Source organism: Marinicauda sp. Alg238-R41, from assembly GCF_947331485.1.
GTDB lineage: Bacteria > Pseudomonadota > Alphaproteobacteria > Caulobacterales > Maricaulaceae > Marinicauda > Marinicauda pacifica.
Genome location: NZ_CAMZOJ010000004.1, coordinates 1 through 55051 on the forward strand (window position 1 = coordinate 1; position 55051 = coordinate 55051).

58 protein-coding genes (1 of these 58 cut by a window edge) are annotated in these 55051 nt (G+C 64.9%); 41 read left to right on the forward strand and 17 right to left on the reverse strand.

Features of this window, described 5'->3' with window-relative positions; all coding sequences use genetic code 11:
• Nucleotides 1–170: 170 nt before the first annotated feature.
• Both PGP17_RS14165 and PGP17_RS14170 read right to left on the reverse strand, forming a co-directional pair.
• Nucleotides 171–431, reverse strand: a complete 261-nt coding sequence (locus tag PGP17_RS14165) for a hypothetical protein (RefSeq protein ID WP_270375992.1) — start codon at nucleotides 429–431, stop codon at nucleotides 171–173.
• Nucleotides 432–435: 4 nt separating this feature from the next.
• Nucleotides 436–930 carry a hypothetical protein gene (locus PGP17_RS14170; protein ID WP_270375993.1) on the reverse strand — a complete coding sequence of 165 codons (495 nt, stop codon included), beginning with the start codon at nucleotides 928–930 and terminating at the stop codon, nucleotides 436–438.
• A 334-nt stretch (nucleotides 931–1264) separates the two neighbouring features.
• On the opposite strand from PGP17_RS14170, the gene PGP17_RS14175 reads away from it, so the two are divergent.
• From PGP17_RS14175 to PGP17_RS14190, 4 genes are all read left to right on the forward strand, one after another.
• Nucleotides 1265–1489 carry a hypothetical protein gene (locus PGP17_RS14175; RefSeq protein WP_270375994.1) on the forward strand — a complete coding sequence of 75 codons (225 nt, stop codon included), beginning with the start codon at nucleotides 1265–1267 and terminating at the stop codon, nucleotides 1487–1489.
• A complete protein-coding gene (locus PGP17_RS14180; protein ID WP_270375995.1) occupies nucleotides 1486–2424 on the forward strand; it encodes a BRO family protein in 939 nt (312 codons plus the stop codon). Before PGP17_RS14175 ends, PGP17_RS14180 begins: the two co-directional genes overlap by 4 nt.
• A gap of 518 nt (nucleotides 2425–2942) precedes the next feature.
• On the forward strand, nucleotides 2943–3785 hold the full coding sequence (locus tag PGP17_RS14185; RefSeq protein ID WP_270375996.1) for a hypothetical protein: 843 nt from the start codon (nucleotides 2943–2945) through the stop codon (nucleotides 3783–3785).
• A gap of 398 nt (nucleotides 3786–4183) precedes the next feature.
• Entirely contained in the window at nucleotides 4184–5485 is a 1302-nt protein-coding gene (locus PGP17_RS14190; protein WP_270375998.1) for an HWE histidine kinase domain-containing protein, read from the forward strand.
• Nucleotides 5486–5500: 15 nt separating this feature from the next.
• Here PGP17_RS14190 and PGP17_RS14195 read toward each other — a convergent pair whose 3' ends face one another.
• Entirely contained in the window at nucleotides 5501–6166 is a 666-nt protein-coding gene (locus tag PGP17_RS14195; protein WP_270375999.1) for a Fe2+-dependent dioxygenase, read from the reverse strand.
• A gap of 95 nt (nucleotides 6167–6261) precedes the next feature.
• Between PGP17_RS14195 and PGP17_RS14200 the strand changes: the two genes are divergently transcribed.
• Both PGP17_RS14200 and PGP17_RS14205 read left to right on the forward strand, forming a co-directional pair.
• Nucleotides 6262–7164 carry a hypothetical protein gene (locus tag PGP17_RS14200; protein WP_270376000.1) on the forward strand — a complete coding sequence of 301 codons (903 nt, stop codon included), beginning with the start codon at nucleotides 6262–6264 and terminating at the stop codon, nucleotides 7162–7164.
• Nucleotides 7165–7345: 181 nt separating this feature from the next.
• Nucleotides 7346–7912: an HdeD family acid-resistance protein gene (locus PGP17_RS14205; protein ID WP_270376003.1), complete on the forward strand. Its 567-nt coding sequence runs from the start codon at nucleotides 7346–7348 to the stop codon at nucleotides 7910–7912.
• Between the two features lie 57 nt (nucleotides 7913–7969).
• Here the strand turns inward: PGP17_RS14205 and egtB are convergent, their stop codons facing one another.
• The 3 genes from egtB to PGP17_RS14220 all read right to left on the reverse strand — a co-directional run bounded on the left by egtB (nucleotide 7970) and on the right by PGP17_RS14220 (nucleotide 11032).
• Nucleotides 7970–9265, reverse strand: coding sequence for an ergothioneine biosynthesis protein EgtB (egtB, locus tag PGP17_RS14210; RefSeq protein ID WP_270376005.1), 1296 nt, complete (start codon nucleotides 9263–9265; stop codon nucleotides 7970–7972).
• Nucleotides 9266–9355: 90 nt separating this feature from the next.
• The gene (locus PGP17_RS14215) at nucleotides 9356–9676 is read right to left on the reverse strand and encodes a hypothetical protein (RefSeq protein WP_135943958.1); all 321 of its coding nucleotides are present in this window, start codon (nucleotides 9674–9676) and stop codon (nucleotides 9356–9358) included.
• Between the two features lie 51 nt (nucleotides 9677–9727).
• Nucleotides 9728–11032, reverse strand: coding sequence for a pyridoxal phosphate-dependent aminotransferase (locus PGP17_RS14220; RefSeq protein ID WP_135943957.1), 1305 nt, complete (start codon nucleotides 11030–11032; stop codon nucleotides 9728–9730).
• Between the two features lie 202 nt (nucleotides 11033–11234).
• Between PGP17_RS14220 and PGP17_RS14225 the strand changes: the two genes are divergently transcribed.
• Nucleotides 11235–12209: an NADPH:quinone oxidoreductase family protein gene (locus tag PGP17_RS14225; RefSeq protein ID WP_135943956.1), complete on the forward strand. Its 975-nt coding sequence runs from the start codon at nucleotides 11235–11237 to the stop codon at nucleotides 12207–12209.
• Nucleotides 12210–12212: 3 nt separating this feature from the next.
• Here PGP17_RS14225 and PGP17_RS14230 read toward each other — a convergent pair whose 3' ends face one another.
• The gene (locus tag PGP17_RS14230) at nucleotides 12213–13214 is read right to left on the reverse strand and encodes a LysR family transcriptional regulator (RefSeq protein WP_233342154.1); all 1002 of its coding nucleotides are present in this window, start codon (nucleotides 13212–13214) and stop codon (nucleotides 12213–12215) included.
• A gap of 104 nt (nucleotides 13215–13318) precedes the next feature.
• Here PGP17_RS14230 and PGP17_RS14235 point away from each other — a divergent pair, with 104 nt between their 5' ends.
• From PGP17_RS14235 to PGP17_RS14275, 9 genes are all read left to right on the forward strand, one after another.
• On the forward strand, nucleotides 13319–13957 hold the full coding sequence (locus PGP17_RS14235; protein ID WP_270376008.1) for a hypothetical protein: 639 nt from the start codon (nucleotides 13319–13321) through the stop codon (nucleotides 13955–13957).
• Nucleotides 13944–14639: a GNAT family N-acetyltransferase gene (locus PGP17_RS14240; protein ID WP_270376010.1), complete on the forward strand. Its 696-nt coding sequence runs from the start codon at nucleotides 13944–13946 to the stop codon at nucleotides 14637–14639. The genes PGP17_RS14235 and PGP17_RS14240 overlap by 14 nt, the downstream gene beginning before the upstream one ends.
• A 3-nt stretch (nucleotides 14640–14642) precedes the next feature.
• A complete protein-coding gene (locus PGP17_RS14245) occupies nucleotides 14643–15239 on the forward strand; it encodes a cysteine hydrolase family protein (protein WP_270376011.1) in 597 nt (198 codons plus the stop codon).
• Nucleotides 15240–15309: 70 nt separating this feature from the next.
• Nucleotides 15310–16392, forward strand: coding sequence for an isoaspartyl peptidase/L-asparaginase family protein (locus PGP17_RS14250; RefSeq protein ID WP_270376012.1), 1083 nt, complete (start codon nucleotides 15310–15312; stop codon nucleotides 16390–16392).
• Between the two features lie 3 nt (nucleotides 16393–16395).
• The gene (locus tag PGP17_RS14255; RefSeq protein WP_270376013.1) at nucleotides 16396–17034 is read left to right on the forward strand and encodes a TIGR02466 family protein; all 639 of its coding nucleotides are present in this window, start codon (nucleotides 16396–16398) and stop codon (nucleotides 17032–17034) included.
• Between the two features lie 88 nt (nucleotides 17035–17122).
• Nucleotides 17123–18265, forward strand: a complete 1143-nt coding sequence (locus PGP17_RS14260) for a homogentisate 1,2-dioxygenase (protein ID WP_135943951.1) — start codon at nucleotides 17123–17125, stop codon at nucleotides 18263–18265.
• Nucleotides 18262–19284, forward strand: a complete 1023-nt coding sequence (locus PGP17_RS14265) for a hypothetical protein (protein ID WP_270376015.1) — start codon at nucleotides 18262–18264, stop codon at nucleotides 19282–19284. Before PGP17_RS14260 ends, PGP17_RS14265 begins: the two co-directional genes overlap by 4 nt.
• Before the next feature lie 43 nt (nucleotides 19285–19327).
• Nucleotides 19328–19957 carry a carbonic anhydrase gene (locus PGP17_RS14270; protein WP_135943949.1) on the forward strand — a complete coding sequence of 210 codons (630 nt, stop codon included), beginning with the start codon at nucleotides 19328–19330 and terminating at the stop codon, nucleotides 19955–19957.
• A 75-nt stretch (nucleotides 19958–20032) separates the two neighbouring features.
• Nucleotides 20033–21046 carry a fumarylacetoacetate hydrolase family protein gene (locus PGP17_RS14275; RefSeq protein ID WP_135943948.1) on the forward strand — a complete coding sequence of 338 codons (1014 nt, stop codon included), beginning with the start codon at nucleotides 20033–20035 and terminating at the stop codon, nucleotides 21044–21046.
• Nucleotides 21047–21083: 37 nt separating this feature from the next.
• On the opposite strand, the gene hspQ is transcribed toward PGP17_RS14275, so the two are convergent.
• Nucleotides 21084–21419 carry a heat shock protein HspQ gene (gene hspQ / locus PGP17_RS14280; protein ID WP_270376016.1) on the reverse strand — a complete coding sequence of 112 codons (336 nt, stop codon included), beginning with the start codon at nucleotides 21417–21419 and terminating at the stop codon, nucleotides 21084–21086.
• A 249-nt stretch (nucleotides 21420–21668) separates the two neighbouring features.
• Between hspQ and PGP17_RS14285 the strand changes: the two genes are divergently transcribed.
• From PGP17_RS14285 to PGP17_RS14305, 5 genes are all read left to right on the forward strand, one after another.
• Nucleotides 21669–22775 (forward strand): Ppx/GppA phosphatase family protein, encoded by a 1107-nt coding sequence (locus tag PGP17_RS14285; RefSeq protein ID WP_270376017.1) that lies wholly within the window; start codon nucleotides 21669–21671, stop codon nucleotides 22773–22775.
• Between the two features lie 2 nt (nucleotides 22776–22777).
• A complete protein-coding gene (locus tag PGP17_RS14290; RefSeq protein ID WP_206751048.1) occupies nucleotides 22778–23494 on the forward strand; it encodes an RlmE family RNA methyltransferase in 717 nt (238 codons plus the stop codon).
• A 30-nt stretch (nucleotides 23495–23524) separates the two neighbouring features.
• On the forward strand, nucleotides 23525–24313 hold the full coding sequence (locus PGP17_RS14295) for a Coq4 family protein (protein WP_270376018.1): 789 nt from the start codon (nucleotides 23525–23527) through the stop codon (nucleotides 24311–24313).
• A gap of 185 nt (nucleotides 24314–24498) precedes the next feature.
• On the forward strand, nucleotides 24499–25974 hold the full coding sequence (gene guaB, locus PGP17_RS14300) for an IMP dehydrogenase (protein ID WP_270376019.1): 1476 nt from the start codon (nucleotides 24499–24501) through the stop codon (nucleotides 25972–25974).
• Between the two features lie 108 nt (nucleotides 25975–26082).
• Complete coding sequence (locus tag PGP17_RS14305) at nucleotides 26083–27402, forward strand: RsmB/NOP family class I SAM-dependent RNA methyltransferase (protein ID WP_270376020.1); 1320 nt, start codon at nucleotides 26083–26085, stop codon at nucleotides 27400–27402.
• Here PGP17_RS14305 and PGP17_RS14310 read toward each other — a convergent pair.
• Nucleotides 27366–28175: a sulfotransferase family protein gene (locus PGP17_RS14310; protein WP_270376021.1), complete on the reverse strand. Its 810-nt coding sequence runs from the start codon at nucleotides 28173–28175 to the stop codon at nucleotides 27366–27368. The two genes, PGP17_RS14305 and PGP17_RS14310, sit on opposite strands and share 37 nt — an antisense overlap.
• A complete protein-coding gene (locus tag PGP17_RS14315) occupies nucleotides 28168–28965 on the reverse strand; it encodes a sulfotransferase family protein (RefSeq protein ID WP_270376022.1) in 798 nt (265 codons plus the stop codon). The genes PGP17_RS14310 and PGP17_RS14315 overlap by 8 nt, the downstream gene beginning before the upstream one ends.
• A 272-nt stretch (nucleotides 28966–29237) precedes the next feature.
• On the opposite strand from PGP17_RS14315, the gene guaA reads away from it, so the two are divergent.
• Nucleotides 29238–30806 (forward strand): glutamine-hydrolyzing GMP synthase, encoded by a 1569-nt coding sequence (guaA, locus tag PGP17_RS14320; protein ID WP_270376023.1) that lies wholly within the window; start codon nucleotides 29238–29240, stop codon nucleotides 30804–30806.
• A gap of 4 nt (nucleotides 30807–30810) precedes the next feature.
• Entirely contained in the window at nucleotides 30811–31011 is a 201-nt protein-coding gene (locus PGP17_RS14325; protein WP_270376025.1) for a SlyX family protein, read from the forward strand.
• 8 nt (nucleotides 31012–31019) lie between these two features.
• Here PGP17_RS14325 and PGP17_RS14330 read toward each other — a convergent pair whose 3' ends face one another.
• The 3 genes from PGP17_RS14330 to PGP17_RS14340 all read right to left on the reverse strand — a co-directional run bounded on the left by PGP17_RS14330 (nucleotide 31020) and on the right by PGP17_RS14340 (nucleotide 36954).
• Nucleotides 31020–33044: a CocE/NonD family hydrolase gene (locus PGP17_RS14330; RefSeq protein WP_270376026.1), complete on the reverse strand. Its 2025-nt coding sequence runs from the start codon at nucleotides 33042–33044 to the stop codon at nucleotides 31020–31022.
• Nucleotides 33041–34345: an ATP-grasp domain-containing protein gene (locus tag PGP17_RS14335; RefSeq protein ID WP_270376028.1), complete on the reverse strand. Its 1305-nt coding sequence runs from the start codon at nucleotides 34343–34345 to the stop codon at nucleotides 33041–33043. The genes PGP17_RS14330 and PGP17_RS14335 overlap by 4 nt, the downstream gene beginning before the upstream one ends.
• A gap of 122 nt (nucleotides 34346–34467) precedes the next feature.
• On the reverse strand, nucleotides 34468–36954 hold the full coding sequence (locus tag PGP17_RS14340) for an NAD-dependent epimerase/dehydratase family protein (RefSeq protein WP_270376030.1): 2487 nt from the start codon (nucleotides 36952–36954) through the stop codon (nucleotides 34468–34470).
• A gap of 133 nt (nucleotides 36955–37087) precedes the next feature.
• Here PGP17_RS14340 and PGP17_RS14345 point away from each other — a divergent pair, with 133 nt between their 5' ends.
• Both PGP17_RS14345 and PGP17_RS14350 read left to right on the forward strand, forming a co-directional pair.
• On the forward strand, nucleotides 37088–37861 hold the full coding sequence (locus tag PGP17_RS14345; protein WP_270376031.1) for a cytochrome c oxidase assembly protein: 774 nt from the start codon (nucleotides 37088–37090) through the stop codon (nucleotides 37859–37861).
• Nucleotides 37858–38403 carry a CopD family protein gene (locus PGP17_RS14350; protein ID WP_270376033.1) on the forward strand — a complete coding sequence of 182 codons (546 nt, stop codon included), beginning with the start codon at nucleotides 37858–37860 and terminating at the stop codon, nucleotides 38401–38403. The genes PGP17_RS14345 and PGP17_RS14350 overlap by 4 nt, the downstream gene beginning before the upstream one ends.
• Here the strand turns inward: PGP17_RS14350 and PGP17_RS14355 are convergent.
• On the reverse strand, nucleotides 38313–38876 hold the full coding sequence (locus PGP17_RS14355) for a DUF2231 domain-containing protein (RefSeq protein ID WP_270376034.1): 564 nt from the start codon (nucleotides 38874–38876) through the stop codon (nucleotides 38313–38315). The genes PGP17_RS14350 and PGP17_RS14355 overlap by 91 nt on opposite strands.
• Nucleotides 38877–38912: 36 nt before the next feature.
• Between PGP17_RS14355 and PGP17_RS14360 the strand changes: the two genes are divergently transcribed.
• From PGP17_RS14360 to PGP17_RS14370, 3 genes are read left to right on the forward strand one after another with little or no spacing between them, the layout of a single operon-like run.
• Entirely contained in the window at nucleotides 38913–39557 is a 645-nt protein-coding gene (locus PGP17_RS14360; protein ID WP_270376036.1) for a cytochrome c oxidase subunit II, read from the forward strand.
• Entirely contained in the window at nucleotides 39554–42076 is a 2523-nt protein-coding gene (gene ctaD, locus PGP17_RS14365) for a cytochrome c oxidase subunit I (RefSeq protein ID WP_270376042.1), read from the forward strand. Before PGP17_RS14360 ends, ctaD begins: the two co-directional genes overlap by 4 nt.
• Nucleotides 42073–42429 carry a hypothetical protein gene (locus PGP17_RS14370; protein WP_270376044.1) on the forward strand — a complete coding sequence of 119 codons (357 nt, stop codon included), beginning with the start codon at nucleotides 42073–42075 and terminating at the stop codon, nucleotides 42427–42429. The genes ctaD and PGP17_RS14370 overlap by 4 nt, the downstream gene beginning before the upstream one ends.
• 24 nt (nucleotides 42430–42453) lie before the next feature.
• Here the strand turns inward: PGP17_RS14370 and PGP17_RS14375 are convergent, their stop codons facing one another.
• A complete protein-coding gene (locus PGP17_RS14375; protein WP_270376045.1) occupies nucleotides 42454–43158 on the reverse strand; it encodes a GntR family transcriptional regulator in 705 nt (234 codons plus the stop codon).
• The gene (locus PGP17_RS14380) at nucleotides 43155–44519 is read right to left on the reverse strand and encodes a formimidoylglutamate deiminase (RefSeq protein ID WP_270376047.1); all 1365 of its coding nucleotides are present in this window, start codon (nucleotides 44517–44519) and stop codon (nucleotides 43155–43157) included. The genes PGP17_RS14375 and PGP17_RS14380 overlap by 4 nt, the downstream gene beginning before the upstream one ends.
• A gap of 111 nt (nucleotides 44520–44630) precedes the next feature.
• Between PGP17_RS14380 and hutI the strand changes: the two genes are divergently transcribed.
• From hutI to PGP17_RS14410, 6 genes are all read left to right on the forward strand, one after another.
• Nucleotides 44631–45797, forward strand: a complete 1167-nt coding sequence (hutI, locus tag PGP17_RS14385) for an imidazolonepropionase (RefSeq protein WP_442915171.1) — start codon at nucleotides 44631–44633, stop codon at nucleotides 45795–45797.
• Nucleotide 45798: 1 nt separating this feature from the next.
• Nucleotides 45799–47337 carry a histidine ammonia-lyase gene (hutH, locus tag PGP17_RS14390; protein ID WP_270376050.1) on the forward strand — a complete coding sequence of 513 codons (1539 nt, stop codon included), beginning with the start codon at nucleotides 45799–45801 and terminating at the stop codon, nucleotides 47335–47337.
• Nucleotides 47337–48140: an N-formylglutamate deformylase gene (hutG, locus tag PGP17_RS14395; protein ID WP_270376204.1), complete on the forward strand. Its 804-nt coding sequence runs from the start codon at nucleotides 47337–47339 to the stop codon at nucleotides 48138–48140. The genes hutH and hutG overlap by 1 nt, the downstream gene beginning before the upstream one ends.
• A 12-nt stretch (nucleotides 48141–48152) precedes the next feature.
• Complete coding sequence (gene hutU, locus PGP17_RS14400; RefSeq protein ID WP_135943929.1) at nucleotides 48153–49823, forward strand: urocanate hydratase; 1671 nt, start codon at nucleotides 48153–48155, stop codon at nucleotides 49821–49823.
• A gap of 83 nt (nucleotides 49824–49906) precedes the next feature.
• A complete protein-coding gene (locus PGP17_RS14405; protein ID WP_270376052.1) occupies nucleotides 49907–50257 on the forward strand; it encodes a type II toxin-antitoxin system RelE/ParE family toxin in 351 nt (116 codons plus the stop codon).
• Nucleotides 50257–50562 carry a hypothetical protein gene (locus PGP17_RS14410; RefSeq protein ID WP_270376053.1) on the forward strand — a complete coding sequence of 102 codons (306 nt, stop codon included), beginning with the start codon at nucleotides 50257–50259 and terminating at the stop codon, nucleotides 50560–50562. Before PGP17_RS14405 ends, PGP17_RS14410 begins: the two co-directional genes overlap by 1 nt.
• Nucleotides 50563–50698: 136 nt before the next feature.
• Here PGP17_RS14410 and PGP17_RS14415 read toward each other — a convergent pair whose 3' ends face one another.
• A complete protein-coding gene (locus PGP17_RS14415; RefSeq protein ID WP_270376055.1) occupies nucleotides 50699–51130 on the reverse strand; it encodes a helix-turn-helix domain-containing protein in 432 nt (143 codons plus the stop codon).
• A gap of 169 nt (nucleotides 51131–51299) precedes the next feature.
• Between PGP17_RS14415 and PGP17_RS14420 the strand changes: the two genes are divergently transcribed.
• The 7 genes from PGP17_RS14420 to PGP17_RS14450 form a co-directional block, all read left to right on the forward strand.
• Nucleotides 51300–51830, forward strand: a complete 531-nt coding sequence (locus tag PGP17_RS14420; protein WP_270376056.1) for a DUF2938 domain-containing protein — start codon at nucleotides 51300–51302, stop codon at nucleotides 51828–51830.
• Between the two features lie 531 nt (nucleotides 51831–52361).
• Nucleotides 52362–52787 carry a hypothetical protein gene (locus PGP17_RS14425; protein ID WP_270376057.1) on the forward strand — a complete coding sequence of 142 codons (426 nt, stop codon included), beginning with the start codon at nucleotides 52362–52364 and terminating at the stop codon, nucleotides 52785–52787.
• A gap of 1 nt (nucleotide 52788) precedes the next feature.
• The gene (locus PGP17_RS14430; protein ID WP_270376059.1) at nucleotides 52789–53322 is read left to right on the forward strand and encodes an RNA polymerase sigma factor; all 534 of its coding nucleotides are present in this window, start codon (nucleotides 52789–52791) and stop codon (nucleotides 53320–53322) included.
• Nucleotides 53319–53621 carry a hypothetical protein gene (locus PGP17_RS14435; RefSeq protein WP_270376061.1) on the forward strand — a complete coding sequence of 101 codons (303 nt, stop codon included), beginning with the start codon at nucleotides 53319–53321 and terminating at the stop codon, nucleotides 53619–53621. The genes PGP17_RS14430 and PGP17_RS14435 overlap by 4 nt, the downstream gene beginning before the upstream one ends.
• 205 nt (nucleotides 53622–53826) lie before the next feature.
• Nucleotides 53827–54411, forward strand: a complete 585-nt coding sequence (locus PGP17_RS14440) for an NnrU family protein (protein WP_270376063.1) — start codon at nucleotides 53827–53829, stop codon at nucleotides 54409–54411.
• A gap of 59 nt (nucleotides 54412–54470) precedes the next feature.
• Complete coding sequence (locus PGP17_RS14445) at nucleotides 54471–54854, forward strand: DUF6249 domain-containing protein (RefSeq protein ID WP_270376070.1); 384 nt, start codon at nucleotides 54471–54473, stop codon at nucleotides 54852–54854.
• A gap of 35 nt (nucleotides 54855–54889) precedes the next feature.
• Nucleotides 54890–55051: the start of an RNA polymerase sigma factor gene (locus tag PGP17_RS14450; protein ID WP_135943922.1), read on the forward strand. The gene runs 381 nt beyond the window's last position; only the first 162 of its 543 coding nucleotides appear in the window; its start codon is at nucleotides 54890–54892; the stop codon falls past the right edge of the window.

Below are 55051 nucleotides of genomic sequence, written 5' to 3' on the forward strand. Positions count from 1 at the left end.
GTTCCCGCCGATGCCGACCTCACAGGCCCGGATTATCCCGATACTGACGCGGAATTGCTCGCCGCCGAGGATGCTGCCGAGCGATACTCCCGGCTCTTCGCTGGCCGGGGACTGAGGGAGGCGAGGGAGGCTGATCTGGTTTCCAGGCTGGAGGCTTGCCGGGCGCCGGACTAGCTCCAGCCGCTCGACCGTGTCGGCACGGGCTGGCGCTCGCCGGGGACGTCCTCGGGCGCACCGGCCGGCACGCGGCCCTGATCGTCGGCCCAGATACCTTCGACCCCGACCCCGATGCCGCATTTCTTGCACGGCCGGGAGAGGCGCATGTGGAGGCTCGGCGTGTCCGCGTCCGGCCCGGCCGGAATCCAGACAGGATCGAAGCAGCCCTGCACGCAGGTCACGCGGTATCCGGCAATGTGGTTGTACTGGCCCATACAGTTATCGTCGGTGCATCATCGCCGCTATCGGCTCGATCCGGTTTGCCGCCTCCCGGTCGAACGGAAGGTTGAGCCGCTGCAGCTCAAGCCGGACGACATCGGCCCGATCTTGTCCATCGTAGGCATTCCGGTAGGCGGCCCAGCTGCTCGAGTAAAACTCCTCATCGCTTTGCCAATGTCGGCGTAGACGCTCGTCGCGATCAAATTCGATCCGGGTGACGGTCACATCGTAATTGGTCCCGTTGCGCACCAGCCCGACGACGGGAACCATCGTCCAGGGATCCATGCTGCCTTCTGCGGTGTAGTAGATCCACGCGCTCCCCTCTTCGAAAACTGAAACCTCGTGAGGCTGCCCCAGTAAATAATAGAGATCCGGCTTTGTGGTTTCGCCGGTTTCGAGGCGCGCAAGTCGACCCTCGTCGAGGGCCAGGTCAGAGCCGACGCTTGAACAAGCGCTTAAAACAGCGCAGGCGATCAACAGTGTTAGGAATCTCATCGCACTCTCCATCATTGTGTAGAGAGCACACGCTATCGAGGTTCGCCTAGGACGGGGAGTCCTTCAGGGCAATTTCCACGAGACGGCGGATCGCTTCGGGGCGCGAGGGCGTGTCCTCCTTGGCATCTCGCCAGCGGTCAATGTGCGCGAGCACAGCGCGATCCATCCGAACCGTTACAGGTTCGGTATCGGCGGGCGGCCGCCCCCGTCCCCTTTTTTTGACGTTAGAAATTGACATCGCAAAATTTATAATGTTAGAAAAAATCGAGCCGGGCAAGAGGTTGCCGCCTCAAGCCCGGCTCTAACCCAGGTGCGACCTGTAGAGGAGATCGCGATGTCCCAGGCTGAGAGAGCCTTTAGCACGGCGGACAACGTCGTGGAATTCCCCCGCCGCCAACCGCTCGATTTCGTGCTCGTGGTTTTCGAGACTGGCGAGGGCGAACTCGAAGTCACATTGATGCCCGCCGGTGCGGCGGGCCGGCGTGTGCCCGCCGGGCTCGATGCGGCCGCCTTGCGCCAGTTGCTCGGCCCGGCCTTGCCCGGTGCCATGCGCGCATGAGCGCCCGCCTCCTCCCGCTCGCCTTCGAGGGCGCCACGGTCCGCACGGTCGAGCTTGACGGCGAGCCGTGGTTCGTGGCCCGCGATGTCGCCGCGGTGTTGGGGTACACCAATCCACACAAAGCCATTCGCGATCACTGCAAAGGGGTGAACGAAACGTTCACCCCTTCGGCCGGTGGCGAGCAGACGGTGAAGATCATTCGCGAGCCGGATGTCTACCGTCTCATCATAAAGTCGCGCCTTCCTGCCGCCGAGCGCTTCGAGCGCTGGGTGATGGAGGAGGTCCTGCCCGCCATTCGCCGTACCGGCGGCTATGGGACGCCGGATGCCGGCGCGCTGGCCGGGATCGGGGAGGGGCTCAGGGCGCTTGCCGGCATCGTCGAGCGCATGGATGCCCGTCTGTCTCGGCTGGAGGAGGCGAGCCCGGTTGCCGCGGGGCCGGCGCACGAAGTGCGCGGCGGTGCTGTCCGGCTCGATCGTGTGCGCGCGCGTCTGGACGCGCTCGGCCTGTCAGCCTCGGCCGTGTCTCGCCGGGTCAGCCGGTCGGGCAGCGCAGACATTCTGCGGGATATATGGCGCGGCAAAGCCCGCCGCGTCTCCGCCGAAACCCTGTTCGCGTTGGCCGAAGCGCTGCAATGCGACCCGGCCTGGCTGATTGAGCCGGATACTGGCCACCCGCCGCGCCCGCTCCTTCTGGCAGATCCATCGCCGCGTGAGTTTGAGGCCGTCATGGCCCGCATTCGTGCAGGCGAAACCTGCCTCATGTCGATTGCCGATGCGGCCCGGGCCTTCACCATGGAGGGCCGTCCGATCGACCGCACGGCGCTATCACGCTACTGCGCACATTGGGGCCTGAAGAAAGGTCGCCGCGGCCGCGAGGTCATGATTGATTTTCTTGAGGTCAAGGCTCACCGGCTGGCGCGCGGCCGCACCTAATAGCGCGGGGCGCTTCCCGCTTCGGCCGTCCTGCCAGCCGGCCCCGGCGCCCGGCTGTCCGGCCCGCCGCAACGGGCAGAAAACGGGTGAAGCCCCGAACTCGCCTGTCTCACAAGGGACCGCAGCGGATTGAAAATCCGCGTGTCGGTGGTTCGAATCCGCCCCCGGGCACCATCATCTTTTCAGCATAAATAAAATCAGGGACTTAGAGCCCGTTATTGTCCCACCTTTTTCACCGGCTGGAAAAGTGGGACGATCTGTCCACCCTTTAGCGCGTCGTCCAGCCGCCGCAGGCCGGCGTGTGCGGTTTAATCTCATCGGTGTTCGGGTCTGTCTTCGAGGTCTTGTGTAAAAATTTGAGTCTAGCAGGCAGAGCCCCCAAGCTTGCCTGGTCAGGGTCAAGGTCCGGAGGATCGAATAATCGACGAGGCCCGGTCGTAAAGTTTTTTTCAACTCTTCATTGAGCTCTTCGGCTGAACTTGCTTTGCTGTCCCAATTCAATCCGGGGGCGGGGAACGATGAAGAGTGTTGTATTTGGTATCGGCTCGGTGGCGGCCGTCTTCACCGTCTTCACTGGCGCGTGGGTGCTTTATCAGACGAAGGACGAGTATGATCGGCGCATGGCGCGGCTTGATCAACGTCTCTCATCGATCGAAGCGATCTCGCCAGACGTCGAGGGCTCTTCCGTCCTTCGGCGGATCGGTAGCCTGGAAGAACAGACGAGTGATCTCAATTCTGAGTTCGCACGGCTGCGAGCGGACATCTCGCAACTCAATTCCATCACCAATGGGCTCGGCGATCAGTTGGCCGGTCGTGTCGCCGATCTCGAGCAGGCTATCTTGTCCGGTGGGCCGGCCGGCCTTTCACAGGAGGTCGAGGCGAGGCTCGCGGAAATTGAAGCCGACCTCGCCTCAAAGGCAGGCACCACCGTTGGCGGCACCGGACGCGAGAGAAGCTTTTCGTCGGATTACCAAACCGATCAAACCACACAATCGACGGCAAATTTCGCCTACACGTTTGAGAACTGTAACAGAGATCGCAACACAGTCCGGTGCTATTGGATTATTGAAAACACTTCCTCCCAGCGTGCCGAACTGGAACTCCATCGCTCCTACAGCCCTCAGACGCTGGCCTACTTGCCAACCGGTGAGGCATTGACACCGCAATCGGTTCAAGTTGGGTCACGCTCCACAACGGGCGGAGAAGTGGCGAGATATTTTCCAAGCGCAATTCCCGCTCGCACGACCATTACCTGGACCGGAATTGACCCGGAGGTAGAAGGCTTTGCCCTTATTCAGCTAGGCCTCGAAGACGAGGATCAAATTGCTCGAGTGGACTTCCGTAACGTCGCAATTAACTAGAGCCGTTGCGGTAGGCTAAGAAAAAGGCCTGCGTCACCTGCTAGCAGCACCGGTCGATGTGCTCCCCGATGGATCATTTGTGCTTGGGTGAACATCGGGAGAAAAGGGCGAAAACGGTAGACGCTTCGATTAGCCCTGTTTGGCAAGAGCCGAGAGAGGCCTTATAATCCGCCCCCCGGGCACCATTTTTCCTCCCGTCGTTTCATTAACCTCTCACGCGTTTTTCTCGCAGCGCAGGCGCGAGATTAGCTTCCTCTGTCACGCGTTCTGATATACTAATAATGGACGCCAAGGGGTTGAATGCGTTGGATCGTCGGGGGAATGCGCCAGCAGGGACACACCGCAGCGCCGCCATCCGTGGCCCTGCCGGTCGCGGAGCGTCTCTCCTCGATCACATCATGGCCTTTGCCGCGCGTCTCGATACGGACGGACGCGTCCTCGACGTCAATCAACCCGCGCTCGATCTCGGGGATATCTCCGGGGACGACGTGCTGGGCAAACCCTTCTGGGAGTGCTTCTGGTGGAGCTACGATCCCGCCATCCAGTCTGAACTGCGTGAAGAAATCCGGCAGGCCGCAAACGGGGTGACGATACGCCGTGATGCCGAATGCCGGATGACGGGTGACCGGCTCGTGGCGATCGATTTCCAGCTGGCCCCGCGCCGTGATGAGTCCGGCCGGGTCGTCGACCTGGTCGCGTCGGGTGTCGACATTACCGAACGCAAGGCAAGCGAGCGGCGCCTGGCCACCAGCGAAGCCCGCCTGCGGTCGGTCTTCACCTCGATCGATCAGGGCTATTGCCTGTGCGAGATCGAAACGGATGAGGCGGGACGCCCGATCGACTACCGGTTCGTCGAAGTGAACCCGTTATTCGAGGAAATGACGGGATTACACGACGCGCAGGGGCGCACCGCGTTCGATCTTGTCCCCGGCCTGGAGCGCCACTGGCTGGACGACTATGTACGGGTCGCGCTCGACGGCGAGACGCTGCGCTTTGAAAGCGAGTCCGAGGCGATGGGCCGCGTGTTCGACGTGTTTGCGGCTCCGGTCGAGCCGCGCGGTCACTTTGTGTTAGTTTTCAAAGACATAACAAAGACCAAAGAGGATGAGAAGCATCGCGCCCTGCTGGCTGGCGAGCTCAATCACCGGGTCAAGAATTCGCTGGCGACGATCCAGGCCATGGCCAACCACACCTTGCGCACGGCCTCGGATCTGGACTCCTTCGGCCAGGTCTTCTCCGGCCGCCTGCAGGCCATGGCCTCGGCGCACGATGTCACCTTCAGCAAGGACGGGGAGGGCGCGGCTGACCTGCATAGCCTGATCGAGGCCCAACTCGGACCCCATGCGCCGTCGGAGCCTGACCGGCTGCGGCTGGACGGGCCGCGGATCAACCTTGCATCCACGCTCGCGCACGGCCTGGCGCTGGCCCTGCACGAGCTTGTGACCAATGCCAGCAAGTATGGCGCCTTCTCCAACGAGGCCGGCATCCTGGATCTCGGCTGGACGCTCGAGCGCCAGGACGGCGACCGGGTTCTGGTCCTGACCTGGCGCGAATCCGGCGGTCCACCCGCCCCGCCGCCCGAACGCGAGGGCTTCGGCACGCAGCTCATCACCGCGACGGTCAAGCATTCGCTGGGCGGCGAATTTCATCGTGAATTCAAGCCCGAAGGTCTGCTCGTCACGATCCGCGTTCCGCTCTAGACGCCCGGCGTGGCTTCAGAGCTCCGCCCATTGGCGCAGCAGATTGGCCTTCGTCTTCAACAGCCTGTCCAGGATCGCGTCCGGCGCCTGGGTCTCGTTCAGCGCGCGGATCGTCTGGTCGAGGTCGAACAGGATTTCGCGTTGGTCGCCGCGCCGGATCAGGCTCTGGATCCAGCCCACGACCGCCAGGCGCTCTCCGGACGTGACCTGGGCCACACGGTGCAGCGCGCCGGTCGGATAGACCACGGCCTGGCCGGGCTCCAGCTTGACCGCCGTCTCGCCCTCCAGCCCGTCAATGATGAGCTCGCCGCCCTGATAGCTGTCGGGCGCGCTCAGGAAGAGCGTGAAGGAGAGGTCGGCCCGGTGCCCGCTCATGACCGCGTCGTCGACGTGCAGGCCATATTCCATGCCCGGCTTGTAGCGTGAAACCAGCATACGGAATATGGACTTGGGCTGGGCGTACGGCGCGAACAGGACGTGGCGTTCAAGCGCCAGGCGCACGTCGCGGCGCAGCGCGTCCAGCTTGGGTCCCGCCTTGGCCTGCTCGTTCGATTTGACCCGCTTCGCGGCCCAGCCGGCCGTCGCCTTGCCATCCTCGAACGCCGCGCTGTCGCTGGCGATCAGGCCGGTCAGGCGGGTCACGTCGTCGGGAGAGATAACCTGGTCGAGCAGGACGGTCATGGCATGAATGTGCGAATGATTGTTATTGTCATGGATGGACTCGTGATCTATCTAGGCCGCAATGACAAGCCAAGCAGACAGGAGCGTATCGCACCATGGGTATTCGTAAAACGCCACGCCTTCTCGCAGGCGTCAGCGCCATTGCCATTCTGGGTGCGGCCGGGTGCGGCGAGTCGCCGGAGGCCGAAACCGGCACGGCGCCGCAGTCTCAGACCGGGCAGTCCGGCGCGGAAGCCCCACCGGAGTCCGGGTCCCCAAGCGAAGGCGCGGCCGAAGCGGCCCCCAACTACGCCATGGCCGGCGAAGGTGAGGGCGAAGGCGCGGGCGGTAATTCGGGCGGCGAGTTCGGGATCGACCCCGAGGCCGCGGCGACCGACCCGGTTATCTACCTCACCGCGCTTGAAGTCATGCGCGCCCACTATGTGGCGGGCCTGGCGGCACTGGAGGCCGGCGAGCGCTCGGCGGGCGCGGCGATGTTCGCCCACCCGATTTCAGAGATCTATGTCGACCTCGAGCCGGTCATCGAGGAACGCGGCGTGGAGAGCTTCATCGACACGCTGAACGCCGCGTCCGTTGCGCCGTACGAAGGCGCGAGCGACAGCGAGATCGAAGCGCGCGTGAACGACGTGCTCGCGGCGCTCGACCGCGCCGAGGCGGCCGCTCCGGCCTCCGACGACATGGTGGAAGTCCATGCCCGGGTGCTGGCCGACCTGATCGAACGCGCCGCCCTGCAATATGAATTCGCGCGCCGCGAGCCGGCAGCGGGCGAGGCCTATCTGGACGGTTACGGCTTTGCCCACACCGCAGCCCAGTGGGCCGACGCGCACATGGCCGAAATCGAGGGCGAGCATGGCGAGTTTGCAGAAGGCGCGCGCACCGCGCTTGAGCGCCTGCTGGCCGTCTTCGAAACGCCTGTCCCGCCCGAGAGCTATGCCTACACTGCCGACGAGGTGGTTGAAGCCAGCAACGCCGTTCAGTCCGCGCTTTCCGGGCTTTAGGCCGAGCGGACACATCCGGTCTGAAGAAGGGCGGTCCCGGCGGGGCCGCCCTTCTTGTTTCGCGCCCTGTTTCGCGCCCTGTTTCGCGCCCTGTTTCGCGCCGGCCGCGCGCCAGGAACTTGGAACCTCGGCTTTTGTCGTCGGTTCCCCCTGAAACCCGCAGTTTCAAGGAGGGCTTTCCATGTCGCGTCTCGACGAAAACGTGAAAACCACCATGGTCGCGCCGACCCGGACGACAGCCAGCCTTCTCGGCGTCCTCATGGTGGTGCTGGGCGTGCTGTCGATCGTGTTTTCCTATGCCGCCACCTTCGTGTTGACCGTCCTGATGGGCGCGCTCCTTCTGGCGGTGGGCCTGATCCAGCTTTTCGATGCCTTTTCAAGGCGCACGGCCGGTGACACGGCCCTGGAATTCTTTGTCGGCGTCATCTCTATCGTTGCCGGCATGCTGATCCTGGCCTCGCCGGCCATCGGCATTCTGTCGTTCACCGTCGTTCTGGGCATTTTCTTCGCGATCGACGGGCTCAGCCGTTTCTATTTCGCGTTCCGGCCCGCCTCCCAGTCCCGGCGCACCTGGCTGATGCTGGGCGGCGTGCTCAGCCTGATCCTGGCGGCCCTCATCCTGTTCGGCCTTCCAGGAAGCGCGGGCTTCACGATCGGACTGCTCTTCGGGATTTACGCCCTGTTCCTTGGCTTCTCGGTCTTCGTGATCGGCCGGAGCGTGAGCCGGGCCATCGAACGCGAGGCTTGAGCCACGCCCGGCCTCTCGCGCAGAAAAAAGCCCCGGCGCCCTCGCCGGGGCTTTCCCCTAGGCGATCAGTTTCTTGGCCAGCCTTATCCCGCTGAACTGCCAGCGCGCGGCCGGGGGAAAGAAATTGCGATAGGTCTCGCGAATATGTTCCGCCGGGGTGGCCGCGCTCCCGCCGCGCAGGACCTGCTGGCTCGACATGAACTTGCCGTTGTATTCGCCCACCGCGCCCGAAGGCGCCTCGTATCCGGGATAGGCTTCATAAGCGCTGGCGCTCCATTCCCAGACCCCGCCGATCACCGCCTGCGCCTCTTGGGTACCGTTCAGCGCACCGGGATGGCAGCGCGCGTCTTCGAACAGGAGCGAACCGCGGACCGGATGGTGCCGGGCGAGAAGCTCGAGCTCGTGTTCGGCCGGCAGCCGGCGTCCGGCCCATTCGGCAAACGCGGAGGCCTCGTAACCACTTACATGGCAGACCGGCTCGTCGTCATTGAGCGGGCGCAAGCCGGCCAGCGTGTATTCCTCCCAGCCCGTCTCGGCTTCGCGCCAGTAGAGCGGGTAGCAGATCGAGTTGGCGTTGATGAAGTCCCAGCCGTCCGAAAGCCACAAGGAGGGCGTCCGGTAACCGCCATCCTCCACGAAGGCGCGAAATTCGCGATTCGTGACCGGACGGCTCGCGATTTCAAAGTCATAGGCGTAGCGTTTGTGACGCGGATACTCGTTGTCGTAGGCGAAGCCAGCGCCATGGGCGCCCAGCTCAACGACACCGCCCTCAAAGCCCAGCCAGTTTATGTCGCCGGTGCCGTGCCCGGCAGCCTGCGGGCCGCGTTGCTCGTAGGGCGCGAAGGGGCGGGGCGAGCGCGACAGCACGTGCTTGATGTCGGTGCAGATCAGTTCCTGGTGCTGTTGCTCGTGATTGATGCCCAGCTCGATCAGGGGCGCCAGCTCCGACCACTCATTGTCGCTGACCGTCTCGATCAGCTCGGCGGTGATCGCCGTGATTCGCTGGCGGTAGGCTTCGACCTCGCGCAGCAGGGGGCGCGACAGCAGGCCGCGATCAGGACGGCTCCAGCGCTTGCCGAGCGCCTCGTAATAGGAGTTGTAGAGAAAGCCGTGCAAGGCGTCGGCGCGCTCGTAGCCAGCCTTGAAGCGCAAGGTGATGAAGGTCTCGAAAAACCAGGTCGTATGGGCGAGATGCCATTTGGTGGGACTGACATCGTCCATGGTCTGGACCTGGCAGTCTTCGGGTTCCAGCGGCTCGGTCAGCGACTCGGTCTGGGCGCGGGTCCGCTCGAACCGCTCCTTGAGGACCGCCCGGTCTTCCAGGTCCGTTCGCATGGCAAGGGCGGGGTGCATGAGGCCTCCAATTCGGTCGTCTTCGCCAGTATTTCGCGGCGTCAGCGCAGGAACAAGACTAGAACGCAGAGCCGATTTGTCGACCCGGATCTATACGCTGAAGAACTCCCGCCAGATCACGATCACCACCGCGCCCTGAAACCAGATTGTCAGAGCGAAGCTGGTCGCACCGAACAATGCCGCGCCCATGAGGGCCAGCGCCCGCACCGGTCGCTGGAGGCGGGCCTGCCAGCGTTCGGAGCGCGTCGCGTAGGGCGAGGTGATGATCTCGTTGATGTCGTCAAAGCCACCCCGCAGCAGCATGGCCGCGATCCAGAGGAGAGAGAACGCCCAGACCCATTGCATGATCCGGATCCAGGTTTGCATAACCGGGTCCTGCAGCAGGTCGTTCCATGGCAGGTCAAACGGCATGCATCACCTCCGCGCAAGCGCGTGCAGCCTAGCTCACGCAGACCTGCCCGCCTAGCGCGCAACCCAATCGCACAGCGCGTCGATCCCGTTTGCCACCCGCGGCGCGATCGTCCGCACGAACGCCTCGTCCAGCGTCTGGCCGGGCTCGATGGCGTCGAGCGCTGCCTGGCCGTCAAAATCGACAAAGGCGAGCCGCAGGGACAGCTCATGAGTGGATCGTCCGAAGGCGGAGCCGGGCAGGGTCGCGACCCCGGTCTCTTCGAGCAGGCGTTCACACAGCGCGGTGCTGTCGCCAATGCCGCGTGCTTGCAGCTGTTCGCGATGCGCGGAGAAGTCCGGGAAGGCATAGAACCCGCCCCGGATCGGGTTCAGCCGGGCTCCGGCGCCTTCCAGCTTGATGGTGGTGAAGCGGGCGATCGCCTCCAGGATGCGCCGCGACTTGTCGAGGTAGAGGTCCATTTCCGGACCGCCTTCGAACGCGGTGATAGCGGCGTGCTGGATGGGGGCAGAGACCGAGGTGTAGGTTTCGCTCGCCACCGAGGCCATGGCGTCCCTCAACCAGCCCAGCGCTTTGGGAAAGGCGAGGAATCCGAGACGCCAGCCTCCCGCTCCGGCCCATTTGGAGATCCCGTCGGAGATGATCGTGCCGCCGCGATAGATGCGCGCAGCCGAGACATGGCGGCCATCGAACTGAACTCCGCCGTAAATCTCGTCTGATAGCAACAACATGCGGTAGCGCTGCGCGGTTTCGGCAATCTCGGTCAGGGCTTCGCGTGTGTAGGCAGTGCCGGTCGGATTGCCAGGAGAATTCAGGATGAGCAGGCGCGGGCGTTCCGGGTCGCGAGCACATACCGTATCGAGCCCGCGTGCCGTCACGCCCTGCCCGTGCTCGATCTCGGTTGGAAGCCAGGTCACGCGGCGCCCCAGTATCTCGGCCTGTGGCGCGTACGAGACCCAGCTGGGCGTCGGGATGACCAGATCGCCGTAATAGGCCAGCTGGAGCAGGAACATCAGCTCCTTCGTGCCCGGGCCGATCAGGATATCTTCCGGCTCGAAATCGAGGCCCTGAGTGCGATGCAGATACCCGCAAATGGCGGCACGCAAGGCCGGAAGTCCCTGGACGGGAAGATAGTCCTTCTGATGCGCATTGCTGGCGAGTGCACGCTGCATGATGTCCGGGACCGGAAAGGGCGACTGGCCGAGGCCGAGCCGGCAGACGGTGCGGCCCTGCGCGGCCAGCCGCGCCGAGCGCTCATTGATTGCCAACGTCGCCGACAGTCCCAGGCCGCGCACATTCAGGCTGAGCTGGATACTGGGCGAGACCGGTCCGAGGTCGGCGGAAAAGGTGTCGGGCATGGGGCGCTCCGCCTGTGGCATCGAGAGCGTGTCAGGATGGCGGCGCGGTGCTCCGCCGTCTAGCCGGAGACGCGGGGAAAACTTGCCGCGGTCGCTGTGGCGGCGCTGTCCTGTGAGCCATCGCGATCGTGCATTGCGATGGCGGCCCCGCGGCCTTTATGGTCGTGCCCAAGCAACGTTAACCCAATGGAGAATAGCCCCCATGCGCGCTTTGGTCTGTGAAGAGTTTGCCCCGTACGAGGAGCTGTCGGTTCACGACGTGCCGGATCCCGAGCTGGCCGAGGGCATGGTCATGGTCGACGTCAAGGCGGCCGGGGTGAACTTCCCGGATGTGCTCCTCGTTGAGGGCAAATACCAGATGAAGCCGCCGACGCCTTTCGTGCCGGGTATGGAGGCGTCCGGGGTTGTGTCAGCGCTGGGCGAGGGCGTCCAGGGTGTGGAAATCGGGCAGCGCGTGATCGTGGCCACGATGCTGGGCGCGTTCGCGGAGAAGGTTCCTGCTGCGGCCAACCAGCTTGTGCCGATGCCGGATTCGATGAGCTTTGAGGAAGGCGCTGCTTTCACGACGATTTACGGCACGAGCTATCATGCCCTCAAGCAGCGCGCCGACCTGAAGAAGGGCGAGACGATCCTCGTCCTTGGCGCCGCAGGCGGCGTGGGTCTGGCCACGGTCCAGATTGCAAAGGCGATGGGCGCCACGGTGATTGCCGCCGCCTCCAGCGCGGAGAAGCTCCAGATCGCCAGCGACGCCGGTGCCGATCACCTTATCAACTATGCCGAGGACGACCTGAAGAAGGCAGTCAAGGAGCTGACCGGCGGCAAGGGCGTCGATGTCGTCTACGATCCGGTCGGGGGCGATCTGGCCGAGCCGGCGCTGCGCGCAACCGGATGGGGCGCGCGCTATCTGGTTATCGGGTTTGCGGCCGGAGACATCCCCAAGATTCCGCTCAATCTGGTCTTGCTGAACAGCCGCGATATTCGCGGCGTGTTCTGGGGCTCCTGGGCAGGCCAGTTCCCGCGCGAGAACGCCCAGAACATCAAGGAATTGTTCGACCTTTACGAGGCCGGAAAGATCAAGCCGCGCATTTCGGCGAGCTATGATCTTGAAGAGTTCAAGCAGGCCTTCGCCGACATCATGGAGCGCCGGGTCAAGGGCAAGGTGGTGCTGACCACCTGAGCCCTATTTGACGATCCTGGGCTTCGGCCGCTCGCCGCGTGCGGTGACGGTTTCGACCTCGCTGAATTCGGCGGGCGGCACGAAGTCCTTTCGGAACCACGGATATTTCGCCGTGTCGAAAATATCGTCGAGCCATTCGAGGACCTTGCGGACCCGCGTCACGCGGCGTTGCTCGGGGTGGTAGAACATCCACAGCTTGACCGGAATGACCAGGTCGAGATCGAGGAAGACCAGGTCCGGGAAGCGCTGCGCGATATAGGTCGGGGCCATCGCGATGATGGAGCCTGACCGGATGGCTTCAAGCAGGACCGAGCTGGAATCGGTGGTCAGCGAGGGCTTCATCATCTTCTTGATCGCCTGGGCGTCGCTGGGCCAGGCGTCGCGTGTTTCCTCTTCGTAGCTGACCAGATCGCCGAGCCGGTGCATCAACGCGTCCACGAGGCCGTCCGGCCGTCCGTACGTGTCGAGATAGGCGCGTGACGTGAACGGCACGAAGTGGAGCGTGGCCAATTCCTTGGGCACCAGGTCCATGCGCTTGTTCTGGGTGTATTGAAGCGTCACATCGGCATAGGGGTCGATGGGCTTCTCTCCCGCCTGGACCGTGGACAGCTCGAGCTTGATGAGCGGATTGGCCTCCACGAAGCCGGGAAGCTGCTTGGCGATCCAGTAGCTGGCGATCCCGTCCGGGGCCGTGACGCGCACGCGACCGGCCTCGGCCATGTCGGCCTGTCCCGCGACTCGCCCGATATCGTTGGCGGTACTTTGCATGGTCTGGACCAGCGTCCAGATGCGCTCGCCGACATCAGTCAGTTCCACGCCGTCGGCGCCGCGCGTCACAAGGCGCGCGCCGATGCGCATTTCAAGCTGCTCGAGCCGGCGACTCACTGTTGGCTGGACCACACCAAGAAGTCGCGCGGCCTTGCTCATCGAACCGGCAGACACCAGGGCGTGGAAGATTTTCAGGTCGTTCCAGTCGAATCGAGGTTCTCGTTCTGAACTGGACACTGATCAGCCTCCTGCTTTTTTACGCATGGGGTCCATTCCACTTTTGGTGCAGCGCGGCGCTCTAGAATTCGTTAAAGTTTTATTAACGGGTAGGCGAGGGCTGCATGACTGTACACACACGCTTTAGTGGAGCGCCGCGTTCGGACCAACCGCGCAACGCGCTCCTCAAACAGATTTTGAGTCGCCGCGGTTTTGAGACCGCATTTGATCTAAGCACCATTGAGGCAGCGTTAACAGTCGGCGATAGCGTTCTGGGCGGCGGGCATGCCGATCCGCGCACCGTTCAGGCCTGCGAGGAGAAGACCCGCCGGTGCTTCTTCGTGCGCCGCGACGCGGCTGGCGCGGTGGAGGGCTTCATTGCATTGCTCTATCTCAACCGCGCCGGTTACCTGGCGCTGGTCGACGGGCAATTTTCACCTGTGCAGCCTCGGCTCGAACACCTGACCGACGCCGATGAGGACGCGGCGGCCATCTACGTCTGGTGTCTGGCCGGCCGGGGCGAAGAGACGCGCCGTGCGCTGGTGCGCGCCGTGACCGAGGCTCGCCGCCGCGCCTTCGAGCATATTCCGCTCTTTGCCCGCCCCGTGAGCCGCGAGGGCCGGATGATGACGGCCGCGCTGGACGCGCCCAACGGGCCCACGGCCTGGCTGGGCTGGATCCCCCAGGCTCAAATCCCCGAAGATCGCCAGCCCGACGTGTCTCAGCCTATAGAAGAGGGGGTGTCCGCCGATGGACGGATCTAGACCGGACGATTTCAACCGGGGCCCGGGACCCGTCACGGTTCGCGTGGTGCGCACGCTCGACGAGTTTCAGAAGATCGTGGCGATGCGCGCCCTGATCTACATGGCTGAGCAGGATTGCCCGTACGACGAGGAGTTCGACGGCAATGACCTGGCCGGCGCGACCCACCTGCTGGCCGAGATCAATGGCGAGCCGGTCGGATGCATGCGCGTGCGCTGGTTCTGCGAATTCGCGAAGGTCGAACGGTCCTGCGTGCGGCCCGACTACCGGTCTCACCGGATCGGTTATGTCATGATGGACCGGGCGATCGACCTGATCCGGGCCAAGGGCTACCGCAAGGTTCTGGGCCACGCCCAGGACCATCTTGTCGGCTACTGGGAGCGCTATGGCCTGCTCCCGCGCGAGAACCGCAAGACATTCGTATTCTCCGAGCGCTCCTACCGCGAAGTGCTCGGCGTATTCCCCGAACGAGAGGATGCCCTGACGCTGGATGTCGACCCGCTCATTCTGGATCGGCCTGAAGGCGCATGGGATCGGCCCGGGCCGCTTGACCGGTCCATAGCCCGGGGCGCAAAGTCCGGCGCACAAACTCAATCTGCGCAGAGTGAGACGGCGCGGTCGAAGGCTGGTGCCGGCACTTCCGGTGCCGGTCGCAGGAAGACCGGGCGCAAGGAAAAGGTCTAGATCATGAAACTTGGGGCTCCCATCCTGCTATGCATGGATCTTCAGCAGGAGTTTGTTGTGCCCGGTCGTCCCTGGGCTGATCCCGAAGGAGAAGAGATCGCTGAGATCTGCGTCACCGTACTGCGCGCCGCGCGCGAGGCCGGGTGGACGATCATTCATAGCCAGCTTCACCGCGGGGGTCCGATGCTTGACGGGCAGGGGCTGCACCAGTCGATCCCTGGATGCGAGCCCAAGCCCGGAGAGGTCTTGCTGCGCCGTGCCGGAATTTCCGCCTACGCCCATCCCGAACTTGATTCCATCATGCAGGGTGCAACCAGCGGAGTGGTTATGATCGGGTTTTCCGCGCCGATGTCGTTGACCACCACGCTTTATGATGCGGAAGACCGCGGCCAGCCGCTCAAGCTGCTGGAAGAGGCCTGCGGCTCGGCCGAGGTCGGCGACTGGAGCGCAGAACACACGCGCGGCCTGTGCATCGCCACGGCGCGAAAACTCAACCGCTCGGTTACACGCGATGATTTTGCCGATGTTTTCGGCGTGCGTATCCCCCATGAAATGCACCTTCGTACGCTGGCCAAGTCGCGTCTGCGTCTCGTCCCGTAGGCGCTTGGCGCTTGCAGCTGTGTGCTTCGGCTGGTTTGTTTCACGCAATACGAACACGGGGAGGGTGTCGATGTTCTTTCATAGCGTGGCCGGTATTGTGATCGGACTGGCCGCTGGCCTGGGCCAGATGGAGATGGCTTCTGCAGATGGTGACCGCGAGCCCGCCTGGTCGATCGTGGTTCACGGCGGTGCCGGCGTGATCGAACGCGGCGACATGGATGAAGCCACGGAGACCGCTTATCGCGAGGCGCTCGAGGCTGCGGTCACCCGGGGCGGAACCCTGCTGCGCGAGGGGCGCTCGGCCCAGGAGGTCGTGGAACTCGTGATCCGCGATTTCGAAGACGATCCGAAATTCAATTCGGGGCGCGGCGCGGTCTTTACCGCCCAAGGCACCAACGAGCTTGATGCCTCCATCATGCGCGGTTCCGACCTTGCCGCCGGCGCCGTTGCCGGCGTGCGCGAGGTTCGTCACCCCATCTCGCTTGCAATTGCCGTGATGGAAGACAGCCCGCATGTGATGTTGTCGGGTGAGGGCGCTGAGGCTTTCGCCCTCGAGCAGGGCCTTGAGGTCGCTCCGCCCTCTCATTTCTTTACCGAGCGCCGCTGGCAATCGATGGAGCGCGCCCTGCGCAATCAGGGACTGCCTGTGCCCGCGCGGCCCGAAGGCGTCCCGGCACCAGAGCTGATCGAGGAAGGTGCGCTTGACCTGATGGAACGCGAACACGCGTTCGGCACGGTCGGCGTTGTCGTGAAGGACCGGAACGGGGACACGGTTGCAGGCACCTCGACCGGCGGGACGACCGCCAAGCGCTGGGGCCGGATCGGGGATTCTCCGGTTATTGGCGCCGGGACCTATGCCATCGGCGATTGCGGCGTGTCGGCGACGGGCACGGGGGAGTATTTCATCCGCCTCGCGGTTGCGGCGCGCATCTGCATGAACGCCCGGGATGGTGTGCTTGACGCTGCCCAGGCCGGTCAGCTGGCTGCGGATCGTGTGATCCAGGCCGACCTGACTGCCCTCGGGGGCGATGGCGGCATTGTCATGCTCTATCGAGGCGTGCCGGTGTGGAGCTTTAACACGCCAGGCATGTACCGTGCCTCGCTGGTAGAGGGTGAAGAGCCGCGCGTGGCCATCTACGCGGACGAGGGCTGACGCGTGCCGGAGCCGGTTCTGCGCAATGTCTTCGCCACTCCGGTTATCGAGGCGGTCCTGGATGCGATGCCGGACCAGATCGGTACGTTGAAAAGCACAATCCAGGAGCGCAGGCAAACTCACCCCGGTCAGGCATCGCGGTCCAATATTCTTGGCTGGCATTCCGATTCCAAGATGATCGAATGGGCCGGGGGCCCCGCTCAGCAGCTTGCCCGTTCCACGCTCGAAACCTGTATCGGCTACACCCACGATCTGGGGCGCGCCAAGGATGCCGGCCCGCGGTTCGAATTCGGGATGGAGATGTGGGCCAATGTCTCTCCGGCGGGCGCATCCAACCAGATGCATGCCCACCCGGGATCGTTCTGGTCGGCTGTCTTCTACGTGGACGATGGTGGGGATCTCGACGAGGGGCAGCTGGTGCTACTCGATCCGCGCTTTCCCACCAATCGTGTGGCAGCGCCCGACATTGCCATGGGCGAACCGCCGGACCCCGGCCAGCCGCTGTCTCAGCTCCTGATCCGTCCTGAGATCGGCAAGGTGGTGATATTCCCGTCTTGGCTGATGCACGCGGTCCGCCCTCATAACGGCCCGCGCGACCGGATTTCCATCGCGATGAATATTCTCGTCAGACAGGTTGCCTAGTGGCGCCGGGCAGGGCACGGGGCTTTTAATTAGTTACAAATGTAACTAGTTTCACGAAGACGCTTCTCGTTTCTGAACGGAGACTCCCATGGCCCGGAAATGGATTTACGCCTCGCGCCGTGAAGGCATCGCCTCGCGCCAGGCTCACGCAGACATGCCCGAAGGTACGTTCGAGCGCGAGATGAGCAAGGAGGGCTTCTTCGGCCCCGCCGCCTTCCTCCATCACAAGAACCCGCCGACGGGATGGACCGATTTCGACGGGCCGCTGAAACCGCGCGCCTTCGATCTGAACCGGCTCAATATCGCGGAGGCTTCGCCCTGGCAGTCCTCGCGCGTCCTGAATAATGCCGCGTGCGATATCCGCTTCTGGAAGCTCTCAGGCGCCATGCAGACGCTGGCGCGCAATGGGGACGGCGACCAGCTTCTCTTCATTCACGCCGGCAAGGGCGATCTCTATTGCGATTTCGGCCATCTGGCGTACGAACCGGGCGATTACATCATTCTGCCGCGCGGCACGATGTGGCGCCTGGCGCCGGACGACGAGACGGCGGTTCTGATGATCGAGGCCACCAACACCCACTACACGCTTCCCGACAAGGGGCTGGTGGGTCCGCACGCCATCTTCGATCCCGCGATGCTCGACGTTCCCGAGATGGATGACGCGTTCCGCGACCAGCAGGCCGAGGCCGGCGAATGGCGCGTCGAGGTGAAGAAGCGCGGCGAAGTCAGCACGATCACCTACCCGTACAACCCGCTGGACGCCGTGGGCTGGCATGGCGAGTTGCACCCGGTGCGGCTGAACGTCCGCGACATCCGGCCTCTGATGAGTCACCGCTATCACCTGCCGCCGAGCGCCCACACGACCTTCCTGTCGGATCGCTTTGTGGTGTGTACCTTTGCGCCGCGCCCGTTCGAAAGCGATCCGGGTGCGCTCAAGGTGCCGTTCTTCCACAATAACGACGATTACGACGAAGTGCTGTTCTACCATGCCGGCGATTTCTTCAGCCGGGACAATATCGATGCCGGCATGATGACCTTCCACCCGAGCGGCTTCACGCACGGGCCGCATCCCAAGGCGTTGAAGAACATGCTCAAGCAGACCAAGGAAGCGACAGACGAATACGCGGTGATGATCGATACGCGCGATCCGCTCGATGTCGGTGAGGGCGCGGCGAGCGTGGAGAATCCCGACTACGTGAATTCGTGGCGGCATCGGGAGCCGGCCGAGTGAGCGCACGCGATCTGATCCTCGACCCGGACTGGCATCTGGATGCGCTCGACCTTCAGGCTGGGCAGGCTGTCTTCGTCAAAGCATCGCGTAGCCTGCTGGAGGAGACCCCATTCCTTGATGATCGGCTCGACCGAAGCGGTCTGGAGAGTCGGTCCGTCAGCCTGCAGGACTTGGCCAGGGCGGATATTCCCGCCCCCGCCCGGTCCCCGGTCTTCATCTGGCATTCTGCATTTTGCGGGTCCACGCTCCTGGCCCGGCTGCTCTCCGGGACCGGGCATGGCCTGTGCCTGCGAGAGCCGGGCGTGCTCATGGCACTCTCCAGTCTCAAGCGGCATAATCATGCCGACGCGTTCCGCTCGCTGACTCCCGTGGTGTTCAAGGCGCTCGCCCATCAGGCCGGCGACGGCGAGCGCGTGATTTTCAAGCCGACGAACATCGTCAACAATCTTATCCTGGAAGCCGCACAGATATTCCCTGAGTCCCGCAACATCTTCGTGACGAGTGAGCTCAGAGAGTTCCTGATCTCGATCGCGAAGAAGAATGAGTCCGGACGCGCGTTTGCACGCCGGATCTATGCCATGTTCGCACGGGACGGGTTGCGTGCCGGGTCGATCCCTCCCGACCAGGCCTTGTCTCTGACCGACATGCAGATCGCGGCACTGGTCTGGCTGATGGAGGTCGAGCAGATGCGCGCCGCCCAGACAGCATTGCCGGCCGAACGCTCCGCCTGGCTGGATGGCGACCGCTTCATCGGTGCGCCAGCCCCCGCACTGAAGGCGGCGAGCGCGTACTTCGAGCTTGGCTTCGACCCCGATGAGATCGACACTCTCGTGAGCGGGCCTACGCTCAATCGCGATGCGAAGGACCCCGGCCGCGCCTACGGCGCCGGAGACCGCGCCCGCGAAGCGGATCGGATAACCGAGGCTATGGGGCCGGACCTGCAACGCATTGTGGATTGGGCGTTCAAGGTCTTGCCCGATATCCCGCGCGCCGACTATCTCGCACGCGCTCTGGTTTGATCGGATGCAGGCGAACAGACCCGGGCAGCAGGAGAAGAAAGCAATGACAATCCCCGATCCGCTTCGCGCGGGCTTTGAACGGTTTCGAGTCAGTCAGTTTGAGTCCCAGCGCCGCGTGTGGCGCGAGCTGGCCAAGGGCCAGAAACCGCACGCGCTGGTGATCGGCTGCGCCGATAGCCGAGTTGACCCGGCCGCCATCTTCGATGCCGGGCCGGGCGAGCTGTTCATCGTGCGCAATGTGGCCAACCTCGTGCCCCCTTATGAGCCGGATTCAGGCCATCACGGGGTCTCCGCGGCGCTGGAGTTTGCGGTCAAGACCTTGGGCATCGAACATGTCGTCGTGCTCGGTCACAAGGATTGCGGCGGCGTCCATGCGGCCGTGACCGGGGCTGCGGAAGGCACGGAGTTTGTTCATCGATGGATCAGCCCGCTTCAGTCAGCCCTCAGCGAAAGCCGCCATCACTGCGGATATGACGCGCCGACCGAGACGCTCTGCAACGATCTTGAATTGCGGTCGGTTCAGCATTCCCTGGACCGTCTGCTGAAATTTCCGTTCGTTGCCAAGGCAGTCGAGGCTGGGACGCTCGCTCTTCACGGTGCGCGGTTCGGCATCGCTGACGGCCAGCTGGAGTGGCTTGAGCGCAATGAAGGCTTTCAGCCCGTGAGCATTTGACGTTCCCGCGCGTTTGTCCCACGCACGGGCCTTGAAGGTGGACCCGACTTTTCCTGCTAGACGGAGACCTGCATAATGAAACTCGCTTCTCTCAAGAACGATACGCGCGATGGCCGCCTGGTCGTGGTCAGCAAGGATCTGACCTGGTGCGCGGACGCGACCCATATTGCTCCGACGCTGCAGGCTGCGCTGGACGACTGGGATCGCGCCGAGCCGGCGCTGCGCTCGCTGGCCGATGAATTGATGCGGGAGGCGATCCCGCGCGAGCGCTTCCATGAGCACGACGCCCTCTCGCCCTTGCCGCGATCCTTCCAGTGGGCGGACGGATCGGCCTACGTCAATCACGTGGAGCTCGTGCGCAAGGCGCGGGGCGCCGAGATCCCGGAGAGCTTCTGGACTGATCCGCTCATGTACCAGGGCGGCTCTGATGCCTTCCTCGCGCCGCGCGCCCCCATTCCGCTTGGCGATGATAGCTGGGGCTGTGATTTCGAGGCCGAAGTGGCCGTGGTGACCGGGGACGGTCCCCAGGGGCTTTCTGCCGACGAGGCGAAATCCAGGATCCGGCTCATCATGCTGGTCAACGACGTCTCCCTGCGCGGTCTCATCCCGGGCGAGCTGGCCAAGGGGTTCGGCTTCTTCCAGTCGAAGCCGCCGAGTGCGTTCAGCCCGGTTGCCGTAACGCCGGACGAGCTGGGCGAGGCCTGGGATGGCCACAAGGTGCATCTTCCCCTGCGCTCCACCTTGAATACCCGGCTGTTCGGCGAGCCCGAGTGCCATGTCGACATGACATTCGATTTTCCCCAGCTCGTGGCCCATGCCGCCAAGACGCGTCCGCTGACCGCCGGCACGATCGTCGGATCGGGCACGATCTCGAACAAGCTGGATGACGGTCCCGGCAAACCGGTCGATGAAGGTGGCAAGGGCTATTCCTGCATCGCGGAGATCCGGATGATCGAGACGATCAAGGACGGCTCTCCGAAGACGCCATTCATGACGCCGGGCGACACGATCCGGATCGAGATGGCCGACAAGGATGGCAAGTCCATCTTTGGAGCCATCGAACAGGAAGTCGTTCGCTACAGCCGCTAGCGACCACCTCAACCCCGGGCCTGACGGCCCGGGGTTTTCAGTTGAGGGGGGCGGAGCCGGCCTTGAGCACGTAGCGCGAGCCGTCAAAGCCTTCGAACAGCTCGATCGTTCGCGGATGACCCACCGCGCCGTTATGCGCGTCCGGCAGAAGGTTCTGTTCGGACACGTACGCCACGTAGTGGCTTTCCTCATTCTCGGCCAGCAGATGATAGAAGGGCTGGTCGCGACGCGGACGGATCGCGTCGGGGATGGCCTGGTACCAGTCCTCCGAGTTGGCGAATTCAGGATCGACGTCGAATATGACGCCGCGAAACGGAAACATCCGGTGGCGCACCACGTCGCCAATGGAGAATTTCGCGTCTCTTGCCTGCATGACCGGGTCTCCGTCCTGTTTGCGAACAAATCTATTTAGGGTGCGCCTGGCCCGCTTCGAGGGGGTGGAACTGTCTCTGCTCCTGGCCGGACCCGGACGGCAGCTTTCGATATGACACAGGCGTGTTATCATCGCGTTCAAACGACAGGTTGACGGCATCGGGATTCGTCTGACCGCGCGGTCGATTGTGTTGCACATCAGGCAGCCGCGCGAAATGGCATCCGGGCCCGTCATGTAAAGGAAAACATCATGGCCAAGGACGCTGCCGGCGAGGAGCCGGCGCGCCAGGGCCCAAATCGATCCCGGAAGGCAGGCCGGGGCGAACCGCTCTTCGGAGCGATCGATCTGGGTACGAATAATTGCCGGATGCTTTTGGCGCGCAAGACGCGCGAGGGGTTTCGCGTCGTCGATGCCTATTCTCGAATCGTACGGCTGGGCGAGGGGCTGGGTGCCAGCGGCCGCCTGTCCGATGAGGCGATGGAGAGGGCAATCGAGGCGCTGAGCGTCTGTGCGCAGCGCATTGAACGCAAGAATGTCCAGAAACTGCGCGCGATCGCGACCGAGGCGTGCCGCCGGGCAGCCAATGGCGTCCATTTTATCGAGCGCGTGAAGGCCGAGACGGGCCTCGATCTGGAAATCGTGACTGCCGAGGAAGAGGCGCGCCTGGCCGTCCAGGGCAGCCTGGATCTGCTGGACGAAACTCTGGATGCGGCCGTGGTCGTCGACATTGGCGGCGGGTCGACCGAATTGTGCTGGGTCGACCTGGCCGAGTGGCGGGCCCGCGGCGGACTGGCCGAGGGCGGTCGCCCGCCCTTGCGGGGCTGGTCGACCATGCCGATGGGCGTCGTCACCCTGTCCGAGCAGTTTCCGGAGCCGGAAGGCGAGTCCGAACGCGCCGAATGGTATGAGGCGATGAAGGCTCAGGTCCGTCAGTACATGAAACCGCCCAAGGGCGCGCGCCGACTGCGTCCGCTCTTCGAGACCGGCCGGGCCCACATGGTGGGGACGTCCGGGACAGTCACCTCGGTGGCGGGGGTTTATCTCAATCTGGATCGCTATGACCGCTCGCGGGTCGACGGCTTGTGGCTGGACAGTGCGGACGCGCGCGAGGTGTGCGCGCGTCTGGCGTCGAAAGATGCGGACGGCCGGTCGAAGGAAGGATGTATAGGAACCGAGCGGGCCGATCTCGTGCTCGCCGGCTGTGCGATTCTCGAGACCGTGATGGATTCCTGGCCGACCGAGCGCATGCGTGTAGGCGACCGCGGACTTCGCGAAGGTCTTCTGTTAAACCTCATGCGGAAGAAGCGCCGGCGCGGGCGACGTGGCCGCGGACGGTCCTCGGGAAAGGATAGCTAGCGATGAGCGACGATGGCGAAGAACGCCGCCGGCGCCGGTCCGGCCCCATGAAAAAGGGCGGGGATGCCCGCGCGGCCAAGCAGTTTCATACCAAGGTCAAGACCGCACGCGGCCGCAAATACTCCTCCAAGCTATGGCTGGAGCGGCAGCTCAACGACCCCTACGTCTTGCGTGCCAAGCAGGAAGGGTATCGCTCGCGCGCGGCGTTCAAGCTGTCCGAACTTGATGACCGCTTCCATTTTCTCAAGCCGGGTATGCGCGTGGCCGATCTCGGCGCTGCGCCGGGCGGCTGGGTCCAGATCGCGCTGGAGCGGGGGGCGTCGACGGTGGTCGGTGTCGACCTGATCGAGATCGAGCCGATCGGCAACGCGACCCTGATGGTGCTGGATTTCACCGAGCCGGATGCGCCGGACCGCGTCCGCGAGGCGCTGGGCGGACCGGCCGATGTGGTGCTCTCCGATCTGGCGCCGTGGACTACCGGGCACAAGCAGACCGACCATTTGCGGATCATGTCGCTGGTCGAGGCGGCGGCGTATTTCGCCATCGATACCCTGAAGCCGGGCGGCGTGTTTATCGCCAAGGTCTTTCAGGGCGGCGCCGAGGGCGACGTGCTCGACATGCTCAAGGCGCGCTTCGAGAAGGTCCGCCACGCCAAGCCGGACGCGAGCCGGGCTGAAAGTGCGGAAACCTACCTAGTCGCGACGGGTTTTAGAGTGTAAAGTGTTTTTCGAACAATGTTCGAGGTAAGCATGAACGCTCCGGCTCGTTTCGATTCCCATTCGGTCTACACGCCTGATTTCCCCCATGGACCCGTGCGCCCGTTCCGCGCGTGGAAAGCCTTCTGGGGTCTGGTTGGAGACCGGGACGACACCCGCTTCGTGTTCGATTTCTTCCAGGCTGTGAACGGCAAGACAGCCGGCCCGTATTTCCGCCGCTATCTGGCAAGCGAGTTCGGTCAGAAGACGCTCGCTGACCCCGAATACATCGACACGCTGCTGCTCGACCGGCGCCGTCTTGAGGCGGCCGGGCCCGACAGTGTCGCCGCGGCCTACCTTCATTATCTCGACAGCGAGGGGCTCCATCCGCTTGGCGTGCACGATGCGGCCGTTGCCTCTGCGCCTGAACTCTATGCCCGGATGGATCGCGATTACCCGGAATATTCGGTCATGCGGCGGACCACCTCGATCCTGCACGATCTGTATCACGTGCTGACCGGCTATGGCCGCGACCCGCTGGGCGAGGCGGTCCTGCTGGTCTTCTCCGGGGTCCAGAGCGGCAATCGCGGCGCGACCTGGCTCGGACATCTCGCCGGATTGCGCATCCGCTCGGAAATGAGGTCCTGGCCGGTCGGCAAGATGATGCGCAACACCACGCGGATGGCCAGGGAGGCCGACGATCTCGGGCTGACCGATCCGGCAAGCTATCTCCATCTGCCACTGGACGAAGCCCGCGCCCGGTTCAACCTCAAGCCGGATCCGGTCTACCGGCATTTGCGGGACACCTACACCGGACCCGAACCTGTGTCCGGCGCATCCTAGCTTCGACCCGCGCGGGCCGCCCCGGCGGACCTTCATTTCCTTTCGATCTCGTCGCTTTCCCGGACCCGCATCTCCCTGGCCGGGCCGGTCGGGTGTGCGCAGGGACGGGCGGGTGGCAGACCCGGCTCTTGCCTCGCCCTAAAAATCTGTTAAAGCGGCCCCGCAAGAGAGAAGGAGGTCTCCCCATGGAGATTCGCGAAGGTCTCACCTTCGACGATGTGCTCTTGCAGCCCGGCGCATCTGAAGTTCTACCCGCCGATGCGGATATCCGCACGCGCGTCACCCGTGACATTCCGCTCAACATTCCGATCCTGTCGGCCGCCATGGACACCGTCACCGAGGCGCCGCTGGCGATCGCGATGGCCCAGGCCGGCGGTCTGGGTGTGATCCACCGCAACATGACCAATGAGGAGCAGGCCGAGGAGGTCCGCCGGGTCAAGCGGTATGAGAGCGGGATGGTGGTCAATCCGATCACGATCAGCCCCGATGCGCGCCTGGCCGAACTTCAGGCCCTGATGGACCGGCACAAGATCTCCGGCATCCCGGTTGTCGAAGGCAGCGAAAACGGTGTGCCCGGCCGGCTGGTCGGCATCATCACGAACCGGGATGTGCGCTTTGCCGAGGACATGAACGAGCCTGTCGCCGACCTTATGACCTCCTCCAATCTGGTCACGGTCAAGCCGGGTGTCGACCAGGCCGAGGCAAGGCGGCTTCTTCACAAGCACCGGATCGAGCGTCTTCTTGTCGTCGACGACGACAACCGCTGTGTCGGCCTGATGACCGTCAAGGACATGGAGAAGGCGCAGGCCTACCCGATGGCCGCCAAGGACGAGCATGGCCGTCTGCGCTGCGCCGCGGCGACCACCGTTGGCGATGCCGGGTTCGAGCGCGCCGAAGCCTTGGTCGACGCCGGCGTCGACGTCGTGGTCATCGATACCGCCCATGGCATGTCGCGGTCCGTGCTCGACCAGGTCCGGCGGATCAAGGCCGCGTCCAACCGCACCCAGGTCATCGCCGGCAACGTGGCCACGTATGACGGCGCTGCGGCCCTGTTTGATGCCGGTGCCGATTGCGTGAAGGTCGGGATCGGACCCGGTTCCATCTGCACCACGCGCGTGGTGGCCGGTGTGGGCGTGCCCCAGCTGACGGCCATCATCGAATCGCGCAAGGCGGCGGACAAGTTCGGCGGCACGATCATCGCCGATGGCGGCATCAAGTATTCCGGCGACATGGCCAAGGCCATCGCGGCGGGCGCGCATTGCGTGATGATGGGCTCGATGCTGGCCGGGACCGAAGAAGCTCCCGGTGAGGTCTTCCTTTACCAGGGCCGGTCCTACAAGGCCTATCGCGGTATGGGCAGCGTCGGCGCGATGGCGCGAGGATCGGCTGACCGGTATTTCCAGAAGGAAGTGTCGGACAAGATGAAGCTGGTCCCCGAGGGCATTGAAGGTCAGGTGGCCTACAAGGGTCCCGTCGGCCCGATCCTGCACCAGATGGTGGGCGGCCTGCGCGCGGCGATGGGCTATACCGGCGCGCTGAATGTCGCCGACTTCCAGGAGAAGGCGGTGTTCGTGAAGATCACTAATGCGGGTCTCCGCGAAAGCCATGTCCATGATGTGGCGATCACGCGGGAAGCCCCGAACTATCCGTCGCCGACCTGACCGCTGGCGGCGCAGTATCCTGAAGAGAGCGCATGGCTGACCGCTATGCGCTCTTTCCATGTCGGGCGGCTATGATCTGCCCATTCTTTTGAAGTTGAGGAGCGGCCCATGCGCGACGGCGGACGCATTGCAGGTGCCATCGAAATCGTCGATGCGGTTCTGAACCGGCACCAGCCGGTCAAGGACGCGCTGCGCGACTGGGGCAAGGCCCATCGCTTCGCCGGATCCGGCGACCGGGCCTGGATGTCCGGTCTGGTGATGGACGCGCTGCGCCACCGCGCCTCGTCGCGGGTCCAGATGGGACAGGACACGCCCCGGGCCCTGGTTCTCGGGGCGCTCCATCGCGGCTGGGGATTGAGCGCCGAGGCGATTGCCGAGCGCCTCGCCGACGATCCTCACGCACCCTCTGCTTTGAGCGAGGCCGAGCTTGCGGCCCTCGACGCGCCATCCGCAGATCTCCCGCTCGCTGCGCAGGCTGAGATCCCCGATTGGCTCGAACCCAGCTTCGTGCGCGCCTTCGGTGGCGATGCGGCGGCCGAGGGGCTCGCCATGGCCACGCGCGCGCCCGTCGACCTGCGCGTGAACACGCTGAAGACCGATCCGGAGAAAGCCCAGGCAGCCGTGGTCGCCAAGCTAAAGGACGCGGCGCTGAGCGAGCTGGTCGCGAACGCCATCCGTATTCCCGGCACCGATCCGCGCGCGAAGGCCCCTCCGGCCGATGCGATTCCCGCCTATGGAAAAGGCTGGGTCGAGGTCCAGGATATCGGCTCTCAGATTGCGGCCCTGGCGGCCGGCATGATCGAGGGTGGGCAGATCCTCGATTACTGCGCCGGCGCGGGCGGCAAGACGCTGGCGCTCGCCGCCCTGTCCGCCAACTCGGGACAGGTCCATGCCTGGGACTATGACTGGCGGCGCCTGCGCGCCATCTGGCCGCGGCTGCAAAGGGCGGGCGTCCGCAATGTGCAGGTCCATGACGGCAAGGAAGACGAGGCGCTGACAGCGCTGGCGGACAAGATGGACGTGGTCTTCATCGACGCGCCATGTACCGGCTCGGGCACCTGGCGCCGGCGCCCCGACTCCAAGTGGCGGCTCAAGCCGGAGGCGCTGGAGCGCCGCATCGCCGAGCAGACCGAAGTGCTGGAGCGGGCGAGCCGCTATGTGCGCCCCGGTGGCCGGCTGGTCTACGTGACCTGCTCGATCCTGCCCGAGGAGAACGAGGATCGTGTGGCGGCGTTTCTCGAGTCCGCGCCGGACTTCCGGGCCGAGCCCGCTCTGGGCGCGATGATGGAGACGGGTCTGCTCACCGGCGAGGGCGAGGTTCAGGTCGGCGCCTGCGCGGGCCGCTTCGATGCACTCCAGCTTACCCCGGCGCGAACCGGGACTGACGGCTTCTACATCTGCGTGATGCGGCGCGGCGAGGGCGGGTAGCCCAGCTGCGCCAGGAGCGAGCTGATCTGCGAGATCGAGTGCGCCCGCGCCTTGAGCGGGGCAGGCGCCCGGCCGACACGGTTTCGGGTGAGGGGCTTGCTCAGCAGGGCCTCGCTGTCGCGCTCGGTGCCGACCAGGTCGAGACTTCGACGATGAAACTCGAACACGTCCCGTGGCATCTCCAGCTCCATGAAGGCGAACAGCGCTTTCAGCGTCCGCTTGGGCCTTTGAACGAGGTCTTCATAGCGGACGCGCAGACACCGTTGCGGGCCGATTTCGGCTTCAGCGCGCACACCGGCGCCGGCCAGCCGGGCCCAGTAGGTCAGGGCTGCGAGCGGATCGCGGACATGGTCGAAGGCCTGGCCCGTCTGCGGGTGGCGCCAGTCACGCTCCAGCAACGAGGCTGCGACGTCGCGCCCGTCCCTGACGACATGGACAAATTTCGCTTCCGGCAGCAATCGCGCCAGATCTGCGAAGACGACCACGTTCAGCGGGCTCTTGTCGACGATCTGCACAGAGTCGACCGGGCCGAGCACGCCGATCAGCAATTGCGCCATGTTTTGCCGCACCGCCTCGGAATCGAGCGCGAAATCGGTCGAGTGCAATTGGCCCAGCGACGTTGAAAAGCTCTTCCACTGCATGACGATGGGGGGCGCCAGCACGGTATCCGAACCGCAGTATATTCCAGGATGGGTGGAGAGCAGGGCGCGCAGCAAGGTGAGGCCCGAGCGCGGGCAGCCGCCGAGAAAGACGGGGGCGGGCGCCTCACTCATAGCCGAGCCGGCGCAGATCCGGACCGATAATCGCCTCGACGGTCTGAAGCTGGCCCGCGGTCAGATCCTCGCGCCAGCGGCCGATGGCACGCTTGTCGATCGGCTGCGCCACGCGCTCGGCACTGGTCTCGTTCTCACCGGCGTTCGGCCGGAAGATCCTCGTGTGATCGAGCGTCGCCGGGTCGACCTCTTCGCCGAGAAACGCGAACAGCGCGCTCAGCGTCGCATCGGGAGACCGGGCGAGGTCTTCGTAGCGCAGCTGGTGAAACTGTCCATCATCGGCCATGTCTTCGGCCGCGTGAACCGAAGCCTGCCACAGACGCGCTGCCGCGGCCGGGTCGGTGACGATATCCATCGGCTGGCCCGTGCGGGCGTCGGTCCAGTCAAGCTTCAGCAGAGACGCGACCACGTCGCGCCCGTCGCGGATCACCGTGATCAGCGGGCTCGACGGAAAGAGCTGACGCAGCTCTTTGAAATGCAGGGCATTGGCCGGGGTTTTCTCGGCAATCCGCTGGCCGGCATGGGTCTCGCTCAGGCCGGACAGAAAGCCGGAGATCGCGCGGGCGAACACGCCGTTGAGATGCGCTTCGTCAATCCCGGCCTGGCGGCTCAGCGTGGTCAGACTGGTTTGCTTGATCTGTTCGGAGAGCGAGCACAAGGACGGGATGACCCGCAGCTCCGGCCCGCAATAGATGCTGCCCGTGGCGTTGAGCAGGGCGCGCAATAATGTGGTGCCCGATCGGGGCGCGCCGCCCACGAAGATCGGGCTGCCGGGGAGGGCGGCCGTCATCCTAAACTCCTGACCTGTCTTTTCTTTTTTTCGCTAGGTGTCGGAGTCACGCCGCGATCGGCAAATTAAACTTCCGTCATGACGGGCCTGTTTGGGCCAGAGCTGCCCGGGAGGTATCGCTCGGAGGCCGGTGGTTCCAGCGGTTTTCGGCACGCGTGGACGGCGGATTAAACATGAGTAGGGTTTCGGACAGGAGCGCGAAACGGCCGGTAGCGGACCTGACGCACAATCCCTCTGGTCACGCGGGGCGATCCGCGTTAATTGCGCCTCGCATGAGCTCGATTCAGGAACACCACGAGAAATTGCTCGTGATCGACTTCGGCAGTCAGGTCACGCAGCTCATCGCCCGCCGGCTCCGCGAGAGCGGCATTTATTGCGAGATTCATCCGTTCAACACGGTCGATGACGCCTTTCTGGACAGGTTCCAGCCCAAGGCCGTGATCCTGTCCGGCGGACCGGCCAGCGTGCACGGGGAAGGCACGCCGCGTGCCCCGCAATCGCTTTTCGAGCGCGGAATTCCGGTGCTGGGGATCTGTTACGGCGAGCAGACCATGTGCGCCCAGCTCGGCGGCAGCGTCGAAGCGGCGGAAGAGCGCGAGTTCGGCCGCGCGGATATCGATATCGTCGCCGACAGCCCGCTGCTTGAAGGCCTTGGCGGGGTCGGCCACTCCGAACGCGTCTGGATGAGCCACGGGGACCGGGTCAATGCGATCCCCCCAGGCTTCCAGCCGATCGCGGTGACGCGTCATGCGCCGTTTGCGGCCATTGCCGACGAATCCCGCCGCTTCTACGGTGTCCAGTTTCACCCCGAAGTGGTCAACACGCCCCGAGGCGCGCTGATCCTGCGCAATTTCACGCACGAGATCGCCACCATGAAGGGCGACTGGACGATGTCGGCCTTCAAGGATGAGGCCATCGTCAAGATTCGCGAGCAGGTCGGCGACGGCAAGGTCATCTGCGGCCTGTCCGGCGGGGTCGACAGCTCGGTGGCCGCCGTCCTGCTGCACGAGGCCATCGGCGACCAGCTGACCTGTGTGTTCGTGGACACCGGCCTGATGCGCGATGGCGAGGCCGACCAGGTCGTCGACCTCTTCCGTGAGCACTACAATATTCCGCTCGTCGCCGCGTTCGAGGAAGAGCGCTTCCTCTCCGCGCTCGACGGCGTCAGCGACCCCGAGACCAAGCGCAAGACCATGGGCAAGCTCTTCATCGACGTGTTCGAGGAGAATGCGAAGCTGGCCGGCGGCGCGGACTTCCTGGCCCAGGGCACGCTCTATCCCGACGTCATCGAAAGCGTTTCCTTTGCCGGTGGCCCGTCAGTGACAATCAAGTCGCACCACAATGTGGGCGGACTTCCCGAGCGCATGAACATGCAGCTCGTGGAACCCTTGCGCGAACTGTTCAAGGACGAGGTGCGCGAGCTCGGCCGCGAGCTGGGATTGCCGGAGAGCTTCGTCGGGCGTCACCCCTTCCCGGGGCCGGGCCTGGCGATCCGGATTCCGGGTGCGGTCAGCAAGGACAAGGCCGACGTGCTTCGCCATGCCGACCGGATCTATATCGAGGAAATCAAGAATGCCGGCCTCTATGACGTGATCTGGCAGGCCTTCGCCGTCCTGCTGCCCGTCCAGAGTGTTGGTGTGATGGGCGACCAACGCACCTACGATCACGTCCTGGCCCTGCGCGCGGTGACCAGCGTCGACGGCATGACGGCCGACTATTTCCCCTTCGATCACGATTTCCTCGGCCGCGTCGCCACGCGCATCATCAACGAGGTACGCGGCGTGAACCGGGTCGTCTACGACGTGACCAGCAAACCGCCCGGTACCATCGAGTGGGAGTAGGGGCGTGAGCGAAGACCGTCTCAACAATCTGGAAACCCACATCGCCCAGCAGGAGCAGGTGATCGAGGATCTGTCCGAAGCGCTCGCGCTTCAGCAGAAGGACATCGAACGGCTGAAGGCGCGCCTCCTGCGGTCCGATGACCGCATTGCCGAGCTAGAGGCAGGCCTTGCCACCGCTCCCGGTGAAAAACCGCCTCATTACTAGCCCTTCGCCTAGACCAGATCGCGCGGAATGGTCCGGCTCCAGCTGCGGCTGAACTGGCGCACATCGCCTTCATAGGCGTCGAGCTCTGCGTCGATATGGAAATTGTCCCGGTCGGCGCGCAGCACGGTTCGCGTGCGGCTGCTGACCGACCATGAGCCACGCGACAGGGAGCGCCACCATTCGGTCTCGCCCCGGGCCGAGGCGAAGTCATCACCCCTGGCCGAATAGACCTCGCGCGCCCGCGCGGCGACCGTCAGGTCGATATCGTCGAACCGCATCCGGCCCCGGTCGTCGGTCACTTCAAGGCTCGAGACCTGGCTGGCCAGGTCGTGGGAGACGCGCCAGGTGTGCTCGGGCGCGGCGAGTGTGGTCGTCTCGGGCGGGGGGGCGCTGACGGGATCGCCGAAATCGGGCAGGTCCTCGTCGCTTGCGCGCGGTGGCCGCACCGGCAGGTTCAGCCGGCTGGCGCGAGTCCACAGGGTCAATCGCGCATCTTCGGGCGGGGTCCAGGCCAAAGGCCAGTAGACGCTGGAGATCGACAGCCGGATCCGGTGCCCTGCCGGGATCGTCTGCGCGATATGGTTCATCGGTACGCGCACCTTGTAGCGGCGCCCCGGCTCCAGGGTCTCGGGATGCGCGCGGCTGTCGCGATGGGTGAGGTTCAGAAGGCCATAGCTGATCCGGGTCGCCTGCTGGTCGGGCCTGATATCGGACAGGCGCACCGCGACGAGGGCCACCGGCTTGTCGGAGGCTATGTCGAGCTCCACCTCGGGGCTGCCCATGATTTCGATCGGTTCTTCCAAGCGCTCGGTCTGGAAGATCAGGGAGCCGCCATCCTCCAGGCGTTGATCGCCCGCAAGGTCCGGCCCGTTGGCATAGGAACACCACTTGCCCGCATAAAGGCCCAGCGTGACCGGCGACTGCACGTTGAGCGCTTCCTCTTCCTGACCGGTTTCGGTGTCATCCAGATTCATGCCCCGGCCCAGCCAGTAGGTCTGCGTCTCGATGCGCGGGGACGGCCAGGAATCCTCGGCCACCCACCGTCCCGGCCTGTGGTCGTATTCTGGATAGGGCGGGGCGCTGTCCTGCATCCAGGCGCGGATCATCGGTTCGGACTCCACTCCGTTCTCTTCGCCCTTCAGCCAGCGGTCCCACCAGCGGCGCAGTTCGTGGAGGAAGTCGATGGCCGGCCCGGGGCGCCCGATATGCGGATAGGTATGCCCCCACGGCCCCAGCAAGCCTTTGCGGGGTCCCGACAGGTTTTCCATCAACCGAAAGACCGTGTTGGTATAGCCGTCAGCCCAGCCGCTGACAGCGAAGACCGGGATGTCTACGGCTTCGTAATTCTCGCAGATCGACCCGTGGCGCCAATAGGCGTCGCGGCGCTGATGCTGCAACCAGGTTGTCAGCCACAACCCGCTGCCTTCCAGCCGCTCCTTCCACATATCGCGCCAGCGATCCCCGACCAGGGCCGGATCAGGCGGCATCGTGTTGAAGGAGAACATGACTGACGACCAGGACAGATTGTCGCCAAGCAGCGTCCCGCCCATGTGGTGAATATCGTCCGCATAGCGGTCGTCGCTGGAGGAGACGGTGACCACGGCCTTGAGCTCGGGCGGGCGCATCGCGGCGATCTGGAGGGCGTTGAAGCCGCCCCAGGAGATGCCCATCATCCCGATATTACCGTCGCACCAGTCCTGTCCGGCGATCCATTCAAGCGCTGCAATCCCGTCGTCGAACTCCGATTGCAGGTATTCGTCGGTCAGCACGCCCTCGGATTCACCGCTGCCGCGGATATCGAGCCGGATACAGGCATAGCCATGGCCTGCCAGATATTTATGCGTGATCTCGTCGCGTTCGGTCGTGCCGAAACGTTTGCGGTAGGGGATGTATTCCAGCACTGCAGGAACGGGCGAGGCGTCCGATCCCTTGGGCCGCCAGATGCGCGCGGCCAGGTTCAGCCCGTCTGTGACGGGAATCCAGACGTTTTCCTCTTCGATGATCTCGTGAGGGAAATCTTTGATGATGGTCATGAGGCCAGCGGTAGCGGCTTGATGTGAAAGTGCAGGGAATCGACGCAGCGCGCGAAGGCGTCCTCGATCATCTGCTCGGACTCACCGCCGAGAAAAAGGTCGGCGAGCTCGTAACTATAGCTCTCCTGATAGAAGAGGCTGGAGAGTTGAAGCCCTTTCTCGACGTGAATCTTCGTATCGATATCGGGCAGAATGCGATCGAGCGCGGCAATCTCGTCCTTCGACGGGACACGCTCGACGATGCCATCGGCTTCGAACGATCGGACGATGAATTTCGCAGCGATGGCGTCCTTGCCCTTGCCTTGAGGCATGTCCGGCTCGCGTCCGCGGCACAGGTCGATGGGCACCTTGTGGTGGGAGTGTCCGTCGACCATGCGAAATTGCGGGGCGTGCGATTTGGATATCCGGGGATTGATCTCCAGCAGGTTGAGCGCATCGGTTTCGGGGTCCCAAAAGAACTCCACGTTGAACGGCGCTGAATCAAAGCCGATCCGGCGCAGGAATGTCGATGCCTGCTCGGTTGCCTTCTTCACAACAGTCTCGGGCAACTCCGCCGGATACTGGAAGCGCGAGAAGCTGGAATTGAGCGCGCCGCCGCGCACCGAATCCACGCCGCCATAGATCGTCGTCTCGCCGTTGAAGACGTAGCCTTCCAGAGTGAACTGGCGCGGCGCAGAGATGATCTCCTCGGCCACGACGTAGTTACCGTCCACACTGTCAGGTGCGAAGTCTGACTCCAGACGAGCGAGGAACTGGTTGAACGGCTCGCCCATGAGGTGGATTTTCTGACGGCAGGCGTGAAGCGCCTTGTCCAGGTCCGAGGCGTCCCGGATCATGAAGCCCAGCACGGAGGAATGTCCTTTCACCGGCTTGAGCCAGAACGGGAAGTCCGGCGCGTCCTTGCGGGCCTGCTCCGGCTCGAACGGATTAAGGGCGCGAACCTCCGGGGTCTGTGCGGGCATGGCGGCCCGCTGCTCGCGGCGCATCCACCATTTGTGTTCGCACAGCGCGACCGCTTCCGGCTTCGCGTATGGAATATCGAAATCGCGGCACAGAAGTGACACCAGTGACGAGACCGGAAAATCCAGGTCCCCGATGATTGCATCCGGCTTGCCGCCTGCGTCCTCGATGCCAGCTTTGGCCCTTTGATAGAGATCGTCAAAATCGATCCGGCCATGGGCGGGCTGGACGTCGTCGTGGTGCAGGACAGGCTGGATTTTGGCGCTTTTCATTCCGGGCAATTCCCGGATGAGCGCGAGATTGTACTCGTCGGAACCAATCACAATGATGGTGGCGGTCATGGTGACCTCACGTCTGCTTCTGGAGCCGCAAAGCCGGCCTTCGAAGTATGCTAAGGCAACGGCAGCATTGCCGGATTGTTCCTGCCTCGCTGAAGGTCGTTCGCGTCCAAGGGGCGCTGACGCTAGACGATGAAGCGATCCCAGGAGCCGTAGGTCTTTTCGACCCGCCCCTTGGGCAGGCTCAGCGCAATCAGGGCGAGACCGGCGATCACACCGGCCAGGATCTGGACCAGATCGGCAGACAGGACGAAGGGCGCGACGATCAGCGCAGCGCCGAGCGGCAGGTTCAAGTAGCGCACTGCACGCGCCGATTCTGCGAAGGCGGTAACCGAGACTGTGATGGCCAGCGCGCCGATCAGGTGATCCATATTGGCCATCCAGCCTTCGGCTCCCAGCGTGAGGCGCGTGAACATCAGCCAGACCCCGATCGCGATGCAGCCCAGCAGTGGCAGAGGATAATTCACCCCGCCGAGCAACATCTCTTTGAGCAGAGCCGGGAAGGGGCGATGGAAATCGTCGCGTTCGCGCGTCTCGCCTTCGTCGGTATCGCCGACGAAGAAGATGCGCAGCAGCGGACGGCCCTTCTTCTTGCGGCGGACGAGGAATTGACCGCCCGCCACCAGCTCGTCGAGAGAGAAGGGCACCTGGAGCAGCATCGCCGCAGCCTGGATCAGGCACAGCGTGCACCACGTACCGATCACGATCGGCTGGATGATGATGAAGAAGATCGAGACCGCGCCGAGCGGCACGATCATGACGCCGAATGCGGTAACAAGCCACGGCATGGTTCGCCACCGCCGGTTCGTCCCCATGAGACCAGCCAGAATTTCCAGCATGTAGACGACGGCTCCGACGCCTGCGTCAGGGATCGGCCACGCCTTGGATACGCTGGAGGTCGTGATGTCTTCCGATCCGTTCAGCCCTTCTCCGCGCGTGCCGCTGAAGAACGGGTCCCAGACTCCATCGATATGGCCGAGCTGGAACGCCGTGAGATGGCGCGAGATCAGGAGGCCGACCAACGCCAGCGCGATAATGGGCAGGCGCTGCATCCAGGACGAGGGGGAGAATTCCCAGCCTGGCGGAATATCGGGCCCTGTCTGGGCGGCCGCCGGCGAGACCCCGGGAGAGGGGCGAACGCAGAGTGAAAAGCCGATCACCAGAGCCCCGACCAGGGTTTCGTTGAGATAGGCGTGTGCGGTCGGCGCCCAGAAGATCAGCGGCGCCCAGAGCAGCCAGAACCCGGCTGCGGCCACGACCCATCTCGCCCGCTCGAACCGCAACGACGTCGAGAGAAACGCGAAGATAGTGATCACGGCCCCTGAGAGGACGTCGCTCCACGCCAGCGCCGCCGACCCGTAATCCATCGACATCGGAGATGTGACGAGCCACAGGCCCAGCGCGGCGTTGAGCAGGTGTGCCCAGCGATTGCGGGAGTGTTCGGTGACCCGCTGCGTTTCGCGGCGTTCACGCACCCACTCGGGTGCATCGCTTTTCTCTGCCGCGGTATCCAGCCAGTCCGGCGCGGTCATGCCATGCGCCTCGTACCAGCCCATCGGATCGCGTTTCAGCGCATCGACGATCTTTGGCAAGGTCCGGCGTATGCTGTGTCTGGGATGCCATCCCAGCAGGCGTTTGGCGCGGGAGATGTCGAGCGCGTAATGGTCCTGGGCCATTTCCACCATGAAGGGGCGGATGAACGGCTTCTCGCCCTGGTCGATCGCGTCGGGGACCAGAGGTTCGGCCTTTTCCTGCACCCAGGCGCCGACCTTGGCCACAGGCCCGGGAACCGACAGCGTCTCCCATTCCTCGGCGCCGTGGATGAGTTGTCCGATTTCGTCCTGAAGTTCCTGGTAGGCGACCGCCTCCGGTTCTCCGGCCAGGATTACGCATTCCTCCGGCAGGTCGCTGCGCTTCTCGATTGCGCGCCGGAAGACCTCGATCATGTCCTCGCGGTGGATCATCGACTGCCCGGCCTCGCCTTCGCCCGGGTAGAGCCGGCTTTTCAGATCGCGTTCGTAGATCCGGGCGATCTGATGGGCGAGCGTGGGCACGGCACTTTCATCGTCGTACAGACCCGCCAGGTGCAGAAGCGTGACCGGGATGCTGTCGCGCTCGGCGCGGATGATTTCTTCGGTTTTCGCCTTCGATTGCGGATAGGCCCATTTCGGTTTGACCGGCGCGTCCTCGTCGATCCGTGCGCCCGGTTCGGACGGCTCATGGACGAGCATGGTGCCCGAATAGATGAAGCGCTCCACGTTCAGCTTGCCTAGCGCCCGCATCAGGTTGCGCGTGCCGGTTTCGTTGACTTTCTCGTAGAGCGGGCTCTCTTCGCCACTGAAGTCGAAATAGGCTGCCAGATGCACGACGGCGGCAACATCCCGGCCGTACTCGGCGCAAAAGTCGTTCAACGCCTGGTCGACGGCGTCTTCGTTCGACAGGTCCACTTCGTAGCAGGGCACGTTTGCGCCGCCACATTTCAGGTCGAGCCCAACGACCCGGTAGTCGTCTTTCAGGGCAGTCGTGACATCGCTGCCGATCGAGCCGGCCGCGCCGGTGACCAGTACAAGCGGACGCTCGGTGTCGGGGGTGCCGGATGTATCGTCAGTCATAGCCCCCTAACCAGTCCTTTTAACGATTGTTCCAAGCGCCCTCCGGATCGGACCGGCGTGCTGGGAACTTGCGTCAGCGCTCCCCGGTTCTTCGGCGCAGGGAACGCTGGGGACCTCTGCTCGTTAGGCAGATATGAGCATGGTGGCGGCTTCGATCTCTAACACGCGCGCCTGGGTGCCGTATTGCGGCCCCGGCGCAGACCCCGCGTCGCTTCTCACCGACTGGAATCTGGATCCGCCCCTTCTGCTCGCTCTGGCCGCCGCGGCGGTCTGGATCGGCATGAAACTCGTGCGAACGCGCCACGGAGGAGCGGCTGCAGGCGCGTGGCTTGTACTGTTCGCGCTCTTCGTGACCCCCCTGTGCGCGATGAGTGCAGCACTGTTTTCGGTCCGCGTTGCAAACCACATCGCTCTGGTCGCGGCCGCCGCTCCACTGCTGGCCGCTGCAATGGGACAGGTGCGGGCGATCGAGCGCGGAGCCGGATTCGCGACGATTGCGATCGGCGCCCACGTGGCGGTCTTCTGGCTCTGGCACGGGCCCGCGCCCTACGCCTTCGCGCTGAGTTACGATGCTGGCTACTGGCTGATGCAGCTTTCCCTCCTGGTCACGGCCATCGGATTCTGGCGCTGCGTCGGTGCGCGCTGCGACCGGCCGGTCGCGCTGGCCTCCATCCTGACCGGTTTCGTCGCGCAGATGGGTTTTCTGGGAGCGCTCATCGCCTTTGCGCCCGAACCGCTCTACATCCCGCATTTCGCCACGACAGCGCCCTGGGAGCTCAGCCCGCTGGCCGACCAGCAGCTCGCCGGCCTCCTGATGTGGGTGCCGGGAATGGTCCCATATCTCGCAGTCCTGGTGGTGGTGGTGCGCCGCTGGTTCGTCCGCCTCAATGCGGAGAGCCCCGCGTGATCGTCATCGCTTTGAAAGCGGCGCATATTTTCGCGCTGACGGTCTGGGCCGGCGGATTGATCGCCCTGCCACCACTCCTGCGCCGCAAGCAGGAGCTGGCCAATCGGGCCGTGGAAGTGCGCCTGCACCATTTCACGCGCTTCGCCTACGATGCGATCGTGTCGCCGGCTGCCCTGGTCGCCATCGGGACCGGAACCGCGTTGATCTTTTCCGGTGTGATGCTTGGCGACTGGCTGTTCTTGAAACTTGTTGCGGTGGCCGGGATGGGCGGCACGCACATGCTGATAGGCCGGGTGCTCGATCAGCTCGAAGCGCCCGAAGCCAAACCGACTGAGTTCCGCCGGATGGCATTGCTCCTTGCGGCAATTGTCTTCGTCACCGCGACACTCTGGCTCGTCCTCGACCGGCCGGTGGTCGATCGCGACCTGTTTCCTCAATGGATGCTGGAAGGTCAGGACAAGGACTTGCCGTTCATCGATGAGGCCGGCGGCTCCGGCTCCGCAGCTGCCCCGTCCTCCGGCGCCATGGCGGTCCCGACCTGATGTTCGAACACGAGTTTGCCCCCATGCCATCCGGCGATGCCCACGACCGCAAGGCCGATCCAGGACAGCACCAGCCCCCAGGGCAGGACCGCTGCCTGGCCTTCCTGGAGACGCCACGCCCAGCTGGCCCCCACGATCGCGATCAGAACCATCGCCGCGACGGCATGGCTCCAGGCAGCGGCCCGGCGCCGTACGCCGGGCACGAAGACCATCTCGCCCAGACCCGACAGCGCCGCGACGCACCCCATCGCGAAAGCTCCGCCGCTGGCCCACAATGCCGCGCGGACCCAGAACGGATCGCTCGTCCACCAGTAGGCGACATCGGCAAAGGCGGTCGCGAAAACCCCGGCAATGGGAAAGGCGACCAGCATCGCGTGCACCGGGTGGCCGGCGACCGCGATGCGCGAGTCGAGATCGTGCCAGGCCGGGTCTGCGGCGGAAGGATTGTGAGCAGGGTCTTTCGAACTCGGCATCGGTTTTGGTCTCCCCTCGCGGCCTTGGGTGCGGCCATGGCGGTGTCGGCCTGTTCCGGGCCCTTCTCTGCACTCGATCCCGCCGGTCCAGCCGCGCGTGATCTTGCGGCAGTGTGGTGGGTGATGATTGCCGGGTCGGCGGTCATCCTGAGCGGCGTGCTTGGCCTCATCGGCTATGCCTTTCTCAACCGCGACGGGTTGCGAGACGTTCCAGACCGCGTCTGGCTGATTGGCGGAGGTGTCGGCTTTCCGATGGTGGTTCTCACCGCGCTGCTGGCCTGGGCGCTACCGGCGGGCGAGTCCATGACCGGCGCGCGCGGCGAGGTATACGAGGTGGAGGCCGAAGCCTTCCAGTGGGGCTGGCGCTTTTCCTATCCGGACGGCGCGCCCGGCGAAACCGGCAGCGAGGCAGGCGTTCTGTACATTCCGGCCGGCGAGCCGGTCGATGTCGCCGTCACGGCTATCGACGTCATCCACGCCTTCTGGATTCCCCGGCTCGCCGGGAAGGTCGATGCCATCCCCGGACAGACGACCCACCTGCGTATCCAGGCCGACGAGCCGGGCGAGTATCGCGGCCGGTGCGCGGAGTTTTGCGGCCTGGGCCATGCAGGCATGAATTTCATGGTTGTTGCCTACGCGCCGGGTGACACCGGCGCGGCAGGTGAGGGGGACGAGCGATGAGCGAACAGGGCACAGGCCGCATGACGCCCATCGGGCTGCACCGCGCGCTCGACGCGATCTGGCGCGCGCCGAAGGGCTTGGCCGCATTTTCGACCGTCAATCACAGCGTCGTGGGCCGCCGCTTCATTGTGACGGCATTCGTGTTCTTCGCCATTGGCGGCCTGATGGCGATGCTGATGCGTGCGCAGCTTGCCCGCCCGCAGAACCCCTTCCTCGGGCCGGAGGTCTACAACCAGCTCTTCACCCTGCACGGCACGGTGATGATGTTCCTCTTCGCCATCCCGCTCATAGAGGGTGTCGCGCTCTACCTTTTGCCTAAGCTCCTGGGCGCTCGCGATCTCGCCTATCCGCGCCTGAGCGCGTTCGGCTACTGGTGCTACCTGTTCGGCGGCGTGGCGATCCTGGCCTCCTTCGTTTTCGGCGTGGCGCCGGACGGCGGCTGGTTCATGTATGTCCCGCTGGCCTCGAAGGCCTATTCCCCCGGGATCAATGCCGATGTCTGGCTGCTGGGCGTCACCTTCGTCGAGGTTAGCGCGATCTGCGCCGCGGTCGAGTTCGTCGTCACCGTACTGAAGGTGCGCACCGGCGGCATGGCCCTGCATCGCATGCCGCTGATGGCGTGGTATCTGCTGATCACCGCCGCGATGATGCTGGTCGGCTTCCCGCCCCTCATTCTCGGCAGCGTGCTGCTGGAGATCGAACGCGCCTTCGGCTGGCCGTTCTTCGCGCCGGATGCCGGCGGTGCGCCGCTCCTGTGGCAACACCTGTTCTGGCTGTTCGGCCATCCGGAAGTCTACATCATCTTCCTGCCGGCGGCCGGGGTGGTCTCGACCCTGATCCCGGTTTTCGCGAGGACGAGGATCGTCGGCTATGCGTGGATCGTGGCCGCCATCATCGCGCTTGCCTTCCTCAGCTTCGGCCTGTGGGTCCACCACATGTTCACCACAGGAATTCCTCATCTGGCTCTGGCGTTTTTCTCCGCCGCCAGCACGCTGGTGGCCATCCCCACGGCGGTCCAGATTTTCGCCTGGACCGCGACGCTCCTGAAGGGCCGGCTCCGCCTCAGCCTGCCCATGCTCTACCTTCTGGGCTTTTTCTCGGTCTTCATCTTCGGCGGGCTGACCGGGGTGATGCTGGCGGTCGTGCCTTTCGACTGGCAGGTGCACGACACTCATTTCGTGGTAGCCCACCTCCACTATGTGCTGATCGGGGGCTTCGTGTTCCCGATGCTTGCCGCGGTCTATTACTGGCTGCCGCTCATGACCGGGCGGCTTCCGGTATTTTCGGTGTCCAGAACCGCCTTCTGGCTGATCTTCATCGGCTTCAACACGACCTTCCTGGTCATGCATTTCACCGGCCTTCTGGGCATGCCCCGGCGCGTGTTCACCTATGAGGCCGGGCTGGGCTGGGATGTGCCCAATCTGGTCTCGTCGGTCGGCGGATTCGTCATGGCCGCAGGCTTTGCGGTCTTCGCGCTCGATCTCGTGCTTCAGGTCCGCTTCGGCCGCCGCTTTCGCCGCAACCCGTGGAACGGCACCACGCTGGACTGGGCGATGCCGACACCGGCGCCCAGCTATAACTTCGCGGCCCTGCCGCGCGTGTCGTCTCGCGATCCGCTGGCCGACGATCCGGACCTCGGCGCGCAGCTCGCACGCGGCGACGGGTATCTCGGCCGCGTCCGGGCCGGGCGGATGGAAACGCTCGGCGTGGACATGGCGACCGGCGAGCCCGATCAGATCATCGTCCTGCCGCAGAACGGCTATCTGCCCATCCTCACCGCCCTCTCGCTGGCCATCTTCTTTGGCTGCTTCCTCTTCGGGTTCTACGCGGTCTCGCCGGTGGGGCTGGGTCTGGCGGCGGTGTGTGTCTGGCGCTGGCTGTGGAGCATGGGCGCGAAGAGCGATGGCGAGCCGGAAGCTGCGGGGCTCGGCCTGGAGCTGCCGCTCTGTCACAGCGCAGCCAGCCCGCCGGTCTGGCTGGGCCTGATCTATTTCCTGGTCGCGAACGGGACCTTCTTTGCCTCGCTGCTGTTCGGTTATCTCTTCTTGTGGACCATCGCTCCGAACTGGCCCCCGCCGCGCCTGATCGAGGGCGGCACGGGGCTGGCTGTGCTGACGGCATCGGGCTTCATCCTGTCTGCTCTGAGCGCCGGGCGGGCCCGGGCGTTGAATGCATCGGCGAAGGCGGGCCGCGATCTGTTTCAGGCACTGGCCGGGACATTCTCGGTCCTTGCCGGGGCCGGGCTGGTGGCGATCCTGCTCGGGGCCGCGCCGCCGCCGGCCGGACACGCTTACGGTGCCGCGACCGCCGTGCTGCTGGGCTACGGGGCCCTGCACGCCGGACTGGGCGCGCTGTTCTCGGCCTACGCCGTGGCGCGCGGGCAGGCGGGCTTCGTCTCGAAAGTCCGGGCCACGGACGCCCGCGCTCCGGCGCTGTGGCACGCCTATACGGCGGTCTGCGCGCTCGCGGGCCTGGTCTTCGTCTATGGCCTGCCACTCGCGATGGGGGGTGGAGCATGAGCGCGGCTGGCCGGGTTTCCGGGCTGAATCTGCTCTGGCTCGTAGCTGGATTTACGGTCTGGAGTTCCGGCTTCGTGCTGCTCTACGGCGTGCATGCGATCGGATGCCGGGCCGGGTGGCCGGGCATGGAGCTCGGACCTCTGACGGTGCAGCGTGCCGTTCTGCTGGCGATCTGGGCCGTCCATCTCGCGGCAGGCCTTGCGCTCTTCGTGCCGCTGCGCGGGGTCGCGAAGCGCTGGACCGGTCCGGCTGGAGACTTCCTGAAGGGCGCATCGGCCCTGGTGACACTCGCCGCACTCGTGTCGACCCTATGGATCGGGGTGCCGGTCCTGTTCCTGGAAACCTGCCGATAGCGCTGCCGGTCGCGTCGGAGGCACTTAGATCTGCGAATGCAGATCGTAGCCGGGCGCATAGGAGAGGCGCACGCTGGTGATGGCCTGACCCTGGTCCCAGGTGATGCGATCGACGACGAAGATTGCCGCCGCCGGGTCCGCGCTCAGCAAGCCGGCACGCGACTCTCCCGCGACCTCGGCGGAAAACGTGATGTCGCCATGGGTGAAGCGCGCATTCTGGAGCAGCCATTCATTCGCGCTGATGGCTGAAAAATCGATGCGCTCCACGCCGGGTACGGCAGACAGGTTGATCCAGCGATCCTCGTGGAGGAAGGGCTTGTTGTCGGCAAAGTGCAGGGCGCTGAGGTGCAGCATGGGCGTCTCGCGTTCGACTCCCAGCCGGGAGCTGATCGGGACCGGAGCCGGGCACACCGCGCGCTCCAGCAGCGTGTAGCGCCAGCTTGCATTGCGCTGTTCGACCTCCAGCCGGATGATGGGAATGTCGAGCACGACCCGGCTGACCGGATTCAGGGCGACGCGCGTGCCCGCTCGGCGCTTGCGGTCGATCAGCCCGGCCTCGGCCAGCTCGCGCATCGCCCGGTTCACCGTCGTTCGCGCGCATCCAAACTCGATGGCGAGATCGGCCTCGTTCGGGATTGGCGCGCCCGGCAGCCATTCCTTGGTCTGGATCCGGCGCAGCAATTCGACATGCACACCGCGCCAGGACCTTGTGTCGAGCGTTTCGCTCATGCGCGCTCCCTCAATGATCGCAGCGCCGCACGATAGCGCGAGACAATGGCGTCGCGGTGCACGTGGCGGCCCTCGCGCACCATGTGACGCCCGGCCGACCAGACATCGCTCACCGCGCCGTCGCCGTGCGCGAACACGAAGCTGTCGAGAAGCGTGTCTCCCTCCCGCCCGTCCAGATCGAGGGACGCGGAATCGAGCGCCAACAGATCGGCCCATTCGCCTTGCGCCAGGCTCCCGCTCTCGCGGCCGGTTGCCTGCGCGCCGCCGCGCACCGCGCCCTCGAACAACGTCCGTCCTGTCGAGCTTTCCCGGGACGCCAGGATGGCGCGGCCCTTGTCACGAAGGCGTTGGGAATATTCCAGGAGGCGAAGCTCTTCACTCAGCGAGATACGGATATTGGAATCGGTCCCGATTCCGAACAGTCCACCCTGTGCGAGATAGTCGGCTCCGTCGAAAATCCCATCGCCGAGACTGGCTTCCGTCACCGGGCAGAGGCCGGCGACTGCGCCCGACCGCGCCAGCCGCGCCGTTTCGGCGGCAGTCATGTGGGTGGCATGAACGAGACACCAGCGCTCATCGACTTCGTGCGCGTTCATCAGCCAGTCGACCGGGCGCTGGCCATAATGGGCCATGACCTCGTCCACCTCGCCGGTCTGTTCAGCGATATGGATGTGCACCGGCCGGTCCGGCGCCAGGGTGAGACAGTCTGCAAGACCCTCCCGGTTCACCGCTCTCAAGGAGTGGGGCGCCACGCCGATGCCCGCATCCGGGCCGAGGCGCTCCACGATCTGCGAGCTGCGCTCGAACAGGGCGGCGAACCGGTCGCCGGAATTTCCGAAGCGCACCTGTCCGCGTCCGAGCTGCGACCCGTCGCATCCGGCCTGCTGGTAGAGGACCGGTAGCAGCGTCAGACCGATACCGCTCTGGTCCGCCGCGGCAGCGATGCGCCCGGCGAGCTCGGCCAGGTCGTCATACGGCGTCCCGTCCGGCGCGTGGTGGATGTAGTGAAATTCACCCACGCAGGCATAGCCCGCTTCCAGCATCTCCATCTGGCCGAGCGCGGCGATGGCCTCCAGGTCGTCGGGGCCGACCGCGTCCAGAAAGCGATACATCAGTGCACGCCAGGTCCAGAAACTGTCTCCGGTGTCGGCGGCGCGCGCCTCGGTGAGGCCGGCCATCGCGCGCTGGATCGCGTGGGAGTGAAGATTTGCCGGAGCGGGCAGCAGGACGCCGACGCGGAGCGCATCGCTATCGCGCCCGTCGGCGAGCGCCTCGATCCGGCCGTCATCCCCGATCGTCACCTGAACGCCAGCGCGCCAGACGCCGCTGGCCAGTGCGTGTTCTGCCCAGATTTTCTGCACGCCGGACCCCATTGACACGTTAATATGTGCACACATAATGCAGCTAAACGCGAGTTATTCAAGGTGGCGCCCGTGCCCGCAACCCTTCTGACAAACGCAAGACTGGCCACGATGACCGAGGGCGGGACGCCCTACGGCCTGATCGAGAACGCGGCGGTCGCGATCGAGGGCGAGACGATTGCCTGGTGCGGCCCGCACGATGACGTGCCGGCCGCATTCAAGACCGCGCGCACGGTCGATCTGGACGGACGCCTCGTCACGCCGGGCCTGATCGATTGCCACACCCATATCGTGTTCGGCGGGGACCGGGCGCGCGAGTTCGAGCAGCGTCTGGAGGGGGCGAGCTATGAAGAGGTCGCCAGGGCCGGCGGCGGCATCCTGTCCACGGTCCGCGATACCCGGGCCGCCAGTGAAGACGCCCTCCTGGAGCAGGCCCTGCCGCGCGTCGATGCGCTTCTGCGCGAAGGTGTGACGACGCTCGAGATCAAGTCGGGCTATGGCCTGACGATTGAGGACGAGCTGAAAATGCTGCGCGTGGCGCGCCGTATCGCCGAGGTCCGGCCGGTGCGCGTTCGTACCACCTATCTTGCCGCTCACACCGTCCCGCCCGAGTATGAAGGCCGCGCGGACGCCTATATCGACGACGTGGTCCTGCCGGGCCTCGACGCGGCGCATGAGGCTGGGCTCGTCGATGCGGTCGATGGCTTCTGCGAGGGCATCGCCTTCTCGACCGCCCAGATGGCGCGCGTCTTCGATGCGGCCCGCAAGCTGGGTCTACCGGTCAAGCTGCATGCGGAACAATTATCCAATCTCGGCGGCTCGGCGCTGACGGCGCGCTATGGTGGATTGTCCGCCGACCACCTTGAATATCTTGATGAATCCGGTGCTAAGGCGCTCGCCGAAGCGGGCACGGTCGGTGTGCTGGTCCCGGGGGCCTTCTACACGCTGCGCGAGACAAGGCTGCCGCCGCTCGCCGTGCTGCGCCGGGAAGGCGTCAGGCTCGCTGTGGCGACCGACTGCAATCCTGGAACCGCGCCTCTCACCTCGCTTCTGCTGGCGATGAACATGGCCGCGACCCTGTTTCGCGTCACCCCGGAAGAGGCGCTTGCCGGAACCACGCGCAACGCCGCGCGGGCGCTGGGCTTGAGTGATGCCGGAGTGATCGCTGCCGGCTGCCGTGCCGATCTCGCCGTGTGGGATGTCCGCCACCCGGCCGAGCTGACCTACCGCATCGGCTTCAACCCGCTGCATACCCGCATCTTTGCAGGAGATTTCTAGCATGAATCTCGTTCCGGGCGGCGCGACGCTCTCTCAACTGGAAAACCTTTACCGGTCGGGCGGCGGTCCGGTCACGCTGGACCGGTCCTGCCGGGCGGTGGTCGAGACGGCGGCGCAGCGTGTGGCCGAAGCCTCCGCCGGGGACGCGGCCGTCTACGGGGTCAATACCGGCTTCGGCAAGCTGGCCAGCGTCCGCATCGCGCCTGAAGAAACCGCCCATCTTCAACGCAATCTGGTCCTGTCCCATTGCTGCGGCGTGGGCGAGGCCATGCCCCCGGAGATCGTACGCCTGATGATGGCGCTCAAGCTGCTGTCGCTGGGCCGGGGCGCGTCCGGGGTCGGCTGGCAGACCATCGTCCAGATCGAAACGCTGATCGAAAAAGACCTTTTGCCTCATATACCTGCGCAAGGTTCCGTAGGCGCGTCCGGGGATCTCGCGCCACTGGCACACATGGCGGCGGCGCTGATCGGAGAGGGCGAGATCGTCCTTGAGGGAGAGGTTCTGCCCGCGCGCGAGGCGTTGCAGCGCGCCGGTGTGGAGCCGATCGAGCTCGGCGCCAAGGAGGGCCTGGCCCTCATCAATGGTACCCAGTTTTCAACTGCTTACGCGCTCGCAGCGCTGTTCGAGGTCTGGACCTGCGCGCGGAGCGCGGTGGTCACCGGCGCGCTGTCGACCGATGCTGTGATGGGGTCCACGGCGCCGTTTGAAGAAGAAATTCATACACTTCGCGGTCATCGCGGGCAGATCGAAGTGGCTGCCGCGTTGCGGGACCTCATGGAGGGTTCCCAGATCCGCGAAAGCCATCGCGATGGCGACAGCCGCGTCCAGGATCCCTATTGCATAAGATGCCAGCCCCAGGTCGCCGGGGCGTGTGTGGACCTTTTGCGCCAGGTTGCGCAAACCCTTGAAATCGAAGCCAATGCCGTCACCGACAACCCGCTCGTCCTGACCTCGACCGGCACCATTGTGTCGGGGGGTAACTTTCATGCCGAACCGGTTGCCTTTGCCGCCGACCAGATCGCGCTGGCCGTCGCGGAGCTCGGGGCGATTGCCCAGCGGCGCATTGCGGTCATGGTCGATCCGGCCTTGTCCCATGGGCTTCCCGCCTTCCTGACGCCAGAGCCGGGATTGAACTCAGGCTACATGATCGCGGAGGTGACGTCGGCGGCTTTGATGAGTGAAAACAAGCATTTGGCCACGCCATGTTCGACCGATTCAACGCCGACGAGCGCCAATCAGGAAGACCATGTCTCGATGGCTGCCCATGGGGCGCGACGCCTGATGCAGATGACTCAAAACCTCTCGCAAATCATTGCAATTGAATGGCTTTGCGCCGCTCAAGGAATCGAGCTTCGCTCCGAAGCGAAATCCAGCCCACGCCTGGAAGCGGTCATTGCCAGCCTGCGCGAGGACTGTCCGTCTCTGAAGGAAGATCGCTACATGGCGCCGGAGCTCGCCCGTGCGGCAAAGCGTGTCAGGGCAGGCGATCTCGCCCGGGCGGCAGGCATTGGGGGCCATCTGAACCTGGAGCCGCGGTGATGGAGCCGGTCACGGTCACGCGCGGGTCAGGACCACTGGTTCTGGCGGTACCACATGCGGGTATCTGGGTACCAAAGCCGCTTCACGCGCGGCTAAATCCATGCGCAGAATCGCTATCTGACACCGATTGGCATGTCGATCGCCTCTATTCGCGACTGGTGCCGGACGCGACGATGGTGCGCGCCAATTTTCATCGCTATCTGATCGACGCGAACCGCGATCCGGAGGGTCACAGCCTCTATCCGGGGCAGAACACGACCGGCCTCTGCCCGGTCACCGACTTCGACGGCAACCGGCTCTACCGCGAGGGAGAGGAGCCGGATGAGGCCGAGCAGGCCGAACGGCGTGAGCGCTATCACAGCGCCTATCACGGCGCATTGCAGTCAGAGATAGAGCGCGTGCGCGCCGAACACGGGATCGCGCTGGTCTATGACTGCCACTCCATCCGGTCCGAGATCCCCTACCTGTTCGAGGGCCGGCTGCCCGACTTCAATATCGGCACCAATGAAGGGCGGACCTGCGCGCGCGAACTGCAGACCGCGATGGAAGAGGTGTGCCGGTCGGCGAGGGGGTATTCGACGGTCGTGAATGGCCGCTTCAAGGGCGGATGGACGACGCGTCACTACGGACGCCCGGACGAGGGCGTTCACGCCGTCCAGATGGAGCTGACCCAGTCGGCCTATCTGCAATCGGAAGCCCCGCCCTTTGCCTATGACGAAGCGAAGGCGGAGCGCCTGCGCCCGGTCCTCAAATCGGTTCTCGACACATTGCTGGCGCACCTGCGCGGTCTCCAACCCGGATAAGGAAAACCTCCCATGTCGACCTCACGCCGCAATACCCGCGACATCTATCCGCCCACGGGGACGCAGATTTCGGCCAAGTCCTGGCTGACCGAAGCGCCGATGCGCATGCTGATGAACAATCTCCACCCCGACGTCGCGGAAAACCCGCACGAGCTGGTCGTCTATGGCGGGATCGGCAAGGCGGCGCGCAGCTGGGAGGATTTCGACCGCATCGTGGAAAGCCTGAAAAGCCTTGAGGACGACGAGACGCTGCTGGTCCAGTCGGGCAAGCCGGTCGGGGTGTTTCGCACCCACACCGATGCGCCGCGCGTGCTGATCGCCAATTCCAACCTGGTGCCGCACTGGGCGACCTGGGACCATTTCAGCGAGCTCGATCGCAAGGGTCTGATGATGTACGGCCAGATGACGGCCGGCTCCTGGATCTATATCGGCACGCAGGGCATCGTGCAGGGCACGTTCGAGACCTTCGCCGAGGCCGGGCGCCAGCATTATGACGGCGATCTCTCCGGCAAGTGGATCCTGACCGCGGGGCTGGGCGGCATGGGCGGGGCGCAGCCGCTCGCCGCCGTTATGGCCGGGGCGTGCTGCCTCGCCGTGGAGTGCGATTCCACCCGCATCGATTTCCGCCTGCGCACCCGCTATCTCGACGAGCGCGCGGAGACGCTGGACGAGGCGCTGGCGATGATCGAACGCTGGACCAAGGCGGGCGAGGCCAAATCGGTCGGCCTGCTCGGCAATGCCGCCGAGATCTTCCCCGAGCTGGTACGCCGCGGCGTCGCCCCGGACATCGTCACCGACCAGACCTCCGCCCACGATCCGGTCAATGGCTATCTGCCCAAGGGCTGGTCGATCGCCGAGTGGCGCGAGAAACGCGAAAGCGATCCCAAGGCGGTCGAAAAGGCCGCGCGCGCGTCGATGAAGGAGCATGTCGCGGCGATGGTCGCCTTCTGGAATCGCGGCATCCCGACGCTCGATTACGGCAATAATATCCGCCAGGTGGCCAAAGAGGAGGGGCTGGAGGATGCCTTCGCCTTCCCCGGCTTCGTGCCCGCCTATATCCGCCCGCTCTTCTGCCGCGGCGTCGGCCCGTTCCGCTGGTGCGCGCTGTCCGGCGATCCGGAAGACATCTACAAGACCGACGCGAAGATGAAGGAGCTCTTCCCGGAAAACGAGCAGCTTCACACCTGGCTCGACATGGCGCGCGAGCGCATCGCGTTTCAGGGCCTGCCCGCGCGCATCTGCTGGATCGGGCTGGGCGAGCGCCACCGCGCCGGGCTCGCCTTCAACGAGATGGTGGCCAGCGGGGAGCTGAAAGCCCCCGTCGTGATCGGGCGCGATCATCTCGATTCCGGCTCCGTCGCCTCGCCCAACCGGGAAACCGAGGCGATGAAGGACGGGTCGGACGCCGTCTCCGACTGGCCGCTGCTCAACGCGCTGCTCAACACCGCGTCGGGCGCGACCTGGGTCTCGCTCCATCATGGCGGCGGGGTGGGCATGGGCTTTTCCCAGCACGCCGGCATGGTGATCTGCGCCGACGGCACCGACGCCGCGGCCAGGCGCCTCGAACGCGTCCTGTGGAACGACCCGGCCACCGGCGTCATGCGCCACGCCGACGCCGGCTACGACCTCGCCCTCGACTGCGCACGCGAACACCAGCTGACCCTGCCGGGGATATTGGGGTAGGGGTTCTGGCGCGCGTCATGGATAATACCTTGCGTAGATGTACCGGGTATAGTACATAACGGTTGACAAAAAGGGGACAGCGCTTGAGCCCGGCACCCAAGACACTTCAGGCGGTCTTCTACCGTACAGCGTCGGGTGGAGAGCCGGTCCGCGACTGGCTGAAGGACGAATTGAGCGCCGGGGACCGCAAGATCGTCGGCGTGGATATTGCTACGGTAGAGTATGGCTGGCCGGTGGGCATGCCGGTCTGCCGCCCGCTCGGATACGGGCTGCGCGAAGTGCGCTCGTCTCTGCCGGGAGGCCGCATTGCGCGTGTGATCTTCTGCATTGCCGGCGACCGCATGGTCTTGTTGAGCGGCTTCATCAAGAAGACCCAGAAGACACCCCAGACCGAGATCGACAAGGCAGCCCGGCGCATGAAGGAGGTGATGTGATGGACGGACAGACCAAACCGGACAATCCGAAGGCGGCGATCGGATCGGGCTTCGACGACTTTCTGCGCGAAGAGAATATCTATGAGGACGTCCAGGCGGCCGCAATCAAGCGCGTGGTCGCCTGGCAGCTGGCCGAGGAGATGACGCGTCAGCGCATCACCAAGGTGGAGATGGCGCGCCGCATGAACACCAGCCGCAGCCAGCTCGACCGGCTTCTGGACCCGGACAACGACCGGATCGAACTCGCCACGCTCGGTCGCGCGGCGCGGGCGCTTGGACGCGAGTTGCGCATCGGATTGGTGTAGCGGTATGCCCCGCTTCTCCAGCCCGCCCCCTCTTGCGCCCCCTCTGTCCTGACGAAAGTCAGGACAGAGGGAGGACAGGGCGCACTACGCTCCCTGGATCCCAGCATTCGCTGGGAAAGAGCAGAGAGAGGACGCATCAGCGCGGCCGGGCCGTGACGGCGCGAGGCAGCTTGATCCGGCCGGCGGCGGCGGCGCGCATCAGGCGCTGGAAACTCGGGCAGTCCATGTGCGTGGGCGCCGGGCATTGCGCGGCGTGACGCAGCCCGTCGCTCAAGGCGCGCAGCTGGGAGATGAGGGCGTCGATTTCATCTGCCTTGGCCCTCAGCTGTGGCCTGGAGATTTGCGGCGCTCCATCGGGCGCGAACATGTCCGCGATATCATCCAGGGAAAATCCCGCCGCCCGGCCGAGCGCGATCAGGGACAGGCGCTCGATCACGCCGGGATCGAACAGCCGGCGCAGGCCACGGCGTCCGGTCGAGGCGATCAGTCCCTTCTCCTCGTAATAACGCAGCGTTGAGGCGGGGATGCCGGTCTGGCGGGAGACCTCTGCGATATCGATGTCTTTCATCGCTTGACCTCAAGTCGACTTGAAGTGGCACGCTAGGCCTCGATCACTGCAGACACAAGTGGAGGACAGCGATGACGAGACCCGGTTTTCGATCCCTGCATGGCCGACGATCAGATCCAGCCCAGCACGCCATGCCGGCGCGCCGGCGCACAGGCGGGCGGGGGCGATGATGAGTGAGATCCTAGGCGTGGGGTTCGTCATTGTGCTGCTCGGGGCGGGCGCGACCGCCATTCTCGACCTTTGGGCCCTCATGCTGCGGGCGGTCTATGGTGTGGCCTCGTTGGAATACCGGCTGGTCGGGCGCTGGCTGCTCCGGCTTGCGGGCGGGCGTTTCGCCGGTCCGGCCCTCGCCCAGCGATCGCCGGTTTCCGGCGAGCGGCCGCTCGGATGGGCCGCCCACTACGCCATAGGGGTTGTTTTCGCGGGAGCATTGATCGCCGTGGTCGGGCCGTCCTGGGTTCTGGAGCCCACACCCGGTCCGGCGCTGGCCGCAGGCTGGATCAGCACGCTAGCCCCCTTTCTCATCCTGCAGCCGGTTCTGGGGGCGGGCCTGTTTGCCGCACGCACGCCCAATCCGGCGCAGGCGCGCGCGAGAACCCTCATCACGCATACGGTTTTCGGGCTGGGCCTCTACCTGACGGCGCTCGCCCTCGACAGCGCACGCGAGCACCAGCTGACCCTGCCGGGGCTATTGGGGTAGGGTGAGGCGGCGGCATCCGACCCTTCGAGGCCCGGCTTTCAGCCGGGCACCTCAGGGTGAGGGGGATGGATGACATCGACTCATTAACTAAAATATATCAGATACTTAAAGCCAACCCGCCTCCCTCATGCTGAGGCGCGAGCAAAGCGAGCCTCGAAGCATCGGAGGGCAAGCGAAACCGCTTCCCCCTCTTTCCTGACGAAAGTCAGGACCCAGGAAAGGACGGGGCTGCGTCATCGGATGCCGGCACCCGATGCTCTCTGGGTCCCAGCCTTCGCTGGGAAAGAGTAGTTCTCATCGGTCTTTAAATAACCCCAACTCCGCGTCACCCCGGATCGGTCTCCGACCGTTCGGGGCGACAGGTTTTTTCTCTCGGTCCTACCTCCACGTCTCGCTCCCAGCGAAAGCTGGGACCCAGGAGAGAGCGCGCCCCCACGAAAATAAATTTCATCCGCCTGCATCCAGACCCGTCTCTCGCGGCCACTTACTCTCGAACCGCCCGGAATGACGGGCAGGAGAGGAGACGGAAAAATGAACGATTACGGAGCCGCAGACTTCTTTTCCAGCTATTGGTGGCTGCTCTTCCCGCTGGCCTTCTTCGTGGCCGGCGGCTGGAACAGCGTGATGCGCTATCAGCGGACCAAGGCGAAGATCGATCTGATCAAGACCTATGCCGCCGCCGGCAAGGAGGCGCCGGCCGATCTGATCGCCAGCCTGGACCGCGACGATGAGGACGAGGAAGACTGGAGCGGCATGGGCACGTCGTCGTCGGGCAGCTCAGGCGGCGGCTCGGCCTTCCTGGTCGTCCTGTTTGCCGGGCTGGCCGGGGTGTTCGCCTATGCTGGCTATAGCGAGATGCTCGGTCGCAATGAGGAATTCTACTTCGTGGCGATGATACTGGGTGTGCTGTCGGTCGCCTTCCTGGGCGCGAGCCTCTTCGGCGGCCGCCGCAAGTAACATGGCGCGCGGGGGGGATGACAGCGCGCTGATTGCCTCGGCCCGGGCCGGTTCGGACCTCGCGTTCGGCCGGCTCGTGGACCGTCACGCACAGGCGGCGCGGAACTTTGCGCGCCGCCTCGCGGCCAATCCGGCCGATGGTGACGACATCGCGCAGGAGGCTTTCCTTCATGCCTGGACGCGGCTGGGCGATCTGCGTGAGCCGGAGCGGTTCCGCTCCTGGCTTCTGGCGATCGTCTGGCGCAAGGCGCGCGAGGGCCGACGGGCCGAGGCCCGGCGCGGGCGCCGCGAGGAGGCGTTTGCCAGCATGCAGCCCTCCGATACCGGAACGGCGGGCGAGGCCGCGATGGCGGCGGCCCGGGCGCTGGCCGCGCTCACCGTGGAGCAGCGCGGCGCCATCGCGCTCTGCCTGGCCGGTGGATGGACCCATCAGGAAGCGGCGGAGATTCTCGATTTGCCGCTGGGTAGTGTAAAGTCACATATTGCCAGAGGGCGCGCCCGCCTGAGCGAGCTTCTGCTAGGACAAGACCGATGACCGATGACGACCTGATCCACGCTCTGGGCGCGCTCGATGCCCCCGCCTTCGATGCGGATTTCCGGGCCGGTGTGATGGCACGCGGCGCCCGCCGCCGTCTGGTGCGCGAAGTCCTTGTCGGTCTCGTCCTGCTGGCGATCACTGTCCCGGCCCTGGCCTTCAGCGGTCCCGCGCTCGGCGAAGCCGGCCGTGTGCTGGGTGAGACGCTCGCCCCCGTCCTCGTCGCCGGTCTCGTGGTGTCCGGTCTGGCATGGCAGGCCTATCGCTATCTTGATCGCGGTCTGACGCGCGCCGGGTAGGGCTTTCTACGCTTGCCTTCCGGTGGTTCGCGGGCAGGACGGGGCAAAAGCGTGTTTGAGCCTCTGATTTACTTCGGCCTCCTCCGGGGGCCACCCCCATCGGCACGCCGGCCACACACCGGGCAAAACCCGCGCGGTGACGTGTGTCATTCTCGCCAGCGCTGCCGGACTCGGCCTAGTCTCCCCCTGATTTTGGGAGGGCCTGATGGGCGTCTTGATTGTCGGACTGGTGATTTTTCTGGGTGTGCATTCGATCCGCCTCGTCGGGCTGCGCGACGTGACCGCGCGCGCGATGGGCGAGGGGCTGTTTGCCGTCCTCTATTCTCTGTTGTCGGCCATCGGGCTGGCGCTGATCGTCTATGGACACATTCTGTCCCACCCGTCGCCAGAGCTGTGGCTGCCCCCGGCCTGGACGCGCACGGTCGCGCTTGTCCTGGTACCGGCGTCGCTGGTCCTGGTGGTGGCAGCCTATCTGCCCACGCACATCCGCTCTCAGCTTCGCCATCCGATGACGATCGGCGTGCTGCTGTGGTCGGCGGCGCATCTGGTCGCCAATGGCGAGCTGGCCAACATCATTCTGTTCGGCAGCTTCGCGGCCTGGGCGGTGGTCACCCTGCTCGAAGACTTCATCCGCGGCGGTGAGTTCGAGAATCCCGGACGCTTCCGGGCCGATGCCGCCGCGATCGTGATCGGGCTCGCGCTCGCCGGCCTGCTGGCGCTGTTTCATATGCAGCTCTTCGGCGTCGCGGTGATCGGGTTTGCATCCGAAGTCACACCACCCGGCATCTAGGAGTCAGATGTCCGGGAATATCGGTTGGCCGGACACAGCTGACACAAAGGAGATACCCCATGGATGAGGGTCTGTTGGTTCCACTCGGCCTGTTTGCGATGGTTGTCGCCATCGTCTGGCTGTCCATGCATTTTACCTCGCGTAACCGCAGAGCCGTGCTCGATACGGTGCGCGAGGCGGTCCGCGAGGGCCAGCCGCTGTCGCCGGAGACGGTCCGCGCGCTCGGCATGCCGAAGAAATCGTCCGGCGGCGATCTGAAACCCGGTGCGATCCTGATCGCGATTGCGCTGAGCTGCCTGGTCCTGGGCTGGGCCATCAGCATGGTCGAGCCGGAAGAAGCCAGCGAAGTGCTGCCCATCATGACAGCGATTGCGAGCTTCCCCGGCTTCATCGGCGTCGTGCTGCTCTTGTTCGGCTGGTTCGGACGCAAGCGTGACGACTGAGGCAGCAAGTCTGCCGGCTTAAGGATGGATCGCCCGTGGACCTGAGCGACGAAGAACTGGTCTCGCTGGTGGCGGCGGCGCAGGACGCCGCCGCCTTCGGCGAGCTTGTGCGCCGCTATCAGGGCCTGGTGCGGGCGATGCTGATGCGGATGTGCCGCAACCACGCGCTGGCCGAGGATCTGGCCCAGGACACCTTC

Coding starts and splice junctions, on each gene's coding strand:
- PGP17_RS14165 (WP_270375992.1), bottom strand. CDS start 431: ATGGGCCAGTACAACCACATTGCCGGATACCGCGTGACCTGCGTGCAG.
- PGP17_RS14170 (WP_270375993.1), bottom strand. CDS start 930: ATGAGATTCCTAACACTGTTGATCGCCTGCGCTGTTTTAAGCGCTTGT.
- PGP17_RS14175 (WP_270375994.1), top strand. CDS start 1,265: ATGTCCCAGGCTGAGAGAGCCTTTAGCACGGCGGACAACGTCGTGGAA.
- PGP17_RS14180 (WP_270375995.1), top strand. CDS start 1,486: ATGAGCGCCCGCCTCCTCCCGCTCGCCTTCGAGGGCGCCACGGTCCGC.
- PGP17_RS14185 (WP_270375996.1), top strand. CDS start 2,943: ATGAAGAGTGTTGTATTTGGTATCGGCTCGGTGGCGGCCGTCTTCACC.
- PGP17_RS14190 (WP_270375998.1), top strand. CDS start 4,184: ATGGCCTTTGCCGCGCGTCTCGATACGGACGGACGCGTCCTCGACGTC.
- PGP17_RS14195 (WP_270375999.1), bottom strand. CDS start 6,166: ATGACCGTCCTGCTCGACCAGGTTATCTCTCCCGACGACGTGACCCGC.
- PGP17_RS14200 (WP_270376000.1), top strand. CDS start 6,262: ATGGGTATTCGTAAAACGCCACGCCTTCTCGCAGGCGTCAGCGCCATT.
- PGP17_RS14205 (WP_270376003.1), top strand. CDS start 7,346: ATGTCGCGTCTCGACGAAAACGTGAAAACCACCATGGTCGCGCCGACC.
- egtB (WP_270376005.1), bottom strand. CDS start 9,265: ATGCACCCCGCCCTTGCCATGCGAACGGACCTGGAAGACCGGGCGGTC.
- PGP17_RS14215 (WP_135943958.1), bottom strand. CDS start 9,676: ATGCCGTTTGACCTGCCATGGAACGACCTGCTGCAGGACCCGGTTATG.
- PGP17_RS14220 (WP_135943957.1), bottom strand. CDS start 11,032: ATGCCCGACACCTTTTCCGCCGACCTCGGACCGGTCTCGCCCAGTATC.
- PGP17_RS14225 (WP_135943956.1), top strand. CDS start 11,235: ATGCGCGCTTTGGTCTGTGAAGAGTTTGCCCCGTACGAGGAGCTGTCG.
- PGP17_RS14235 (WP_270376008.1), top strand. CDS start 13,319: ATGACTGTACACACACGCTTTAGTGGAGCGCCGCGTTCGGACCAACCG.
- PGP17_RS14240 (WP_270376010.1), top strand. CDS start 13,944: ATGGACGGATCTAGACCGGACGATTTCAACCGGGGCCCGGGACCCGTC.
- PGP17_RS14245 (WP_270376011.1), top strand. CDS start 14,643: ATGAAACTTGGGGCTCCCATCCTGCTATGCATGGATCTTCAGCAGGAG.
- PGP17_RS14250 (WP_270376012.1), top strand. CDS start 15,310: ATGTTCTTTCATAGCGTGGCCGGTATTGTGATCGGACTGGCCGCTGGC.
- PGP17_RS14260 (WP_135943951.1), top strand. CDS start 17,123: ATGGCCCGGAAATGGATTTACGCCTCGCGCCGTGAAGGCATCGCCTCG.
- PGP17_RS14270 (WP_135943949.1), top strand. CDS start 19,328: ATGACAATCCCCGATCCGCTTCGCGCGGGCTTTGAACGGTTTCGAGTC.
- PGP17_RS14275 (WP_135943948.1), top strand. CDS start 20,033: ATGAAACTCGCTTCTCTCAAGAACGATACGCGCGATGGCCGCCTGGTC.
- hspQ (WP_270376016.1), bottom strand. CDS start 21,419: ATGCAGGCAAGAGACGCGAAATTCTCCATTGGCGACGTGGTGCGCCAC.
- PGP17_RS14285 (WP_270376017.1), top strand. CDS start 21,669: ATGGCCAAGGACGCTGCCGGCGAGGAGCCGGCGCGCCAGGGCCCAAAT.
- PGP17_RS14290 (WP_206751048.1), top strand. CDS start 22,778: ATGAGCGACGATGGCGAAGAACGCCGCCGGCGCCGGTCCGGCCCCATG.
- PGP17_RS14295 (WP_270376018.1), top strand. CDS start 23,525: ATGAACGCTCCGGCTCGTTTCGATTCCCATTCGGTCTACACGCCTGAT.
- guaB (WP_270376019.1), top strand. CDS start 24,499: ATGGAGATTCGCGAAGGTCTCACCTTCGACGATGTGCTCTTGCAGCCC.
- PGP17_RS14305 (WP_270376020.1), top strand. CDS start 26,083: ATGCGCGACGGCGGACGCATTGCAGGTGCCATCGAAATCGTCGATGCG.
- PGP17_RS14310 (WP_270376021.1), bottom strand. CDS start 28,175: ATGAGTGAGGCGCCCGCCCCCGTCTTTCTCGGCGGCTGCCCGCGCTCG.
- PGP17_RS14315 (WP_270376022.1), bottom strand. CDS start 28,965: ATGACGGCCGCCCTCCCCGGCAGCCCGATCTTCGTGGGCGGCGCGCCC.
- guaA (WP_270376023.1), top strand. CDS start 29,238: ATGAGCTCGATTCAGGAACACCACGAGAAATTGCTCGTGATCGACTTC.
- PGP17_RS14330 (WP_270376026.1), bottom strand. CDS start 33,044: ATGACCATCATCAAAGATTTCCCTCACGAGATCATCGAAGAGGAAAAC.
- PGP17_RS14335 (WP_270376028.1), bottom strand. CDS start 34,345: ATGACCGCCACCATCATTGTGATTGGTTCCGACGAGTACAATCTCGCG.
- PGP17_RS14340 (WP_270376030.1), bottom strand. CDS start 36,954: ATGACTGACGATACATCCGGCACCCCCGACACCGAGCGTCCGCTTGTA.
- PGP17_RS14345 (WP_270376031.1), top strand. CDS start 37,088: ATGAGCATGGTGGCGGCTTCGATCTCTAACACGCGCGCCTGGGTGCCG.
- PGP17_RS14355 (WP_270376034.1), bottom strand. CDS start 38,876: ATGCCGAGTTCGAAAGACCCTGCTCACAATCCTTCCGCCGCAGACCCG.
- PGP17_RS14360 (WP_270376036.1), top strand. CDS start 38,913: ATGGCGGTGTCGGCCTGTTCCGGGCCCTTCTCTGCACTCGATCCCGCC.
- ctaD (WP_270376042.1), top strand. CDS start 39,554: ATGAGCGAACAGGGCACAGGCCGCATGACGCCCATCGGGCTGCACCGC.
- PGP17_RS14370 (WP_270376044.1), top strand. CDS start 42,073: ATGAGCGCGGCTGGCCGGGTTTCCGGGCTGAATCTGCTCTGGCTCGTA.
- PGP17_RS14375 (WP_270376045.1), bottom strand. CDS start 43,158: ATGAGCGAAACGCTCGACACAAGGTCCTGGCGCGGTGTGCATGTCGAA.
- hutI (WP_442915171.1), top strand. CDS start 44,631: ATGACCGAGGGCGGGACGCCCTACGGCCTGATCGAGAACGCGGCGGTC.
- hutH (WP_270376050.1), top strand. CDS start 45,799: ATGAATCTCGTTCCGGGCGGCGCGACGCTCTCTCAACTGGAAAACCTT.
- hutG (WP_270376204.1), top strand. CDS start 47,337: ATGGAGCCGGTCACGGTCACGCGCGGGTCAGGACCACTGGTTCTGGCG.
- hutU (WP_135943929.1), top strand. CDS start 48,153: ATGTCGACCTCACGCCGCAATACCCGCGACATCTATCCGCCCACGGGG.
- PGP17_RS14410 (WP_270376053.1), top strand. CDS start 50,257: ATGGACGGACAGACCAAACCGGACAATCCGAAGGCGGCGATCGGATCG.
- PGP17_RS14415 (WP_270376055.1), bottom strand. CDS start 51,130: ATGAAAGACATCGATATCGCAGAGGTCTCCCGCCAGACCGGCATCCCC.
- PGP17_RS14420 (WP_270376056.1), top strand. CDS start 51,300: ATGAGTGAGATCCTAGGCGTGGGGTTCGTCATTGTGCTGCTCGGGGCG.
- PGP17_RS14425 (WP_270376057.1), top strand. CDS start 52,362: ATGAACGATTACGGAGCCGCAGACTTCTTTTCCAGCTATTGGTGGCTG.
- PGP17_RS14430 (WP_270376059.1), top strand. CDS start 52,789: ATGGCGCGCGGGGGGGATGACAGCGCGCTGATTGCCTCGGCCCGGGCC.
- PGP17_RS14435 (WP_270376061.1), top strand. CDS start 53,319: ATGACCGATGACGACCTGATCCACGCTCTGGGCGCGCTCGATGCCCCC.
- PGP17_RS14440 (WP_270376063.1), top strand. CDS start 53,827: ATGGGCGTCTTGATTGTCGGACTGGTGATTTTTCTGGGTGTGCATTCG.
- PGP17_RS14445 (WP_270376070.1), top strand. CDS start 54,471: ATGGATGAGGGTCTGTTGGTTCCACTCGGCCTGTTTGCGATGGTTGTC.